The sequence below is a fragment of the Cupriavidus sp. UME77 genome (assembly GCF_014170355.1).
GTDB classification, from domain to species: domain Bacteria; phylum Pseudomonadota; class Gammaproteobacteria; order Burkholderiales; family Burkholderiaceae; genus Cupriavidus; species Cupriavidus basilensis.
In genome coordinates this window covers 1-57671 of record NZ_LZZU01000018.1, presented here as the reverse complement: position 1 = coordinate 57671, position 57671 = coordinate 1, and the positions used below count along the sequence as shown (strand labels likewise).

45 protein-coding genes and 1 other RNA gene (1 of these 46 running past the window's edge) are annotated in these 57671 nt (G+C 65.1%); 12 read left to right on the top strand and 34 right to left on the bottom strand.

Annotated elements, in window-relative coordinates; genetic code table 11:
• A protein-coding gene (locus A9975_RS07645) for a methyl-accepting chemotaxis protein (protein WP_370564104.1) crosses the window boundary here: on the bottom strand, positions 1-1323 show its 5' portion. The gene continues 633 nt to the left of window position 1, outside the view; the window shows 1323 of its 1956 coding nt (coding positions 1-1323); the start codon lies at positions 1321-1323; its stop codon lies off the left edge, out of view.
• A 356-nt stretch (positions 1324-1679) separates the two neighbouring features.
• Here A9975_RS07645 and A9975_RS07640 point away from each other — a divergent pair, with 356 nt between their 5' ends.
• Positions 1680-1931 carry a hypothetical protein gene (locus A9975_RS07640; protein ID WP_183032093.1) on the top strand — a complete coding sequence of 84 codons (252 nt, stop codon included), beginning with the start codon at positions 1680-1682 and terminating at the stop codon, positions 1929-1931.
• An 80-nt stretch (positions 1932-2011) separates the two neighbouring features.
• On the opposite strand, the gene A9975_RS07635 is transcribed toward A9975_RS07640, so the two are convergent.
• The 4 genes from A9975_RS07635 to ltrA all read right to left on the bottom strand — a co-directional run bounded on the left by A9975_RS07635 (position 2012) and on the right by ltrA (position 9722).
• Positions 2012-5494, bottom strand: a complete 3483-nt coding sequence (locus A9975_RS07635) for an error-prone DNA polymerase (protein ID WP_183032092.1) — start codon at positions 5492-5494, stop codon at positions 2012-2014.
• A gap of 45 nt (positions 5495-5539) precedes the next feature.
• On the bottom strand, positions 5540-7105 hold the full coding sequence (locus A9975_RS07630) for a DNA polymerase Y family protein (protein WP_183032091.1): 1566 nt from the start codon (positions 7103-7105) through the stop codon (positions 5540-5542).
• Positions 7038-7946, bottom strand: a complete 909-nt coding sequence (gene imuA, locus A9975_RS07625) for a translesion DNA synthesis-associated protein ImuA (protein ID WP_183032090.1) — start codon at positions 7944-7946, stop codon at positions 7038-7040. Before imuA ends, A9975_RS07630 begins: the two co-directional genes overlap by 68 nt.
• Positions 7947-8231: 285 nt before the next feature.
• Positions 8232-9722: a group II intron reverse transcriptase/maturase gene (gene ltrA, locus A9975_RS07620; RefSeq protein ID WP_370564241.1), complete on the bottom strand. Its 1491-nt coding sequence runs from the start codon at positions 9720-9722 to the stop codon at positions 8232-8234.
• A 413-nt stretch (positions 9723-10135) separates the two neighbouring features.
• On the opposite strand from ltrA, the gene A9975_RS07615 reads away from it, so the two are divergent.
• Positions 10136-11218: a PA0069 family radical SAM protein gene (locus A9975_RS07615; protein ID WP_183032088.1), complete on the top strand. Its 1083-nt coding sequence runs from the start codon at positions 10136-10138 to the stop codon at positions 11216-11218.
• 25 nt (positions 11219-11243) lie between these two features.
• On the opposite strand, the gene A9975_RS07610 is transcribed toward A9975_RS07615, so the two are convergent.
• Entirely contained in the window at positions 11244-11747 is a 504-nt protein-coding gene (locus A9975_RS07610; protein WP_006158394.1) for an Lrp/AsnC ligand binding domain-containing protein, read from the bottom strand.
• Between the two features lie 109 nt (positions 11748-11856).
• On the opposite strand from A9975_RS07610, the gene A9975_RS07605 reads away from it, so the two are divergent.
• On the top strand, positions 11857-13161 hold the full coding sequence (locus tag A9975_RS07605; protein ID WP_183032087.1) for a D-amino acid dehydrogenase: 1305 nt from the start codon (positions 11857-11859) through the stop codon (positions 13159-13161).
• Between the two features lie 74 nt (positions 13162-13235).
• Here the strand turns inward: A9975_RS07605 and A9975_RS07600 are convergent, their stop codons facing one another.
• The 8 genes from A9975_RS07600 to A9975_RS07565 form a co-directional block, all read right to left on the bottom strand.
• Entirely contained in the window at positions 13236-15020 is a 1785-nt protein-coding gene (locus A9975_RS07600) for an acyl-CoA dehydrogenase (RefSeq protein ID WP_183032086.1), read from the bottom strand.
• Between the two features lie 105 nt (positions 15021-15125).
• Positions 15126-16061 carry an electron transfer flavoprotein subunit alpha/FixB family protein gene (locus A9975_RS07595; RefSeq protein WP_183032085.1) on the bottom strand — a complete coding sequence of 312 codons (936 nt, stop codon included), beginning with the start codon at positions 16059-16061 and terminating at the stop codon, positions 15126-15128.
• Positions 16062-16080: 19 nt separating this feature from the next.
• Entirely contained in the window at positions 16081-16830 is a 750-nt protein-coding gene (locus A9975_RS07590) for an electron transfer flavoprotein subunit beta/FixA family protein (protein WP_006158397.1), read from the bottom strand.
• 204 nt (positions 16831-17034) lie between these two features.
• Positions 17035-17832, bottom strand: a complete 798-nt coding sequence (locus A9975_RS07585; protein ID WP_183032084.1) for a MetQ/NlpA family ABC transporter substrate-binding protein — start codon at positions 17830-17832, stop codon at positions 17035-17037.
• A gap of 68 nt (positions 17833-17900) precedes the next feature.
• Positions 17901-18554: a methionine ABC transporter permease gene (locus A9975_RS07580; protein WP_043344505.1), complete on the bottom strand. Its 654-nt coding sequence runs from the start codon at positions 18552-18554 to the stop codon at positions 17901-17903.
• Positions 18544-19578 carry a methionine ABC transporter ATP-binding protein gene (locus A9975_RS07575; protein WP_183032083.1) on the bottom strand — a complete coding sequence of 345 codons (1035 nt, stop codon included), beginning with the start codon at positions 19576-19578 and terminating at the stop codon, positions 18544-18546. Before A9975_RS07575 ends, A9975_RS07580 begins: the two co-directional genes overlap by 11 nt.
• A gap of 170 nt (positions 19579-19748) precedes the next feature.
• A complete protein-coding gene (locus tag A9975_RS07570) occupies positions 19749-20552 on the bottom strand; it encodes an enoyl-CoA hydratase (RefSeq protein ID WP_183032082.1) in 804 nt (267 codons plus the stop codon).
• Between the two features lie 10 nt (positions 20553-20562).
• Positions 20563-21486 carry a histone deacetylase family protein gene (locus tag A9975_RS07565; RefSeq protein WP_183032081.1) on the bottom strand — a complete coding sequence of 308 codons (924 nt, stop codon included), beginning with the start codon at positions 21484-21486 and terminating at the stop codon, positions 20563-20565.
• Positions 21487-21604: 118 nt separating this feature from the next.
• On the opposite strand from A9975_RS07565, the gene mltB reads away from it, so the two are divergent.
• On the top strand, positions 21605-22711 hold the full coding sequence (gene mltB, locus A9975_RS07560) for a lytic murein transglycosylase B (protein WP_183032080.1): 1107 nt from the start codon (positions 21605-21607) through the stop codon (positions 22709-22711).
• 84 nt (positions 22712-22795) lie between these two features.
• On the opposite strand, the gene cysM is transcribed toward mltB, so the two are convergent.
• The 11 genes from cysM to cmk all read right to left on the bottom strand — a co-directional run bounded on the left by cysM (position 22796) and on the right by cmk (position 34257).
• Entirely contained in the window at positions 22796-23698 is a 903-nt protein-coding gene (gene cysM / locus A9975_RS07555; RefSeq protein ID WP_150992214.1) for a cysteine synthase CysM, read from the bottom strand.
• Positions 23699-23768: 70 nt separating this feature from the next.
• Positions 23769-25085 carry a solute carrier family 23 protein gene (locus tag A9975_RS07550; RefSeq protein ID WP_150992170.1) on the bottom strand — a complete coding sequence of 439 codons (1317 nt, stop codon included), beginning with the start codon at positions 25083-25085 and terminating at the stop codon, positions 23769-23771.
• 276 nt (positions 25086-25361) lie between these two features.
• Complete coding sequence (locus tag A9975_RS07545; RefSeq protein ID WP_183032079.1) at positions 25362-25751, bottom strand: helix-hairpin-helix domain-containing protein; 390 nt, start codon at positions 25749-25751, stop codon at positions 25362-25364.
• A 185-nt stretch (positions 25752-25936) separates the two neighbouring features.
• Positions 25937-26932, bottom strand: a complete 996-nt coding sequence (gene rfaD, locus A9975_RS07540) for an ADP-glyceromanno-heptose 6-epimerase (RefSeq protein WP_174423162.1) — start codon at positions 26930-26932, stop codon at positions 25937-25939.
• A 40-nt stretch (positions 26933-26972) separates the two neighbouring features.
• The gene (rfaE1, locus tag A9975_RS07535) at positions 26973-27920 is read right to left on the bottom strand and encodes a D-glycero-beta-D-manno-heptose-7-phosphate kinase (protein ID WP_174423163.1); all 948 of its coding nucleotides are present in this window, start codon (positions 27918-27920) and stop codon (positions 26973-26975) included.
• A gap of 70 nt (positions 27921-27990) precedes the next feature.
• Positions 27991-29364, bottom strand: coding sequence for a UDP-glucose/GDP-mannose dehydrogenase family protein (locus A9975_RS07530; RefSeq protein WP_183032078.1), 1374 nt, complete (start codon positions 29362-29364; stop codon positions 27991-27993).
• Positions 29365-29430: 66 nt separating this feature from the next.
• Positions 29431-30678: a lipopolysaccharide assembly protein LapB gene (gene lapB / locus A9975_RS07525; RefSeq protein WP_183032077.1), complete on the bottom strand. Its 1248-nt coding sequence runs from the start codon at positions 30676-30678 to the stop codon at positions 29431-29433.
• Positions 30679-30681: 3 nt separating this feature from the next.
• Entirely contained in the window at positions 30682-31011 is a 330-nt protein-coding gene (locus A9975_RS07520) for a lipopolysaccharide assembly protein LapA domain-containing protein (RefSeq protein WP_183032076.1), read from the bottom strand.
• A 206-nt stretch (positions 31012-31217) separates the two neighbouring features.
• Positions 31218-31715, bottom strand: coding sequence for an integration host factor subunit beta (locus A9975_RS07515; protein ID WP_183032075.1), 498 nt, complete (start codon positions 31713-31715; stop codon positions 31218-31220).
• A 32-nt stretch (positions 31716-31747) separates the two neighbouring features.
• Complete coding sequence (gene rpsA / locus A9975_RS07510; RefSeq protein ID WP_006158411.1) at positions 31748-33442, bottom strand: 30S ribosomal protein S1; 1695 nt, start codon at positions 33440-33442, stop codon at positions 31748-31750.
• Between the two features lie 152 nt (positions 33443-33594).
• Positions 33595-34257, bottom strand: a complete 663-nt coding sequence (gene cmk, locus A9975_RS07505) for a (d)CMP kinase (RefSeq protein WP_183032074.1) — start codon at positions 34255-34257, stop codon at positions 33595-33597.
• Positions 34258-34391: 134 nt separating this feature from the next.
• On the opposite strand from cmk, the gene A9975_RS07500 reads away from it, so the two are divergent.
• Positions 34392-34625, top strand: a complete 234-nt coding sequence (locus A9975_RS07500) for a DUF2061 domain-containing protein (protein ID WP_183032073.1) — start codon at positions 34392-34394, stop codon at positions 34623-34625.
• On the opposite strand, the gene aroA is transcribed toward A9975_RS07500, so the two are convergent.
• From aroA to gyrA, 7 genes are all read right to left on the bottom strand, one after another.
• On the bottom strand, positions 34626-35936 hold the full coding sequence (aroA, locus tag A9975_RS07495; RefSeq protein ID WP_183032443.1) for a 3-phosphoshikimate 1-carboxyvinyltransferase: 1311 nt from the start codon (positions 35934-35936) through the stop codon (positions 34626-34628). It abuts the gene before it with no gap.
• A gap of 93 nt (positions 35937-36029) precedes the next feature.
• Positions 36030-36938, bottom strand: coding sequence for a prephenate dehydrogenase/arogenate dehydrogenase family protein (locus tag A9975_RS07490; RefSeq protein ID WP_183032072.1), 909 nt, complete (start codon positions 36936-36938; stop codon positions 36030-36032).
• Between the two features lie 140 nt (positions 36939-37078).
• The gene (gene hisC / locus A9975_RS07485) at positions 37079-38194 is read right to left on the bottom strand and encodes a histidinol-phosphate transaminase (protein WP_183032071.1); all 1116 of its coding nucleotides are present in this window, start codon (positions 38192-38194) and stop codon (positions 37079-37081) included.
• Between the two features lie 44 nt (positions 38195-38238).
• A complete protein-coding gene (gene pheA / locus A9975_RS07480; RefSeq protein ID WP_183032070.1) occupies positions 38239-39378 on the bottom strand; it encodes a prephenate dehydratase in 1140 nt (379 codons plus the stop codon).
• A gap of 117 nt (positions 39379-39495) precedes the next feature.
• Positions 39496-40656, bottom strand: a complete 1161-nt coding sequence (serC, locus tag A9975_RS07475; protein ID WP_183032069.1) for a 3-phosphoserine/phosphohydroxythreonine transaminase — start codon at positions 40654-40656, stop codon at positions 39496-39498.
• A gap of 122 nt (positions 40657-40778) precedes the next feature.
• Entirely contained in the window at positions 40779-41342 is a 564-nt protein-coding gene (locus A9975_RS07470) for a DUF2059 domain-containing protein (RefSeq protein WP_043344476.1), read from the bottom strand.
• An 81-nt stretch (positions 41343-41423) separates the two neighbouring features.
• Positions 41424-44138: a DNA gyrase subunit A gene (gene gyrA / locus A9975_RS07465; protein ID WP_183032068.1), complete on the bottom strand. Its 2715-nt coding sequence runs from the start codon at positions 44136-44138 to the stop codon at positions 41424-41426.
• A 458-nt stretch (positions 44139-44596) separates the two neighbouring features.
• On the opposite strand from gyrA, the gene ompA reads away from it, so the two are divergent.
• The 5 genes from ompA to A9975_RS07440 all read left to right on the top strand — a co-directional run bounded on the left by ompA (position 44597) and on the right by A9975_RS07440 (position 48552).
• Positions 44597-45256 carry an outer membrane protein OmpA gene (ompA, locus tag A9975_RS07460; protein ID WP_183032067.1) on the top strand — a complete coding sequence of 220 codons (660 nt, stop codon included), beginning with the start codon at positions 44597-44599 and terminating at the stop codon, positions 45254-45256.
• Between the two features lie 111 nt (positions 45257-45367).
• On the top strand, positions 45368-46117 hold the full coding sequence (gene ubiG / locus A9975_RS07455; RefSeq protein WP_183032066.1) for a bifunctional 2-polyprenyl-6-hydroxyphenol methylase/3-demethylubiquinol 3-O-methyltransferase UbiG: 750 nt from the start codon (positions 45368-45370) through the stop codon (positions 46115-46117).
• A gap of 2 nt (positions 46118-46119) precedes the next feature.
• Positions 46120-46791, top strand: coding sequence for a phosphoglycolate phosphatase (gene gph, locus A9975_RS07450; RefSeq protein ID WP_183032065.1), 672 nt, complete (start codon positions 46120-46122; stop codon positions 46789-46791).
• A gap of 88 nt (positions 46792-46879) precedes the next feature.
• Positions 46880-47238: a transfer-messenger RNA gene (ssrA, locus tag A9975_RS07445) on the top strand.
• A gap of 441 nt (positions 47239-47679) precedes the next feature.
• A complete protein-coding gene (locus tag A9975_RS07440; protein WP_183032064.1) occupies positions 47680-48552 on the top strand; it encodes a hypothetical protein in 873 nt (290 codons plus the stop codon).
• Between the two features lie 8 nt (positions 48553-48560).
• Here A9975_RS07440 and A9975_RS07435 read toward each other — a convergent pair whose 3' ends face one another.
• Positions 48561-49031: a DUF1854 domain-containing protein gene (locus tag A9975_RS07435; protein WP_183032063.1), complete on the bottom strand. Its 471-nt coding sequence runs from the start codon at positions 49029-49031 to the stop codon at positions 48561-48563.
• A gap of 17 nt (positions 49032-49048) precedes the next feature.
• On the bottom strand, positions 49049-51334 hold the full coding sequence (locus A9975_RS07430; protein WP_183032062.1) for an ABC transporter ATP-binding protein: 2286 nt from the start codon (positions 51332-51334) through the stop codon (positions 49049-49051).
• A 240-nt stretch (positions 51335-51574) separates the two neighbouring features.
• Between A9975_RS07430 and cphA (A9975_RS07425) the strand changes: the two genes are divergently transcribed.
• Together cphA (A9975_RS07425) and cphA (A9975_RS07420) are read left to right on the top strand one after the other, a co-directional pair.
• Positions 51575-54211, top strand: a complete 2637-nt coding sequence (cphA, locus tag A9975_RS07425) for a cyanophycin synthetase (protein WP_183032061.1) — start codon at positions 51575-51577, stop codon at positions 54209-54211.
• A 20-nt stretch (positions 54212-54231) separates the two neighbouring features.
• Entirely contained in the window at positions 54232-56802 is a 2571-nt protein-coding gene (cphA, locus tag A9975_RS07420; RefSeq protein ID WP_183032060.1) for a cyanophycin synthetase, read from the top strand.
• The last annotated feature ends 869 nt before the right edge of the window (positions 56803-57671 follow it).

Below are 57671 nucleotides of genomic sequence, written 5' to 3'. Positions count from 1 at the left end.
GGTGAGCTGCTCCATGCTGGCGGCCGTCTGCTGCAGCGACGAGGCTTGCTCCTCCGTGCGCTGCGACAGGTCCAGGTTGCCTTGCGCGATCTCGCCTGCGGCCACCAGCACGTTCTGCGCGCCGACCTTGGTATCGCCGATCAGCGCGCGCCAGGTGTCCACCAGCGACAGCAGGTGCCGCTTGACGTGGCTCAGTTCGTCGCTGCCGCGCACCTCCAGCGTGATGGCCAGGTCGCCGTCGTTGATCCGGCCCACCATGCTGGCCACTTGCTGCACGTCGGCGCGCATGCCGTGGCTAAAGCCGGCGAACAGGTAGAACGCCGTGCCCACGGCCAGCAGGGCGACCCCGGCCAGCACCTCGAGCTCCAGCAGCTCGGCAGCGATGCGCTGCTCCAGCATGTCGCGGGCAATCCCGGAAAACGCCTTGTTGACCGAGGAGACCGCGTTGATGGCCGCCGTCGCCTCGTCGAAATAGGGCTTGGCCTCGATGGCGATGCCGCCGCTGCCGAGCATCTTTTCCTTCAGCGTGCGGTGGAAGGTATCCATCGCGGCCAGCTGCGCGAGCGCGCCTTGCACCCGCGGGCGATACACCGGGGCATCGCGCATCACGCGGTCGATGTCACGCCGTACGGACTCCAGCCCGTCCTGGATCTGCTCGCCCAGCGCGGCCAGCTCGGCTTGCTGCGCCGCGTCAGAGTATCCGCCCTGGCTGATGATGGCCGCGCCCCTGCCGCGCGCCAGCGCGCTCAGCTCGGCCAGCTTGGGCATCTGCCCCACCATCAGCGTCACCAGGTAGTACGAGCCGCTGTCGGGATCGAGCGCGAGCGAAGAGCGGTCCGCCACATCGCCGATAAACAGCCGCGTCTGCTTGACCAGCGCGCTGTGCATGTCGAACAGCGCGCCGGCTGTGACGCTCAGGCCCGTTTCATGCATGCGTTGCCACGACTGCTCCAGCTTGCGTGCGTCAGGCATGACATCGAAGCGCGCGGCCTCGCCGGCTTGCTTCACCAGCTCGCCAAGGTGTGCGGCGGCCTTCGCATCGGCACCGTCAAACGTTGCGCGAAACGCAGCGTTGCCAGCGAGCACGGCATTGGCCGCGCCGCGACGGACCTGCGTCTCGCGCATGAAATCGAGCGCGCGGTCGACGATGGCAAGGCCGCTCAGTTCGTCCTGCGAGGCGCGGATCGTCTGCACCGACAGGCTCAGCACCGCATAGAGCGCACCGCCAAGCGGGATCAGGAACAGGATGGCCAGCAACAGCAGCTTGCGGGTGATGGTGAGGCGCGCCATCAGGCGCACGGCGGGGGAGAGAAAAGTAGCCACGAAGACCCCAAAAAAACGCTTGGATACGTCTTGTATCGGCTGGCTGAACGCTGACTGAAGCGCGCTTTCCCGGCTTTTTTCACATGCACAAAGGCGGGGCCGAAAAGGCACAAAGCGGGTGCAGGATGCACGCTAAACGGGCGGAAAACCAGCACGCGCATGCAAGGAACGGAGACCAGGTTGACACAAAACAGACGCAAAACCGACGTACAACGAAGGGATCGCGAACGCAGCGTGGCGGGCGGGCAAAGATCAGAGGAAACACCTGAACCAATGCCGCCTGGCGCTGTCTTTCCGTAGGCGGTTCTGCCCGTGGCAGGCCGAGCAATCAGGATGTTCAACCCCAGGAGATGGCGATGTTAAGCCCCCACGAATTTGCCACCTTGCTGCTGGTCCACGATGTGCAGGATCAACTGGAACTCGATCCCGTGGACCTGGAGGCGCTGCTCGAACGCGGCCTCGTGTCGCTGGAAGAATGCGCGACCGACCGCTGGTGCCCGCGCATTACCGAGCACGGCTACGCGCTGCTGCGCGCGGTTGGCTGGCAGGGCGAGATGAGCCGCGCACGGCGTTGCGAAGCGCGCGGGCACGAGGCGCCCGCGCAGTAACTTGGTGACGCGGTTATGGGGTTATGCGGTTACGCCCCGATCACGCCTCACTCACGCCCCAATCACGCGCCAATCACGCCCTAATGAAAATCGCGGCTGGACACCATCAGGCGGCCCAGCAGCGGGCTCAGGTCCACCAGTTCCTGCGCCACGAGGTGCCTGACCTCTCCCTGGCGCTGCCACGTGCCGATCACCCCCAGCAGCTTCGCGCCCAGGACTTCCTTGCGCTGGCGCTCGATCAGGTCCGGCCACAGGATCACGTTGATGGCGCCGGTCTCGTCCTCGATCGAGGTAAAGATGGTGCCGCCGGCCGTGGACGGCCGTTGCCGCACCGTGACGATGCCGCAGGCACGCACCTGCCGGTTGTTGCCGCAGTGGGATAAATCCTGCGCCGTGGCGTAATGCAGCGCGGCCAGCCGCGGCCGCAGCAGCGCCAGCGGATGCGACTTGAGCGACAGGCCCGTGCTGGCGTAATCGGCCGCCACATCCTCGCCCAGGCGCGGCGCGGGCAGCGATAGCTCGCCCTCTGGCGGCGGCGCCTGGGCGAGCAGGTCGTGATGCGCGGCCTGCAGCGCGGCGGCGCGGGCCTGCCAGCGCGCCTGGCGGCGATGCCCGGCGAGGCCGGCCAGCGCATCGGCCGCGGCCAGCGCATCGATGTCGTGCCGGTCCAGCCCCGCGCGCAGCACCAGGTCTTCCACGCTGGCGAACGGCGCCTCGGCGCGGGCCAGCGCGATCCGCCCGGCCGCCGCCTCGCGCATGCCGTTCACGCGGTTCAGGCCAAGCCGCACCGCCGGCCGGGCGCGCTCGCGGGCGCGTGCTGGCGCACCGCTGGCCGCATGCTCCAGCGTGCTTTCCCAGCCGCTCACCGTCACATCCACCGGATACGTGACCACGTGGTGCCGGCGCGCATCCTGCACGAGTTGCGACGCCGAGTAGAACCCCATCGGCTGGCTGTTGAGCAGCGCGCACAGGAAGACCGCCGGATGGTGGCACTTGATCCACGCGCTGATATAGACCAGCTTGGCGAAGCTGGCCGCATGGCTTTCCGGGAAGCCGTATTCGCCAAACCCTTCGATCTGCTTGCAGATGGCTAGCGCAAATGCCTCCGGGTACTTGTTGCGGGTGAGCGCCTTGACCAGCGCATCCTGGTGCTGCTTCAGGTCGCCCTTGCGCCGCCACGCCGCCATGGAGCGGCGCAGCTGGTCGGCCTGCCCCGGCGTAAAACCGGCGGCGTCGATGGCCAGTTGCATCACCTGCTCCTGGAAGATCGGCACGCCCAGCGTGCGGCCCAGCACCTTCTCGATGACGTCGTTGTGGTACGCCGGCGGCTTGCCGGTGCGCCGCACCTGCTCGCGCCGCTTCAGGTAGGGATGCACCATGCCGCCCTGGATCGGGCCGGGCCGCACGATGGCCACTTCCACCACCAGGTCGTAATACTTGCGTGGCAAGAGGCGCGGCAGCATCGACTGCTGCGCGCGCGACTCCACCTGGAATACGCCGATGGTGTCGGCGGCGCAGATCATGTCGTAGGTTTGCGGATCGTCCTTGGGCACGTCTTCCATCCGGTACGGCGCGCCCGAGCGCGTGGGGATCATCGCCAGCGCGCGGCGGATGGCCGAGAGCATGCCGAGCGCCAGCACGTCCACCTTCAGCAAGCCCAGCGATTCAAGGTCGTCCTTGTCCCACTGGATCACGCTGCGGTTTTCCATGGCCGCGTTCTCTATCGGCACCAGCCGCGACAGCTTGTGCCGCGCAATCACAAAGCCGCCCACGTGCTGCGACAAATGGCGCGGAAAGCCGCGCAGTTGCGTGGTCAGGCTGGCCCACTGCCGCACCGCCGGCGCGTCCGGGTCCAGCCCGTACTGCGAAATGCGCTCCAGGAAGGTCTTGCCGCCATCCCACCATGCCTGCCCCTTGACCACCTGCTCGATCACGCTGGCATCGATGCCCAGCGCCCGGCCCACGTCGCGCAGCGCGCTGCGCGAGCGATAGGTGATCAGCGACGCCGCCAGCGCGGCGCGGTTGCGGCCGTATTTCTCGTAGATGTACTGGATGACTTCTTCGCGCCGCTGGTGCTCGAAGTCCACATCGATGTCCGGCGGCTCGTCGCGCTCGCGCGAGAGAAAACGGCCGAACAGCAGGTTGGCATCGGCGGGATCGACCTCGGTGATGAACAGGCAATAGCAGACCAGCGAATTGGCTGCCGAGCCGCGGCCCTGGCACAGGATGCCGCGGCTGCGGGCAAAGCGCACGATGTCGTGCACGGTGAGGAAGAACGGCTCGTACTGCTTCTCGCGGATCAGCGCGAGCTCCTCCGCCAGTTGCCTGCGCCATTCGGGCTCGAGCCCTTTGGGGAAGCGCCGCAGCACGCCTTTCATGGTCTCGCGGCGCAGGTAGCTGAATGGCGTCTCGCCCGGGGGCACCAGTTCCTCCGGGTACTCGTAGCGCAGCGACGCCAGCGAGAAGTCGCACATGGCGGCAACCCGCAACGTCTGCGCCAGCGCCTCGCGCGGGTACAAGCGCGACAAGCGTTGGCGCATGCGCAGGTGCTGCTCGGCATTGGGCGCCAGCGCCATGCCGCATTCAGCCAGCGGCTGGCCCACGCGGATCGCGCTCAGCACGTCCGACAGCGGCTTGCGCGAGCGCACATGCATGGTCACCGCGCCGGATGCCACCAGGGGCACGCCGCTCAGCGCCGCGGCTTGCTCCAGCCGCAGCCGGTGCGTGGCATCGGCATGGCCCTGCAATTGCTCGAGCGCGATCCAGCCGCGCTCGCCAAACGCCTGCCGCATCCATTGGGCTTGCCGCAGCAGCTCGGCGGGGTCCGGGCAATACGAAGGCAGCAGCAGCGCCAGGCAATCGGGCATGCCGCGCAGGTGGGCCTGGTCCGGCTGCGGCGCGGCGATGTCGTCGGGATGCAGCGCGTAGGCGCCCTTTTGCACGCGCGTGCGGCCCAGCGTGATCAACTCGCTCAGGTTGCCGAAGCCTTCGCGGTTTTGCGCCAGCAGCACCAGCCGCAGCACGGGCCGGCCCGTGTGGTCGGTGAGCGTAAAGCGGCTGCCGATCAGCAGGCGGAAATCCTGCGCGGCACGGGCCAGGGCAAGCAGGCGATCATGCCGGCGCAGGCGGGCCTGCAAGGCGTCATCGGCGCTCCCGGTGGCAGTGGCGTCCGGCGCGGCGGGGAATTCGCCATCCCCTTGATGCTCGCCGTCTTCGTCGTCGCCCTCCTCCGGCGCCTCCGCCGCCTCGTCCTCATCCTCCCGCAGCCCGGCGGCCAACCGCGCCGCGCTGCGCTCGGCCGCATCGCGGGTGCGTTCGCGCAGGTCCTTCAGCGCATGGTGCGCGCGGGCCGTGCCCGCCACCGAGCATTCGTCGGTCAGCGCCAGGCCACGGTAGCCGAGCGCAAACGCGCGCTCGATCAGCTCGGCCGGATGCGACGCCCCGTCCAGGAAGGTGAAATTGGAGATGCAATGCAGCTCCACATAGTCGGGCAACGCCGGCAGCAGCGCGGAAAGCGCCGGCGGCAAAGCGGAGAATGAAGGGCTGGCTGGCTGGCTCGACATGGCAAGGATTCAGGCAAACGCTCGGGCAAACACTCGGGCAAAGACTCAGGCAAACAAGCCGTGCAGGAACCAGCGGTACTCGCCGCTTTCCTCACGCCCGGGGCGCTGGCGATAGACCCAGCAGCGCAGCCCGTCCGCCCGTTGCGCAACGAAGTAATCGCGCGTGGCCAGCGCGCCGTCCCACCAGCCGGATTCGATGCGCTCCGGCCGCGAGAGCAACGTCAATGGCCCGCCGTGACAAGGCCGATGGCGCTGCACAGTCAGCGCCACGGGTTGCGCCATCAGCCACAGCGGACGCTCCGGCATGCCCGCCGGGGCACGCTGCGGCTCGCGCGGCGCGCGCGCAGGCATCTCATCCACCGGGCACCAGCGGTTGGCGCGCTCGGGCCGGTGGTCGGCCAGCGGCTGCGGTTGCAGCACGTTCTCCCGGCCCAGGCGCGCCATCAGCGTATCGAGCACGCGGCCCAGTTCCGCCGGCGTGCCGCCCGGCTCGGGAAACAGCGCATCGCTCTGCGGCACGCAGGCCTGGACCGACTCCACCACCAGCAGCAGGCTCACCGCCGGCACGCGGAACTGCACCTTGTCCAGCCGCTCCTGCAACAGCTTGGACAAATGCGCCGGATCGCGGCTGGGCTGCGCCAGGCTGATCGTCACCGGCGTTGCCTGCGTCTGGGCACCCAGCCGGTAGCGCTCATGCTCCAGCCGCAGCACAAGATGCGTCACGCCCGCCTGCTGCACGGCCAGCCAGCCGGCCAGCGCCAGCAGCAAACGCTGCGCGCCCGCCATCACGCCCTGCACGGATTCGGTCCGGCCTGGCAGCTCCATGCGCTGCGAGAAGGTGGCGGGCGCGCTGAACCACGTAAAGCGCACCGGCACCTCGCCATAGGCCTGGTCCAGCCGCGCCAGCAGGTCCGGCCCCAGCCGGCGCCGCAGGCCGGCACGCGGCAGGCCCCGCACCTCGCCCACGGTCCGGCAGCCGATGCCATCGAGCCAGCCATCGTCCGCCAGCCCTTGCAACATGCCCACCGGCAGCCGGTCCAGCAGCCGCGCCATGCGCCGCGGCCCCACCGCGCGCCGCGCCGGACGCACCAGCCCGCCCCGGCGATCCCGCCGCAGCGGCTGCGCCGCCAGCCACGCCGCCCCGAAGGCCGTCGGCCCGCAGCCCAGCTGCAGGAACACCCCCAGCCGCCGCACCCGCGCATACACCGCCCGGCACAACGCAAGATGGCCGCCAAACAACCGCAGGCTGGCCCCGGCATCGATCATCACGGTAGCCACCCCGGCATCGGGATGCACCGTGACATGCGGCGTGAAATGCAGCAACGCCAGCGCCAGCGCCGTCATCACCTGCGCCTCGGCCGCCGGCTCGCGCTGCAGTTGCACCACCTGCGCCGACAACGCCTGCACGCCGCCCCGCCGCATCCCCGCCTGCACCCCCAGCGCCACCGCCGGGCCGTTGGCCAGCACCACCCGCTCGCGCTCCATCACCGCCACCGGCACGCTGTGGTGCAGCAGGCCGGCGCACGCGCGCAGCGCGGCGGGCTCAGGCCAGTTCGGCTGCAGCGCGTCCAGCGACAGGCGCGGCAGATGCACCGCGATCCAGTACGACATGGGCTTGCTCTCCCGCAACGGCTTGGGAAACCGGGGCATTCAGGGGGACCGGCATCGACGGGGCCTGCGGCGCCGCAGGCGGCGTGGCCATGGCGGGCACCGCCATCATCTCGCCCAGCGGCAGCACCAGCGGCGTATCGCGCACCGGGCCGCGCCGCTTGTGGAACGTGACCGACACGGCATTGCCCGGCGCCGGCGACAACAGCAGCCGCAGCACCGCCGGCGACGACTCGCGCAGCACGCTGGCCGGCCGGCACGCCCACACCACGGCGTCTCCTGCCTGCGCCAGCACCTGCAAGCGCCGCAGCGCCTCGGGACGCGCCGTGGGCAGCCACACCATCACCCCGCCAAAGGCCTGGCTGCGCAGCACCTGCTCCGCCGCCCACAGCACATCCGCCTGCGCCGCGGCCCGGCTCGCGCCAGCGGGCGGGCGCACCCAGTACAACTGGCGCGCCGGCAAACCCCATTCGGCCAGGCACGTGGCATTGGGCAGGTACGGCGGCCCGATCAGCGCCACCCGGCGCTGCCCCGCGGCCAGCGCCAGCAAGGCCGGGCGCAGCAGCCGCAACTCGCCCACGCCGGGGTCGGCCAGCAGCAGCTCCGTGAGCGCGCCCACCGGCCAGCCACCGCCGGGCAACTCGGCCGAGAGCGCGTCATGGCCGGTCGGCAAGGCCGGCACGCTGCCCGCCCGGCCCAGATGGCCAAGCTGCCCCGCCCGCCACAGGCCGGGATAGCGTTGCTCCAGTGCGTCCAGCGCCCCCTGCCGGTCGGCCACGGGCGGCTGCGCCAAAGGCGAATCGCCCGATGTTTCGGGCGATAGGGGAAAGAGTTCGGCGGTCATGTGATGCGTGCGGCTCAGCCCGGGGGGACTGATAGGAAGTTTCCGAATGTCGCGGTAGGAATGCCTATTACTAGGCACCCCCCGCACAGATCCCGGCGTGCGCAATTTACGCACCGGGCTCCTGCCTCAGGTGTTTGGCGGTAAACCGTATGACAGGCCAAGGATGAAGGACCCGTCATGTGATGCGTGCGGCTCAGCCCGGGGGGACTGATAGGAAGTTTCCGAATGTCGCGGTAGGAATGCCTATTACTAGGCACCCCCCGCACAGATCCCGGCGTGCGCAATTTACGCACCGGGCTCCTGCCTCAGGTGTTTGGCGGTAAACCGTATGACAGGCCAAGGATGAAGGACCCGAGGTGGGGGTAACCAATCGCGAACCAACCGCGCCATCCGACTCCATGTGGTGCTGTCCTTCTGGCTGCGGCGCCGCAGCGCGCGCCACCAGAGCTTTGCAATTAGGAATCGGAATGCACGTATGGCGTGCGTGTTGGTCGGCACAGCATGGTAGTTGAGGAAGCCTTGCACCACCCGCCTTAGCCATTTCCCCTGCTCCGAGATCGACTGGTGCCATCTGCGTCTCAACTCCTCCCTGATTTCCCGTAGCTTGGCCTGCATCCGGTCGCGCCGGGTGTGCCGCCTAAGCATGAACTTGCCATCTTTGGCTCGTCCACTGATGTGGGTGAATCCGAGGAAGTTGAAGGTCTCGGGCTTGCCCAGTCCCCGCTTGGCTCGATTTGCGGCTGCGAAGCGGCCGAACTCGATCAAACGGGTTTTCTCCGGGTGAAGCCTGAGCGCAAATTGCTCCAGCCGTTGCTGCATGGCACGCCTGAAGCGTTTGGCATCATCGGCCTTGTCGAAGCCGACGACGATGTCGTCGGCATATCGAACGATCACGACGTTCCCCTGCGCATGGCGCTTGCGCCATTGGTTCGCCCAGAGGTCGAAGACGTAGTGCAGGTAGATATTGGCCAGCAAGGGCGAGATGACTGCACCCTGCGGCGTACCTTCCTCGGTGGCCGTAACCACCCCATCTTCCATCGCGCCAGCTTTCAGCCATTTGCCGATCAGGCGTAACACGCGCCGGTCGCCGATGCGATGCTCCAGAAACCGCAGTAGCCAGTCATGGCTGACGGTATCGAAGAATCGACTGATGTCGGCGTCCAGTATCCAGTTCACATAAGTTCGCGCTATCCCGGTGGCCAGTGCATCCAGCGCATCGTGTTGACTGCGCCGTGGCCTGAAGCCATACGAGAACCCAAGGAAGTCCGTCTCATAGACCGCGTTGAGCACTTCCACCACTGCACGCTGGACAATCTTGTCTTCCAGCGCTGCAATGCCCAGAGGGCGCAGCTTTCCATCCGCCTTGGGTATGTACTGCCGGCGGCTGGGCTGTGCCCGATAGGCTTGGCGGTGCAAGCGCCCGTGCAGGTCGCTCAGGTTTTCCTCTAGATCCTGCTCGTAGTCGCTCCATGTCACCCCATCGACCCCGGCCGCCGCCTTCCGTTTAAGCCAGAAGAACGACGTCTGTAGCAACTCAAGATCAATCAGGTGGAACAGTGCTGTGAACCGTTCCTTCTTCCTTTGCCTTGCGGCTTCCCGCACACGGACTAATCTCTGGGACACGCTGATCCGGCTCAGCGTCCGGGACGTGTGTAACCAATCCGTGTTCCCCTTGGCCTTCCCCCTTGGCTCCACCGACTCCGCCTCCGGTTGCCCGGACTTGTTCGCCAGCTTCGTCGCTACTATGGGGAAGTCCGACTTCTCTCGTCCGTACATCATCGGCTTCGGCTCCTCGCCTTCCCGATGCGGACCAGGCGGCAACGCTGCCACTGCTGGGCAGACGAGAGATCTCCCGGTTCCCGCACAAGGAGCGTACGTACATGCCAGGGTCTCAGACCGCGCCGAGTCGTCCGGGCGCTCGCGCAAGCGCGCCCGTCCGTGTTGCCTTCCGCAAACAGTAGTGCGTCGGCACCCGGGACTGGATAAATTTTTCGCGGCTCAATGGCTGGCCTATACGCACCCCTGTCAACGCTTCGCTGCGCGCCTCGCGGCGCACAACGCATGACTCGGGGACAGCGTGATTCGCTAAATCTTCTGCTGTCAGGGACTTTCACCCTTTACTCCTTGCCGGTTAGCCGGCGCACACTGTATAAATATACAGTACTAACTGTAGCCGCAGGACCGCCAACGTGCCAACCCGACCACCCTCCTCCAGCCCGCTGAAAGGCCGGGCGGCGCGTTCGAACGACGTCAGCCGGTTCGACGCCTGGACCCGCGAACGGGTCGCCGACGAGTCCCAAGCCTTCGATGAGCCAGAGACGCCCCAAATCCAGACCATTGTCTTCACGGAGAAGGCCAAACGCATCGTCTCGCGCAACCAGTCGCCAGACCTGCCGTTCGACGCGTCCATCAACCCGTACCGCGGGTGCGAGCATGGCTGTATCTATTGCTATGCCCGGCCCAGCCACGCCTATCTGGGGCTTTCGCCAGGCCTCGACTTCGAAACCCGTCTGTACGCAAAAGACAATGCCGCCGCCTTGCTCGAGGCCGAACTGGCTCACCGCAACTACGTACCGACGGTGATCGCGCTGGGGGCCAATACGGATCCTTACCAGCCCATCGAGCGGGATCTCAAGATCACGCGCGGCATCCTGGAAGTGCTGGAGCGATTCAACCACCCGGTGGCCATCACGACCAAGTCGGGCGTGGTCACGCGCGACATCGACATCCTGCAGCGCATGGCGGCCAAGAACCTGGTCCGGGTCCATATGTCGGTCACGTCGCTCAAGAACGAGATCGCCCGCACGCTGGAGCCCCGCGCAAGCGCGCCGGCGCGCCGCCTGGCCGCCATCGCTTCCCTGAGCGAGGCCGGCATACCGGTGGGGGTGATGGTGGCGCCGGTCATTCCGAGCCTGACCGATCCGGAAATGGAGTCCATCCTTGAGGCCGGCGCCAAGGCCGGCGCGAAAACCGCGGCGTATATCCTGCTGCGCCTGCCGCGCGAGGTGGAGCAGCTGTTCTCAGAGTGGCTGGCCACCTACCATCCGCTGCGCGCCCGGCACGTCGAAAGCCTGGTCGCGCAAATGCGCGGGGGCCAGGCCTACGACTCACGGTTCGGCACGCGCATGACCGGCACCGGCATCTTTGCCGAACTGCTGCGCAAGCGCTTCAAGCTGGCCTGCCAGCGCTTCGGGCTCAATGCCGAGCGCCACCCGCTCACCACCGAACATTTCTCCCGGGCGAGCGCCGCGCCGCAGATGTCGCTGTTCTAGGCCGGATGCGCAGGACAGCGCGGCTTCACGCGTGCGGCGCCTTCTCGTCGACCGCGATCGCCAGCGTTTCCTTGATCTCCTCCATCACCACGTAGCTCTTGGACTGAGCGGCGCCCGGCAACTGCAAGAGGATGTCGCCCAGCAGGCGGCGGTACTCGCCAATCTCGCGGATGCGCGCCTTGATCAGGTAGTCGAAATCGCCCGAGACCAGATGGCACTCCAGTACTTCCGGAATGCGCGACACCTCGCGGCGGAACTGCTCGAACATATTGCCGGACTTGTTGCCCAGCGAGATCTCGACAAACACAAGCAAGCCGCTGCCGAGCAGCGCGGGATTCAGACGCGCGTAGTAGCCCATGATGACGCCGTCACGCTCCATGCGCTTGACCCGCTCGATGCATGGCGTGATGGTCAGGCCGACCGCTTCCGCCAGCTCCTTCATCGACATACGCCCGTCAGCCTGGAGCAAGGCCAGGATCTTCCGATCCAGCCGATCCAGGCTGCGCACGGGCTGACGACTCGTTCTCATTAGTTATTCCTGTTTCCATGAAAATTACAACAACTATGACTGCTCATATTTAAATAGTATAGATGTAAATACTTTATCCATTCTATTTCTTGGTTGCGGGCCCCCGACTATGCGCGTTCTCGTTCTTGGCAGTGGCGTAATTGGCGTGACCAGCGCCTGGTACCTGGCCCGTGCCGGCCATGAGGTCACCGTGATCGACCGGGAGGCCGCACCCGCGCTGGGGACCAGTTTCGCCAACGCCGGCCAGATCTCCCCGGGCTATGCATCGCCCTGGGCCGCACCCGGCGTGCCGCTCAAAGCCATCAAGTGGATGTTCCAGGAGCACGCACCGCTGTCCATCAAACCGGACGGCACGCTGTTCCAGCTGCAATGGATGTGGCAGATGCTGATGAACTGCAGCGCTGAGCGCTATGCCGTCAACAAGGAACGCATGGTGCGCCTGGCCGAGTACAGCCGCGACTGCATCGTCGCCCTGCGCGCCGATACCGGCATCGCCTACGAGGGCCGCCAGCAAGGCACGCTGCAACTCTTCCGCACCGCCGAGCAGCTCGACGGCGCCGCCAAGGACATTGCCGTGCTGGAGCAAGCCGGCGTGCCCTACCAGTTGCTATCGCGCGAGGAACTCGCCGCCAGCGAACCGGCCCTGGCCGCCGTCAGCCACAAGCTGACCGGCGGCCTGCGGCTACCCAACGATGAAACCGGCGACTGCCAGCTGTTCACCCGGCAACTCGCCGCCATGGCCGAAGGCCTGGGCGTGCAGTTCCAATACAACCGCTCCATCGACGGGCTGCTGACCAAGGGCGATGCCGTTACCGGCGCCATGGTGGGCGGCGAGCCGGTCATGGCCGACCTGGTCGTGGTGGCGTTGGGCAGCTGGTCGACACCGTTCGTGAAAAATTTCCTGCCCGGCCTGTCGAACCTGCCGGTGTACCCACTCAAGGGATTTTCGCTCACGGTACCGATGACCAATGCCGATCGCAGCCCCGTTTCCACGGTGCTCGACGAAACCTTCAAGGTGGCAATCACCCGCTTCGACGATCGCATCCGCGTGGGCGGCATGGCGCAGATCGTGGGTTATGACCGCACGCTCGACCCGGCCAAGCGCCGGACCCTGGAGCATGTGGTCACGGACCTGTTCCCGGGCGCGGGCGATGTCAGCCGTGCCAGCTTCTGGACCGGACTGCGCCCAATGACGCCGGATGGCACTCCCATCGTCGGCCCCACGCAGGTCAAGGGCCTGTGGCTCAATACCGGCCATGGCACGCTGGGCTGGACCATGGCCTGCGGCTCGGGCAAGCTGCTGTCAGACCTGGTGTCCGGCACCTCGCCGGCGATCCGCGCGGACGACCTCTCGGTGGCTCGCTATCTCAAGCCAGCGAGAACGCACGCCGCCCCGCGCCACGCGGCGGCCTGATCCGCGCATCGGTTTCGAGGAAGTAAAAAAGGCGACCCGCGGGTCGCCTTTTTCTTGCCTGGACCAGGAAGACCTCAGAACTGCGCTTCGCTCAACGCGTTGACCGGCACCGCGCCCGCCACGATGGCATCGCGCAAACCCGATGCCTGCGACAGGATGTGCTCCGCGAAGAAATGCGCCGTCGAGATCTTGGCGTCGTGGAAGGACGGATCCTCGCCACGCTTCGCATCCGCCGCGAGCATCGCGCGGCCAAGCTGCCAGCCCGAAAACACGATGCCGCAGAGCTTCAGGTAAGGCACGCTGCCGGCAAACACGGCATTCGGGTCCGACTTGGCATTGGCCACGACGAACGCCACGACGGTCTCCAGCGCGGCGCGCCCCTTGGCCAGTTGCGCCTGCACCGCGGTGAAGGCCGCACCACCATGCTTGCCCAGCGCCGCCTCGGTCTCGGCGATCTGCGCGCAGATCGCACGGGCCACCGCGCCACCGTCGCGCAGCGTCTTGCGGCCGACGAGGTCGTTCGCCTGGATCGCGGTCGTGCCTTCGTAGATCGGCAGGATGCGGGCATCGCGATAATGCTGGGCCGCGCCGGTCTCCTCGATGAAGCCCATGCCGCCGTGCACCTGCACGCCAAGGCTGGTCACATCGATCGACAATTCGGTGCTCCAGCCCTTGACGATGGGCACCATGAACTCATAGAACGCCTGGCTTTGCTTGCGCACCGCGTCGTCGGCATGCTGGTGCGCCGTGTCGCACGCGGCCGCGGCCACATACGCTACCGCGCGTGCGCCTTCGATCAGCGAGCGCATGGTCATCAGCATGCGCTTGACGTCCGGGTGATGGATGATGGTCACAGCCTCGCGTGCGGAGCCATCGACCGGACGGCTTTGCACGCGCTCGCGGGCAAAATTCACCGCCTGCTGGTAAGCCCGCTCCGACACGGCGATGCCTTGCATGCCGACCGAGAAGCGCGCCGAGTTCATCATGATGAACATGTATTCCAGGCCGCGGTTTTCCTCGCCGACCAGCGTGCCGATAGCGCCACCGTGATCGCCGAACTGCAGCACGGCCGTGGGGCTGGCCTTGATGCCCAGCTTGTGCTCGATCGACACGCAGTGCGCATCATTGCGCGCGCCCAGCGAGCCGTCCGCATTCACCAGGAACTTGGGCACGATGAACAGCGAGATGCCCTTGACGCCCTCGGGTGCCGTGGGCGTGCGCGCGAGAACGAGATGGACGATGTTCTGCGCCATGTCGTGCTCACCGTAGGTGATGAAGATCTTGGTGCCGAACACCTTGTAGGTACCGTCACCCTGCGGCTCGGCGCGCGTGCGCACGGCCGCCAGGTCCGAGCCGGCCTGCGGCTCGGTCAGGTTCATGGTGCCGGTCCACTCGCCGGAGATCAGCTTGGGCAGGAAGGTGGCCTTCTGCGCGTCGCTGCCTGCGGTCAGCAGGGCTTCGATGGCGCCGTCTGTCAGCAGCGGGCACAGCGCGAACGACAGGTTCGCCGTGTTCAGCATCTCGTTGCAGGCGGTGGCGATCAACTTGGGCAAGCCCTGGCCGCCAAATTCCTGCGGATGCAGCACGCCCTGCCAGCCACCTTCGCCAAACTGGCGGAACGCGTCCTTGAAACCGGGCGTGGTGGTAACCACGCCGTCCTTCCAGCTGCTGGGATCGGTGTCGCCAATGCGGTTGAGCGGCGCCACCACTTGTTCGTTGAATTTGGCCGCCTCGTCGAGCACCGCCTGCGCCGTCTCCGGCGTGGCGTCCTCGAAGCCGGGCAGCTTGCTGACTGCGTCAAGATCAGCCAGTTCGTTCATCACGAACAGCATGTCCTTGAGCGGGGCACGGTAGGTCATCGATGTCTCCGGTAGGTATAAAAAAGCCGTTCTCGGGCGGGCCCGGAACGGCTAGTACTTACTGATCGAGCCCGGCGCCTCAAACGCCGTGCCGGGCGGTGGGGATCAGCCCAGCGCCGCCACCAGTTCGGGCACGACGGTGTTCAGATCGCCCACCAGGCCGTAGTCGGCCACCGAGAAGATCGGGGCTTCGGCATCCTTGTTGATCGCGACGATCACCTTGGAGTCCTTCATGCCCGCCAGATGCTGGATCGCGCCGGAGATGCCGACGGCGATGTACAGCTGCGGCGCGACGATCTTGCCGGTCTGGCCGACCTGGTAATCGTTGGGCACGAAGCCGGCATCGACAGCAGCGCGGGACGCGCCCATCGCGGCGTTCAGCTTGTCGGCCAGCGGCGTCAGCACCTTGGTGTAGTTCTCGCCGGAACCCACGCCACGGCCACCGGACACGATGATCTTGGCGGCGGTCAGCTCAGGGCGGTCGCTCTTGGTGACTTCGCGCGAAACGAATTGCGAGATGCCAGCGTCGGCCACGGCGGGCAGGTTTTCCACGGCGGCCGAACCACCTTCGGCTGCGGCAGCGTCAAAGCCAGTACCGCGCACGGTGATGATCTTGACCTTGTCCGACGATTGCACGATCGAGATCGCGTTGCCGGCGTAGATCGGGCGCTCGAACGTGTCCGGGCTGTCGACCTTGGTGATGTCCGACAGCTGGGCTACGTCCAGCTTGGCCGCGACGCGCGGCAGGATGTTCTTGCCGTAGGCCGATGCGGGCGCCAGGATGTGGCTGTAGTCGCTGGCGATGGCCAGCACTTGCTCGGCCACATTTTCGGCCAGGCCGTCGGCGAACTGCGGCGCGTCGGCCAGCAGCACCTTGGACACGCCGGCGATCTTCGCAGCGGCGGCAGCAGCGGCGGCGGCATTGGCGCCGGCCACCAGCACGTGGACATCGCCGCCGCACTGGGCGGCTGCCGTCACGGTATTCAGCGTGGCGGCCTTGATGGATTGGTTGTCGTGTTCAGCAATAACGAGTGCAGTCATGTTTTATCTCCTGGCGCGCTCAGATGACCTTGGCTTCGTTCTTCAGCTTTTGCACCAGCGTCGCAACGTCCGGCACCATCACACCCGCGCTACGCTTGGGCGGCTCAACGACCTTGACGGTCTTCAGACGCGGCGCCACGTCCACGCCGAGATCTTCCGGCTTGACGATGTCGAGCGGCTTCTTCTTGGCCTTCATGATGTTCGGCAGCGTGACATAACGCGGCTCGTTCAGGCGCAGGTCAGTGGTCACCACCGCCGGCAGCTTGAGCGACAGGGTCTCCAGACCACCATCCACTTCACGCGTCACCGATGCGCGGCCATCGGCCACCACCACCTTCGAGGCGAAGGTAGCTTGCGGCAGGCCCGCCAGCGCAGCCAGCATCTGGCCGGTCTGGTTGGAATCGTCGTCGATGGCCTGCTTGCCCAGGATCACCAGTTGCGGCTGTTCCTTGTCGACCAGGGCCTTGAGCAGCTTGGCCACGGCCAGCGGCTGCAGGTCTTCGTTCGATTCCACCAGGATGCCGCGGTCGGCACCGATGGCCATCGCCGTACGCAGGGTTTCCTGGCACTGGGTCACGCCGCAGGACACGGCGATCACCTCGGTGACCACCCCGGCTTCCCGCAGGCGCACCGCTTCTTCCACGGCGATTTCGTCAAACGGGTTCATGCTCATCTTGACGTTAGCCAGATCCACGCCCGTGCCGTCCGACTTCACCCGGACCTTGACGTTGTAATCCACCACGCGCTTGACTGCGACGAGTACTTTCATGCGCTCACTCCACTGATAGTCGATAGTCAGAAATTTGGTTCGCCCGCCATTATAACCACCGGGTGGGTGGCACTCTTATTTTTCGAACGGTCGTACTATTTTATCGGTAAAGAATTGCCGGGCATAGCCCGGCAATGTGAAAACCTCGCCGTATTGTGCCGCAGGATGCCCTGCGGCACACGGTTTTCGAGGGTTTTTTCAAACTTACCAGGCGGTAATCACCGAATCCTTGTAGGTGCTCTGGACGTACTGCTTGATCTCCGGCGAATGATAGGCCTTGACCAGCTTGGCTACCCAGGGCTTGTTCTTGTCGGCTTCGCGGATGGCGATCAGGTTGGCATAGGGACCCTTGGGACCTTCCATGGCAATCGCGTCCTTGGTGGGCGACAGGCCAGCCGATTCAGCGTAGTTACCATTGACGGCGGCGGCATCGAGGTCATCCAGCGAACGCGGCAGCTGCGCGGCGTCCAGTTCGACGATTCGGATCCTCTTCGGGTTGGAGACGATGTCCAGCGGCGTGGCCTTCAGGCCGGCATCCGGGCGCAGCTTGATCAATCCCTTGCTTTGCAGCAACAGCAGGCCACGGCCGCCATTGGTGGGATCGTTCGGCACGCCGACGCGAGCGCCGTCCTTGATCTGGTCGAGCGACTTGATCTTCTTGGAGTACACGCCCATCGGGAAGGTCACGGTGAAGGCGATGTGGGTGAACTTGTAGCCACGGTCCTTGATCTGCGCCTCCAGGTACGGCAGGTGCTGGTAGCTGTTGGCGTCCAGGTCGCCAGCGGCCAGCGCGGCGTTCGGCTGGACGTAGTCACTGAACTCCACCAGCTGGATATTCAGGCCGTCCTTGGCCGCGACCTTCTTCACCTGCTCCATGATCTGGGCGTGCGGGCCGCCGGTGACGCCGATCTTGATCGGCTTTTCCTGCGCCATGGCGCCAGTGGCCAGGGTGGCGCCCAGGGCGGCGCCGACAATCCATTGCAGCAAGTTACGACGTTGCATGTTGACTTCCTTTTTCTCGATGGCTCTATGTCTTTGCAGATAGCCGGGCGGATCGCCGGGCTGACTTGTTACTTGTGGCTGATGCGCCGCACCAGCCAGTCGCCGAAGCTTTGCACCGCTTGCACGAAGACGATCAGGATCAGCACCACCGCCACCATCACCTCGGTGATGTAGCGCTGGTAGCCGTAGCGGATGCCGAGGTCGCCCAGGCCGCCGCCGCCGATGGCGCCGGCCATGGCCGAGTAGCCCACCAGGCTCACAAAGGTGATGGTCAGACCGGCCACGATGCCAGGCATGGCCTCGGGCAGCAGCACCTTCATCACGATCTGGCCGGTGCTCGCGCCCATCGACTGGGCGGCCTCTACCAGGCCTTTGTCGACTTCGCGCAGCGCGCTTTCCACCAGCCGTGCGATAAACGGAATCGCGGCGATGGTCAGCGGCACCACGGCCGCGGTCGTGCCGATCGACGAGCCCACGATAAAGCGCGTGAACGGAATCACCACCACCAGCAGGATGATGAAGGGGATCGAGCGCACGGCGTTGACCACCACGCCAATCGTGCGGTTGAACAGCGGATGCGACAGCACGCCACCGCGGTTGGTCAGGTGCAGCAGCACGCCCAGCGGCACGCCAAAAAGCGCGCCGACCACGCCCGAGATGCTCACCATCAGCAGCGTCTCGTTGAACGAGGTCAGGAACAGGTCAAACATTTCAGACCACATGCTCGATCTCCTCCACCACCACGCCTTCTTGTTGCAGATACTCCATTGCCGCCTTCACGTCGGCCAGGTCGCCGGTGGCCATGATGGCCAGCGAGCCGAAGGCCTGGCCCTGGATTTCGTCGATATGCCCGTGCAGGATGTTGAAGTCCAGCCCGTAGCGGCGAATCGCCTGGGCCAGCACCGGCTGGTCCACGCCCGCGCCGGTGAAGGCCAGGCGATAGACGTGGTCGCGCCCGTTGCCGAGGCGGCTCTCCACGCGCTTGAGCACGCTTTGCGGCAGTTCCTGCGCGATCACGTCGCCGATCATGGCGCGCGTGACCGCATGCTGCGGACGCAGGAAGACATCGATCACCCGGCCGGTTTCCACCACCTGGCCAGCCTCAAGCACGGCCACGCGGTCGCAGACCTGCTTGATCACTTCCATCTGGTGCGTGATCATGACGATGGTCAGGCCCAGCTCGCGATTGATCTGCTTGAGCAGTTCCAGGATGGAGCGAGTGGTCTCCGGATCGAGGGCGGAAGTGGCCTCGTCCGACAGCAGTACCTTGGGCTTGCTGGCCAGCGCCCGCGCAATCCCCACGCGCTGCTTCTGCCCGCCGCTGATCTGGGCGGGATAGCGATCCTTGAGCGCCGTCAGGCCAACCAGCTCCAGCAGCGGCAGCACCGTATCGGAGATCTCGCTGCGGGATTTGCCAGCCAACTCCAGCGGCAGCGCCACATTGTCATAAACGGTGCGCGACGACAGCAGGTTGAAATGCTGGAAGATCATGCCGATGTCGCGGCGTGCCCGGCGCAACGCGCCGCTGTCGAGCGCGGTCAGATCCTGGCCGGCAACGAAGACGCGGCCGGCGCTGGGGCGGTTAAGCAGGTTGATGGCGCGCACCAGCGTGCTCTTGCCAGCGCCGCTGCGGCCGATGATGCCGAAGACCTCACCTGCCGCAATCGACAGGTTGACGTCCCGCAGCGCATGCACCTCACCCGACCCGCCGGGGAAGCGCTGCGAAAGACCTTGCAGTTCAATCATGTGAAAAGAAAACGGCAACAGGCGAGTTTGTCTCTAGCACTGTTGCCGCATTTTATTTTTTTGGGCGAAGCGCGCATTTTAAGCGATCCGCTTCATACCAGAAACGACTTTTTGCCGATGTCTTTATGCATTGAGGGCATATAGCCCAACAAAAATCACAAAAAAAGTACTTACAAGACACTCCACGAAGGCGGGCGCTTGTCGAGGAAGGCCTGCACGCCTTCCAGCGCCGTCGGATCCATCATGTTGCAGGCCATGGTCTGGCCGGCGAGCTGGTAGGCCGCTTCGATGCCCATCTCCAGCTGGCGGTAGAACAGGCCCTTGCCGGCGGCCACGGCAGCGGCCGGCTTGGCGCAGATGCTGGCCGCCAGGCGTGCAACCTCGGCATCGAGGGCATCGGCGGGCACCACGCGGTTGACCAGCCCGCGGTCGCGGGCTTGCAGCGCGTCAATCATGTCGCCGGTCAGCAGCATCTCCATGGCGTGCTTGCGCGACAGGTTACGCGACAGCGCCACGCCTGGCGTGGCGCAGAACAGGCCAAGGTTGACGCCCGATACCGCAAAGCGAGCCACATCGGCGGCCACCGCCAGGTCGCACATCGCCACCAGTTGGCAGCCGGCCGCCGTGGCAATGCCCTGCACGCGCGCGATCACCGGCTGCGGCATCCTCTGCATCGCCATCATCATGCGGGTGCAGCGGTCGAACAGGCGGCGGTAGTAGTCGTGCGACGGGCTGGCACGCATCTCGCGCAGATCATGTCCCGCGCAGAACGCGCGGCCGGCGGCGGCCAGCACCACGACGCGGACCGAGGCATCGGCGCCGGCGCGGGCAAACGCCGCGCACAGCGCATCCAGCAGGTCCTCCGACAGCGCGTTGAACGCCTCCGGGCGGTTCATCGTCAGGCGCAGCACGCCCGGGGCGTCGAGGCTTTCGCTCACCAGCGGGGTCACGGCGCGGTTATCGGTTTCAGCCATGCCAGGCCTCCTATCGTTCGAGCAGCACTTTGAGGTGCGCATACACGCTACGGCTCAGCGCGCTCAGGTTATAGCCACCTTCCAGGCAACTGACGATGCGCCCTTTCGCATGAGCGCGGGCGACGTCGACCAGTTGGGCGGTGATCCAGGCATAGTCCTGCTCGACCAGCCCCATCTGCCCGAGGTCATCCTCTCGATGCGCGTCGAAGCCAGCCGAGATAAACAACATCTGCGGCTTGAACTCATTCAGGCGCGGCAGCCAGATCGTCTCCACCACTTCGCGCACCGCCAGGCCGTTGGTATAGGCCGGCAGCGGGATGTTCGACATATTGGTGGCAATGTGCTCGGTGCCACTGTAGGGATAAAACGGATGCTGGAAGAAGCTGCACATCAGCACCTGGGCATCGCCACGGAATGCGGCTTCAGTGCCATTGCCGTGATGCACGTCGAAATCGACGATGGCCACGCGCTCCAGCCCGTGCGCGGCGAGCGCATGACGCGCGGCGATCGCCACATTGTTGTAGAAGCAGAAACCCATGGCGCGGTCCGGCTCGGCATGGTGGCCCGGCGGTCGCACGCAGCAGAACGCATTCTCGATCTCACCCGCCATCACCGCGTCGGTGGCGGCCACGGCGGCGCCTGCCGCATGGGTGGCGGCGGCGAGCGTGTGCGGGTTCATCAGGGTATCGGGATCGATCGGGTGGTAGCCGCTGGCCGGGCTGGCCGCGGCCAGCGAGGCGATGTACTGCGGAAGATGCACGCGCCCGATCTGCTCGGCGGTGGCGGCGCTCGCCTCGCGCCGGTCAAGCAGGCCATCCATGCCGTGCGAGATCAGGTGATCCTCAATGGCCTGCAGGCGCTCAGGGCACTCCGGATGGAAAGGCCCCATCTCATGCAGCAGGAACTCGGGATGCGTGTAATAGCCTGTGGGCATGTCTTATTGCTTTAATCGTGGTCTCCATTCGTTACGTTAGCACATGCCGCGCCAGCCACCCAGCGAGCTGCCGCGCGGGCACCATCCGCTATACTCGCAGCGACTTGCAAAGGACACCATGACCGACTCCCAGCGCTCCCTGCGCCGCCCGCTTCTGGGCGCTGCACTTTCCGCTGCCGCATTGAGCTTGTGCGGCGTCTCCCCCGCCCTGCTTGCAGCCGGCAAGCGCCGCGTGAGCATGCGCGAAGAAGAAATCGAGCCGGGCCGCTACCGTGACAATCCCAAGAGCCGCGCCTTCATCGACGAGATGGTGGCGCGCCACGGCTTTGCCCGCCAGACGCTGGAAGGCTGGTTCGGCCAGGCCGTGTATTCATCCACGGTGGTGCGCCTTATCATGCCGCCCGCCACGCCGGGACGCAAAAGCTGGCGCACCTACCGCTCGCGCTTTATCGAGCCGATCCGCATCAACGCGGGCGTGCGCTTCTGGCAGCAAAATCGCGAGACACTGCGCCGCGCGGAAGCCGAGTTTGGCGTGCCGGCCTCGGTGATTGTCGGCATCATCGGTGTCGAGACCATCTATGGCCGCGACATGGGTACCTTCCGCGTGATCGACTCGCTTTCCACGCTGGCCTTCGATTATCCGGACGTGCCCAACCGCGAAGCGCGCACCACGCTGTTCCGCAACCAGCTGACCGACTACCTGCTGTGGTGCCGCGACACCAACACCGATGTGTTCTCGGTGCTGGGCTCCTTCGCGGGTGCCGTGGGCATTCCGCAGTTCATGCCCACAAGCCTGCGCGAATACGCCATCGACTACGACGGCGACGGCCGCATCGACCTGCGCAGCAGCGCCACCGACGCGATCGGCAGCGTGGCGCGTTTCCTGCAGCTGCACGGCTGGGAACCGGGCCGCCCGGTGGTCTGGCGCATCGCCGCCGACGACGGCAGCCGCGGCATCGCCGCCGCGGCTGCGGATGGCGAGCCATGGCCCACCCGCACGCTCAACCAGTTGCTCAAGGCTGGCCTGCGCGTGGACGAGCCAATCGACACGACACGCGAAGGCGAAACGGGCGTGCTGGTGGTGGACCTGCCCACGCCCGGCGAAACCACCGACTACATGCTCGGCCTGCGCAACTTCTATGTGCTGACGCGCTACAACCGCAGCTTCTTCTACGCGCTGGCCGTGTACCAGCTGGGCGAGGCGGTCAAGGCGGCGATGGGCTGAGCGGGTATCCGCTGCGCGATAAGCAAAAAGCCCCCGCAAGGCTGAACTCGCGGGGGCTTTTTCAATGCGCGGTGCAAGGCAGCATCAGGCCGGGAACACCCCCGTCGAAAGGTAGCGATCACCGCGATCGCACACCACGAACACGATGGTGGCATTCTCCACTTCCTCGGCGATACGCAGCGCGACGCACAGCGCACCGGCAGCCGAGATGCCGCAGAAGATCCCTTCCTCGCGCGCCATGCGACGTGCCATGTGCTCGGCATCGCCCTGGCTGACAGGCTCGGTACGGTCAATGAATTTCGGATCGTAGATCTTCGGCATGTACGCCTCGGGCCACTTGCGGATGCCGGGGATACGCGAGCCTTCGGCCGGCTGCGCACCCACGATCTGGATCCCTGCGTTCTGTTCCTTCAGGTAGCGCGAGACACCGGTAATGGTGCCCGTGGTACCCATGGCAGAGACGAAGTGAGTAATGCGCCCTTCGGTGTCGCGCCAGATTTCCGGGCCGGTGGTCTCGTAGTGAGCCAGCGGATTGTCCGGGTTGGCGAACTGGTCCAGGATCACGCCGCGGCCGTCGCGCTCCATGGAGTCCGCGAGGTCACGCGCGTATTCCATGCCGCCCTTGACCGGTGTCAGGATGATCTCCGCGCCGTAGGCAGCCATGCTCTGGCGGCGCTCCATGCTCAGGTCTTCCGGCATGATCAGCACCATCTTGTAGCCGCGGATGGCCGCTGCCATGGCCAGCGCGATGCCGGTATTGCCCGAGGTAGCCTCGATCAGCGTATCGCCCGGCTTGATGCGCCCGCGCGACTCGGCGCGGGCAATCATCGAGACTGCCGGCCGGTCCTTGACCGAGCCCGCCGGGTTATTGCCCTCGAGCTTGCCGAGGATTACGTTGCCGCGCGGAGTGCCGGCGGCGCCGGGGATGCGCTGCAGTTGCACCAGCGGCGTATTGCCGATGGTGTCTTCAATCGTCTTGTAGGCCATGGTGAGCGGGATTCCAATGTCGGCGGACATTGTAATCCAGTCGCAAAGCCTGCGTTGCCGGCGTGGCGTGTCAGGCTTCGGCCTCGATTCCGGCGTCAGCCTTGCGGCTGCCCAACAGGTGATACAGCAAGATCGCGCCAAAAGTGGCGGTACCGATACCGCCCAGCGTCATGCCGCCCAGCTTCAGCGTCAGGTCGCCAGCCGCCACGGTCAGCGTGGCGCCGACCGTGATCAGGTTGCGCGAACTGGAGAAATCGACCTTGTTCTGCACCCAGATACGCCCGGCAGTGGCGGCGATCAGGCCGAACACCACAATGGTCAGGCCACCGATCACCGGGCCCGGGATGGTCAGGATCAGCGCACCGAACTTGGGCGAAAAGCCCAGCACCAGCGCCACCACCGCCGCCACCACGAAGATCAGCGTGGAGTAGATCTTGGTCACCGCCATCACGCCCATATTCTCGGCGTAGGTGGTCACGCCCGTGCCGCCGCCGCCGGCGGAAATGATGGTGGCAATGCCGTCGCCGATGAAGGCGCGGCCGATATATGGATCGAGATTGCGGCCGGTCATCACGCTGATGGCCTTGATGTGCCCGAGGTTTTCCGCCACCAGCACGATGGCCACCGGCGCGATCAGCAGCATGGCGCTGGCCTGGAACACTGGCGTGGAGAAGACCGGCAGCCCGAACCAGGCCGCGGCGGCCACGCCGGAGAAGTCGATGCCTTTGCCCATGCCCAGCCCGTTGGTGCAAACGTAGTACAGCACGTAGCCGAACAGCCCGCCCACCAGTACCGGCAGCCGACGCAGCATGCCCGGCGCGTGCACCGCCACCACACCCACGGCCAGCACGGTCGCCAGGCCCACCCAGGTATCCAACGGCGCGCCGCTCACGGCCTTGACCGCCACCGGCGCGAGGTTCAGGCCGATGGCCGCGACGATGGCACCCGTCACCACTGGCGGCATCAGCCGCTCCACCCAGCGATACCCCACCGCCTGCACCACCAGCCCGATCAGCAGGTACAACACGCCCGCGGCGATGATGCCGCCAAGCGCCACCGGGATATTCGGGTTGGGGCCGCTGCCGGCGTAGCCGGTCGCCGCGATCACCACCGCAATGAAAGCAAAGCTGGAGCCCAGGTAGCTCGGCACCCTGCCGCGCACGCACAGGAAGAAAATCAGCGTGCCGATGCCGGAAAACAGGATGGCGATATTGGGGTTGAAGCCCATCAGGATCGGCGCGATCGCGGTCGAGCCGAACATCGCTACCACGTGCTGGATACCTGCCAGCAGGGTCTGGCCGGCGGGCAGGCGCTCATCAGGCGCAATCACGCCATGCGTCTTTAGCCGCCACTTGGGCAGGAACCCCGCGTCCTCGTTATTTCCCATTGTCCAGCTCCCTTTTTATTGGCCTGGCCGCCCCGTATGCGGGCAGGTCTGGCGCGATCTTGGATTTTGTTGGCCACGCAGCCGGCTCGGGCCGCAACAGCGTCCGCATGATACCGCGCGGCCGCATTCGTGATAAGCCACACGGCACTAGCACGAGCCATACCAGCGCCGGATCCTCGTGCTGGTGCACGGGCAGCAAAAAGCCCCGGGCTCGGCCGGGGCTTCGACGATCGGATAACCAGGATGCGGGCGCCGCGCTGCACGCCCGCGGCAACCTTAGCGAACGGCCTTGGCCGGCGGCTTCTCCGTCTTGACGTCCTTCTTGGCCGGGGCCGGGGCCGGGGCCGCCGCCACCGTGGTCTTCGGCGCCGCGGCGCCCCCTGCGCCGATGGTCATGCCGGCCTCCTGCAGGCGCACGACAGATTTCTGCCCCAGGCCCTTGACCCGATCGGCGAGATCCGCGGCATCCTTGAAGGGGCCACCCCGGCTGCGTTCGCTGACAATGGTGCTGGCCGTGGCCGGCCCGATGCCCTTGAGCGACACCAGCGCGGCCTCGTCGGCGGTATTCACATCGACCGCCGCAAACGCGGCACCCGATAGCGAAAACCAGATGGCGGCGGCCAGCAGGACCTGCCTGGACGCGCGCGTCAAAGTTGGCTTGAACATGGGAGTTTCTCCTATCCATTGATGAAGGTCGCTTCGCCCTGGCTGGACGAAGCAACACGCAGGATAGGAGCGCGCAACCGGCTTGGCGCACCTCGCAACAAAAGTTCACCTCAACGCTACCGAGGTGTCTCCACAGCGCGCGCAAGGCGCACAAAAGGCGCCTTTGCGCGCGTGTCTTTGCGACTTCAGCCCTTGTTCTGCAGCAGCCAGCGGCAGTAGCGCGACACGCCTTCTTCCACGGTGTAGAACGCATCCTTGTACCCAGCGCCACGCAGGCGCGAGACATCGGACTGGGTGTAGCACTGATACTTGCCGCGCAGCGCGTCGGGGAACTTGATGTATTCCACCAGTCCCTCCTGCACCATCTCGTCGAGCGTCAGCTGGGGGCGGCCATCGGCCTCGCGCAGCGTGTTGACCACCGTCGCGGCAATGTCGTTGAACGGTTGCGCGCGGCCGGTGCCGAGGTTGAAGATGCCCGACTTGTCCGGATGCTCCAGGAAGAACAGGTTGACCTTCACCACGTCCTCCACCGAGATGAAGTCGCGCGTGTGGCCACCCGGCGCATAGCCGCCATACTCGCCAAACAGCTTCACCGTGCCATCGGCGCGGAACTGGTTGAAATTGTGGAAGGCCACCGAGGCCATGCGGCCCTTGTGCGCTTCGCGCGGGCCATATACGTTGAAGTAGCGAAAGCCCACGATCTGCGACAACGCGGACGGCAGCGTGCGCCGCACCACTTGGTCGAACAGGAACTTCGAGTAGCCGTAGACGTTCAGCGGCTTCTCGTATTGGCGCTCTTCCTTGAACACCTGCGAGGCGCCATAGGTGGCTGCCGAAGAGGCGTAGAGGAACTGCGTGCCCTGCTCCAGGCAGGCATCCATCAACGCCTGGGTGTAGCGGAAATTGTTCTCCATCATGTAGCGGCCGTCGGTCTCCATGGTGTCGGAGCAGGCTCCCTCATGGAACACCGCGCGTACCTTGCCGAACTCACCGCGCTTGAAGCGCTCGAGAAACTCGCTCTTGTCGAGGTAGTCGCGGATCTCGCAGTCGACGAGGTTGTGGAACTTGTCGGCGCGCGTCAGGTTGTCGACGGCGACGACGTTGTCTTCGCCGCGCTCGTTCAGGCCCTTGACGAGGTTGCTGCCGATAAAGCCGGCAGCGCCGGTTACGATGATGGTCATGGTCGTGTGGGCTCAATAGAGCCAGGAGGCAGCGCGGCCATTACGCCGGCGTGCCGAACAATTCAGGATAGGTGACGACTGCGGTGCCCAGCTTGCCCACCACGATGCTGCCAGCGCGATTGGCGTGTTGCACGGCTTCCTTAAGCGGCACGCCCGCGCCCAGCATGGTCGCCAGCGTGGCGATCACGGTGTCGCCGGCACCGGACACGTCGTAGACTTCGCGCGCCTGCGCTGACACGTGCAGCACCTCGGCTTCGGTGTAGAGCGTCATGCCCTCTTCCGAGCGCGTCAGCAGCAGCGCTTCGAGATGCAGCTCGCGCCGCAGGTTCTGGGCCCGGATGGTGAGATCGGACTCGGTCTTCCAGGCGCCCACCACGTGCCGCATTTCGGCACGGTTGGGGGTGATCAGCGTGGCGCCGCGATAGCGTGAGTAATCGTCACCCTTGGGGTCGACCAGCACCAGGCAGCCCGCAGCGCGGCCCGCCTCGACCATGCGGCCCACGTGGGCCAGGCCGCCCTTGCCGTAGTCGGAGAGCACCAGGACCTTGTACTCCTTGACCAGGGCCAGGAAACGATCCTGCACCGCGGCCAGCACTTCATGCCCCGGTGCATTCTCGAAGTCCACGCGCAGCAACTGCTGCTGGTGCGCCACCACGCGCAGCTTGATGGTGGTGTTGACGCTGGGGTCGCGATGCAGGTAGGGCTGCACGTGGCTGGCGCTGAGCAGCGCCTCCAGCGTGCGGCCGGGCTCGTCATCGCCGACCACGCCCAGCATGCCCACCTGGGCGCCGAGCGCGGCGGCATTGCGCGCCACGTTGGCAGCGCCGCCAAGGCGTTCGTCGCTGCGCTTGATCTGCACCACCGGCACCGGGGCTTCCGGGGAGATGCGCTCGACGTCGCCGAACCAATAGCGGTCGAGCATCATGTCACCCGCCACCAGGATGCGCGATTGATTGATCTGTTGCTGCGGAATATGGTTCTTGCTCATGGACATCCTTGGCAACACAGCCCGGTCCGTCAGCCGGGGCGTTGGCTTGTCGTTCCCGTTGGGTTGCGTTTCAGCGCGTCGTGGTCGGCCGCCCGATCGCATGATATTCGATGCCCGCTTCCTGCATGGCTTCGGGCTCGTACAGATTGCGTCCGTCGAAGATGACGGGTGCCTTCAGGCGGCGCTTGATCTGGTTGAAATCCGGGCTGCGGAACACCTTCCATTCCGTGACGATGACCAGGGCATCGGCACCGTCGAGCGTGTCCATCTGCGCGTCGCTGAAATGCACGCGTGCAAAACCACCATCGATGTGTGCGAGATCGAGGGCCAGCGCGTGCTTGGCCTCGGCCATCGAGATCGGATCATGCACGCGCAGCGAGGCGCCGCGCGACACCAGCGCTTGCGCCAGCACCCGCGACGGCGCTTCGCGCATGTCGTCGGTATTGGGCTTGAAGGCCAGGCCCCAGATCGCAAAGGTGCGCCCGGTGAGATCCTCGCCAAAGCGGCGCACGACCTTGTCGGCCAGCACCTGCTTTTGCGCGTCGTTGACCGCTTCCACCGCTTCCAGCACGCGCATGGGCTTGCCATGCGCGCTGGCGGTGCGCATCAGCGCCTGCACATCCTTGGGGAAGCACGAACCGCCGTAGCCGGCACCGGCGTACAGGAAGCTATAGCCGATGCGCGGATCGGACCCGATGCCCATGCGGACCAGCTCGATATCGGCACCGACTTCATCGGCCAGGTTCGCCAGCTCGTTCATGAACGAGATGCGCGTGGCCAGCATCGAGTTGGCGGCGTACTTGGTGAACTCGGCCGAGCGCACGTCCATATAGAACGTGCGCTCGTGATTGCGGTTGAAGGGCGCATAGAGCTGGCGCATGATCGCCTTGGCATGCCGGCCTGCCACGTCGGCATTGCAGCCCAGCACGATACGGTCGGGACGCATGAAGTCCTCCACCGCGGCGCCTTCCTTCAGGAATTCCGGATTCGAGACCACCGAGAACTGCAGGTCTTCGAGGCCACGCGCGGCCAGCTCTTCACGAATGGCTTCGGCGACACGATCGCCGGTGCCGACCGGCACGGTGGACTTGTCCACCACCACCTTGAAGCCGGTCATGTACTTGCCGATATTGCGGGCCGCCGCCAGCACATATTGCAGGTCGGCGGAGCCATCCTCATCGGGCGGCGTGCCAACGGCGATGAACTGCACGTCGGCATGCTCCACGCTGGCCGCCACATCGGTGGAAAAAGTCAGCCGGCCAGCCTCGCGGTTACGCTGGATCAGCTCTTTCAAGCCCGGTTCGTAGATCGGCACGCCGCCGGCATTGAGCATCGCGATCTTGCGTTCGTCGACGTCCAGGCAAAACACGTCGTTGCCCAGTTCAGCCAGGCAGGCCCCGGTCACTAGACCGACGTAGCCGCTGCCGATAATGGTGACTTTCATAACTTGTACTCCAGATAGGGATTGGCGTGCGATGCTAAAGCAACAACATCAGCATCGGCGCCAGCATCAGCCGAGCGCCTCGGAACGGCGCGGTGCGTAGGTTTCCCAGCGGTTGCAGCCAGGGCACTGCCAATAGAACAACCGGGCGCGGAAACCGCACTCGCGGCAGGTATAGCGCGCCAGGTTACGCGTGCGGTGCTGCAGCAGGTCGCGAATCGCCGACACCTCTTGCTCATGCTCGATATCGTGGGCGGAGCCTGCCAGCTCGCCATCAGCCGCATCAGCCGCATCAGTCGCATCGGCCGTCACAGCCACGCTGGCTTGCGCGACCTCGGCGGCCTGCGCCTCAAAATACTTGGTCAGGGCCTGCAACGACGGCTGCCGGCGCAATTGCTCGCGCATCAGCACGGCCGCGGCATGCGCGCCGTGCTGCTCCAGCTCGGCGCGATAGGCACTATCGAGCAACTCGGCAGCCAGGTTCGTCTTCAGCAGGCCGCGCAGCCACTCCAGCGCCCGGCCATCGTCGCCGAGCTGGCGGTACGCTTTGACCACGCGATCCGCCACCAGCGGCAGGTAAGACGCGTCCTGCTTCTCGATGCCCAGCCAGTGGCCAAGCGCGCCTTGCGCGTCGCCCGCGGCCATGGCCACATCGCCCAGCAGCATCGGCGCACGCACATTGGCGGGGTTTTCCTTGGCAGCCTGCTGCAGCCAGCCGATGGCGTCATCGGGCTGCTTGCGCTGCAGCGCGTCCTGCGCGAGTTCGCAGCAGAACTGCGCGATCTGCACGCTGTAGTCCTTCTGCTCCAGCGGCTGCAGCTCGCGGGCCGCGTCAATGGCTTTCTTCCACTCTTTCTCGACTTCGTAGAGTTCCAGAAGCACATGCTTGGCCGGGGCCGCGTACGGCCCCGACATCAGCCGGCGCAGCGATTCCTCCGCGCGGTCAAGCAGGCCGGCGCGCAGGAAATCCTGGCCCAGCTCATAGAGCGCATGCTCTCGCTCGGCATCGGGAAGATCCTGGCGGCTAGCCAGGTTCTGGTGCACGCGGATGGCGCGTTCGGTTTCACCACGCCGGCGGAACAAAGCGCCGAGCGCAAAGTGCAGCTCGGTGGTCTCGGGGTCCAGGCGCACCACCTCGATGAACGCGTCGATGGCTTGGTCGGGCTGCTCGTTGAGCAGGAAATTCAGCCCCTTGAAATAGGAGCGCGGCAGCGCGCCCTGCTCGCTCATCAGCTGGCGCGCATCGAAGCGGGCAGCCATCCAGCCGAGGCCGAAAATGAGCGGCAGCGCCAGCAGCCACCAGGTTTCAAAAATCATGGGTCAGACTTTCGGGCCAACTACGTTGTAGGGAATGCCGGAACCTGCCGCGGCCTGTGGGTCGCGCGCACTTTCCGCCGACTGGCTGCGTGCCTCGCCCAGTGCACGCCGGAGCCGGCCCGCCTCCATGCGCTGGCGCATCAGCACGGGCGCCAGCGCCGCGAGCGCGGCGAGGATGCCCAGCCCGAACGCGGCCAGCAAGATCAGGATCAGCGGCGCGCGCCAGACGGCATCAAAAAAGAGCTGCAGCGAGACGTCGGCGGTATTGCGCAGCGCCAGCACGAACAGCAGCGCGAACAGGACGATGCGGATGATCCAGGCGACAAGTTTCATGCGGGCTTCATGCGGCAGATGGGATGAATCGGACTCCGGTGATGCGGACGTCGGTGGGCGGCGCCCCCCTCAGTGGATTCCCGGCATTGTAGCGGAATCGCCTCGCGCCAACGGTAACGTCTTGTATGCTCGCAAAATGAAAAAGCGCCCCTTATCGGGGCGCTTTTTTGACTATCCAGGCATATCACGAGCCAAACGCAGCGGATTCAGGACTGGGCCAGCTTCAGCCCGCCATCATCATGCAAGGCGCTGCCGGCAGCGGCCGCCGGCTTCGCCTGGCCAGGCGCGGTCACATGACCCGCACCAGCCGTAGCGCCATGGCCATTACCGGCGCCATGGGTGCTGCCATTCGCATTGCCGTTGCCAACGTGACTTCCATTGGCATTGGCGCCGGTGCCGCCGCTACCTGCCTGCGGCAGCGCCGGGCTACGATCGACTCGTTCACGCAACTCCTTGCCCGCCTTGAAGTGCGGCACCCGTTTCTCGGGCACCTGCACACGTTCGCCAGACTTGGGGTTGCGTCCCACGCGCGGCGGACGCCGGTTCAGTCCAAAACTGCCGAACCCGCGAATCTCGATGCGGTGGCCATCAGCCAGCGCTTCGGACATCGCATCGAGGATCGTCTTCACCGAGATGTCCGCATCCCGCAGCAACAGCTGCGGGAACCGGGCAGCCAGTTTTTCGACAAGCTCGGACTTGGTCATGGGCATCCGCTAGCAGGCGTAAGAACCAATGCTTACTGGTTGTCCTGGCCGAGCTTGGCCTTCAGCAGCGCGCCCAGGTTGGTCGTGCCAGCCGTGCCGGTGTCGGCAGCGAACTTTTGCATGGCTTCTTGCTGCTCGACGTTGTCCTTGGCCTTGATCGACAGGTTGATGTTGCGCGACTTGCGGTCGACGTTCACCACCAGGGCGGTGATTTGTTCGCCTTCCTTCAGCACGTTGCGAGCATCTTCCACGCGGTCAGCCGAGATTTCGGATGCGCGCAGGTAGCCTTCGACGTCATCAGCCAGTTGCACGACAGCGCCCTTGGCATCAACAGTCTTGATCGTGCCGTTGACCAGGGAACCCTTGTCGTTAGCCGAGATGAAGTTGTTGAACGGGTCGCCCGACAGCTGCTTGATACCCAGCGAGATGCGTTCCTTGTCGACGTCGATGCCCAGAACCACGGCTTCCACTTCGTCGCCCTTCTTGTACTTGCGCACGGCTTCTTCGCCGGTTTCTTGCCAGGACAGGTCGGACAGGTGCACCAGGCCGTCGATGCCACCGGGCAGGCCGATGAACACGCCGAAGTCGGTGATCGACTTGATCTGGCCGCCCAGCTTGTCGCCCTTCTTGTGGTTACGGCTGAAATCGTCCCACGGATTAGCCTTGCATTGCTTCATGCCCAGGCTGATACGACGCTTGTCTTCGTCGATATCCAGAACCATGACTTCGACTTCGTCGCCCAGCTGGACAACCTTCGACGGAGCGACGTTCTTGTTGGTCCAGTCCATTTCGGAAACGTGGACCAGGCCTTCGATGCCGGCTTCAATTTCAACGAATGCGCCGTAGTCGGTCAGGTTGGTCACCTTGCCGAACAGGCGGGTGCTTTGCGGGTAACGACGCGAGATGCCGACCCACGGATCTTCGCCCAGTTGCTTCACGCCCAGCGAGACGCGGTTCTTCTCTTGGTCGAACTTGAGGATCTTGGCGGTGATTTCCTGGCCAACCGACAGCACTTCGCTCGGGTGACGCACACGACGCCATGCCAGGTCGGTGATGTGCAGCAGGCCGTCGATGCCACCCAGGTCCACGAATGCGCCGTAGTCCGTGATGTTCTTGACGATACCGTTGACGATGGCGCCTTCCTTCAGGGTTTCCATCAGCTTCTGGCGCTCTTCGCCCAGGGTCGCTTCCACAACGGCGCGGCGCGACAGCACCACGTTGTTGCGCTTGCGGTCCAGCTTGATGACCTTGAATTCCAGGGTCTTGCCTTCGTACGGCGTGGTGTCCTTGATCGGACGCACGTCGACCAGCGAGCCCGGCAGGAACGCGCGGATGCCGTTGACCATGACGGTCAGGCCGCCCTTGACCTTGCCCGTGACCGTGCCCGAGATGATTTCGCCGTCTTCCAGCGCCTTCTCGAGGTTCAGCCACGATGCCAGGCGCTTGGCCTTGTCGCGGGACAGAATCGTGTCGCCATAGCCGTTCTCGAGCGCGTCGATGGCCACGGAGACGTAGTCGCCGGCCTGCACTTCGAGTTCGCCCTGGTCGTTCAGGAACTCCTCCACCGGCACAAAGGCTTCCGATTTGAGGCCGGCGTTGACGACCACGAAATTGTGGTCGATGCGCACGACTTCAGCGGAAATCACTTCGCCAGCCTTCATATTGGAGCGGGCGACGGATTCCTCGAACAGTGCGGCAAAGGATTCGTTAGTTTGCAGGTCGGACATAAACTTGAGTATCAATCCGCAGTACTCGGGCCGGCGCGTGGATCGCGCTCAGTCTGCACCGGGCAGCGGGGTCAGGTTGAACAACACCGGCGGAATCTGCGCTTGCAGGCTCTGCCGGCACTTCGGTGTTGCAGCGGCCGGACCGGCGCGGGTCAGGAACCCGGCGCGCCATACCATTGCAGCACCTGCGCCACCGCCTGATCCACCGTCATGTCGGAGGTATCGAGCAAGTGCGCATCCTCTGCGGGACGCAGAGGCGCGGCCGCGCGGGAACGATCCCGCTGGTCGCGCGACTCAAGGTCTCGCAAAAGGTCTTCGATATTAGCAGAAATTCCCTTATCAATCAATTGTTTATAGCGCCTGCGAGCGCGCGCCTCGACACTTGCCGTCAGGAACACCTTCAGCCGGGCATCGGGGAAAATCACGGTGCCCATGTCGCGGCCGTCGGCAACCAGGCCGGGCAGCTTGCGAAAACCGCGCTGCAACGCCGTCAGGGCGTCGCGCACCGGCTGGTGGACGGCGATCGCAGAGGCCCGGTTGCCGGTGGCTTCCGCGCGGATGGCCAGGCTGACCTCCTCGCCGCGCAGCCAGACACGGTCAGGCCCGAACTTCACATCGAGGCGGGTAGCCAGGCTGGCCAGCCCCTCCACATCCTGCATGTCGATGCCCGCACGCTCGCTGGCGAGCGCCACCAGGCGGTACAACGCACCGCTGTCCAGCAAATGGAAGCTGAGCGCGTCGGCCACCTTATGCGCTACGGTGCCCTTTCCCGATGCGGTGGGCCCGTCGATGGTGATGACGTCGACGATAGTCATTGTTTATTAAGACAGAACAAAATTTTGATTTCTTAAATCAATTGAGAATCATTAGCATGTAGTTCATGACAGGCACCGGACAGAATCGCGGGCCTATGCAGCAAACAACGAACATCTTCGCGAGGCAATCTACCATGGCTAAGACCCTGTCGTTCGGCATCATGCACGCTGCGATTGCCTTTGGCGTCACTTATGCGCTGACCGGCAATCTGGCGGTCAGCGGCGCCGTGACGTTCATCGAGCCGGCAGTCAACACTGTGGCGCATTACTTCTTCGACCGCTACTGGGAACGGCGCGAACCCGGGGCGAAGCATAAGACCTTGCCCCAAACCGGGCGCGGCGGCGATGACCTGCCACTGGCCGCATGATCAGCGCGCCACCGCGCCAAACACATCGAAGTAATCCGGGAACGTCTTAGCAACGCAGCCTGGCTCATTGATGCGCACCGGCAGCGGACCGAACGCAGCCAACGAAAAGCACATCGCCATGCGGTGGTCATCGTAAGTATCGATGCCGGCGGCCGGGGTCTGCCAGGCGGATTGGGCCGGTGGCGTCACCTTCAGGTAATCCGCACCCTCCTCCACTTCAACGCCTAGCTTGCGCAACTCGGTGGCCATGGCGCTGATGCGGTCGGTTTCCTTGACCCGCCAGCTGGCGATATTGGTTAGCGTGGTAGGCCCCTCGGCGAACAGCGCCGCCACCGCCAGGGTCATGGCAGCGTCCGGAATATGGTTGCAGTCCAGCTCGATGCCGTTCAAGCGGCCATCGTCGCGCTCGGTGCCGCGGACCTCGATCCAGTTGGCGCCGGCCATCACGTTGGCGCCCATGCGGTTAAGCGCCTCGGCAAACTTGACGTCGCCCTGGATACTGGCCATGCCCACGCCCTCGACCCGCAGCGGGCCGCCGCCGATGGCGCCCGCAGCCAGGAAGTAGGAGGCCGAGGACGCGTCGCCCTCGACAAAAATCTCGCCCGGCGAGCGGTATGCCGCGCGAGCCGGCAAGATGAAGCGTGACCAGCCCTCGCGCCGGATCTCGATGCCAAAACGCGCCAGCAGGTTGAGCGTGATCTCCACATAGGGCTTGGAAATCAGCTCGCCCACCACTTCGATCTCGATGGTGTCGCCAGGCGCATCGGCCAGCGGCAAGGCCATCAGCAACGCCGTCAGGAACTGGCTGGACACGTCGCCACGCACGCGGATCGGCGCATCGATGCGAATCCGTGCGGGAGCAATCTGCAAGGGCGGGTAGCCCTCGGTGCCGAGGTAGGCGACGCTCGCGCCAATCTGGCGCAGACCATCGACCAGATCGCCGATCGGCCGCTCATGCATGCGCGGCACGCCGGACAGCTTGTAGCTCCCGCCCTGCAGCGCCAGCGCCGCGGTCAGCGGGCGAATGGCCGTACCCGCATTGCCCATGAACAGCTCGGCCGCCTTGTTGGGGAATTTGCCGCCCACGCCGCGCACCACGCAAGCGCCATCCTCCTGACGCCATTCCACGCCCAGCGTGCGTAGCGCCTGCAGCATCACGCGCGTGTCATCCGAGTCGAGCAGGTCGCACACGCGGGTCTCGCCCTCGGCCAGCGCCGCCAGCAGCAGCACCCGGTTGGAGATGCTCTTGGAACCCGGCAGGCGAACCGTGCCCGAAGCGCGAGTGAAGGGACCGAGCGTGAGATGTTCCATGGTTTGCATGTTAGTTGGCGGGCGGCTTTCGATGAAAGGCGCGCCGCTTTCGTTGGCGACGTGGCGTTCGTGTAGCGCCGGATTGCGTGGCGATCAGGGCTCGGCGTTGACAGCCGGCGCGCGCTGCGCGCCCCATTGCTGCCGCACTTGGCTGGCGCGCTGGAAAATACGTTCCAGGCCATCGCCGTTGCTGTTTTCGATCAGGGTCTTCAGATGCGCCAGCATGGCCTGGTAGGTGCTGAGCTCGCTCAACATCGCCTCGCGGTTGCCAACGCAGATATCGCGCCACATCTCCGGCGACGACGCCGCGATCCGGGTGAAATCCCGGAAGCCGCCACCCGCGAAATCGAGCTTGAGCGCCGCGTCTTCAGCATTGGCCACCTGGGCCACCAGCGCATAGGAGAGCAGGTGCGGCAAATGGCTGACGGCGGCAAACACGGCATCGTGCTGCACGGCCGACATCACGCTGCACTGGGCGCCCGCGGTCTCCCACATGGCGCGCACGGCGGCTATATCAATGCGGGCATTCTCCTGCAGCGGGCACAGCACGACTTTCTTGCCGACATAGAGATCGTCCAGCGCCGCTTCCACGCCATGCAGCTCGCGCCCGGCAATCGGATGCGCCGGCACGAACTGGGCCGCCTTGTCGCCCAGCGCGGTCTTGGCCGCCATGATGACGTCGGACTTGGTGCTGCCGGCATCCGTGATGATCGTAGCTGGCTCAAGATGCGGCTCAAGTGCATGGAGCAGCGCAAAGGTCTGCGCCACCGGCGCGCATAGCACGATCATGCTGGCACCCTTGGCGGCGTCTTCCAGCGTGGCCGCCTCGTCGATCACGCCCAGCTTGAGCGCACGCTCGAGCGAAGCTTGCGAGCGGCCGATGCCGACCACCGTGCCGACCGCACCCGCGCGCTTGAGCGCGAGTGCCAGCGAGCCGCCGATCAGGCCAACGCCGACAATGACGACACGGGAAAAAAATGGAGCGGACGCAGGAACGGTCACGGGGATACGCTGCCAGGCAAGGAAGTTCGGGAATCCGATATTGTAACTTCTCCGCCGCGAGGCGGCGCCGCCATTGCGCCGTTGCACGAGCTTGCAATGCCCCGGCCCGCTGAGGGCCGGGGCATTGCTTGCAACAGCGCTTACTTGAGGGCCTTTTCCAGCGCCACGATAAACGCCGCGTTTTCCTCAGGCAGGCCGATAGTGATGCGCAGCCATTGCGGCAGGTTGTAATTGCCCACCGGCCGTACGATCACGCCCTGCTTGAGTAGCGCCAGGTTGACGCGCGCGCCGGCGCCATCGTCCTGGCCCACGCGCACCAGCACGAAATTGCCCGAGGACGGCACGTACTGCAGGCCAAGCCGGTCGAACGCCGCCACCAGTTGCGCCTTGCCGGCACGATTGAGCTCGGCGCTGCGCTGCAGGAAGGCCGCATCGCCAAGCGCCGCCACCGCCGCTGCCTGGGCCAGGCTGTTGACATTGAAGGGTTGGCGAATGCGGTTGAGCAGATCGGTCAGCGCGGGCTGCGCCACGGCGTAGCCAATGCGCAGCCCGGCCAGGCCATACGCCTTGGAGAAGGTGCGCGATACCAGCAGGTTGGGATACTTGCGGACCCAAGCGATCGAATCGTACTGCTGCGCGTCATCCAGGTATTCGTTGTAGGCCTCGTCCAGCACCACCACCACATCGGCCGGCACCTTGGCCAGGAAGGCCTCGATCTCGGCGGCCGGCAGGAAGGTGCCGGTCGGGTTGTTGGGGTTGGCGACAAAGACCAGGCGCGTGTCCGGGGCGATGGCCACGGCCATGGCGTCGAGATCGTGGCCGTAGTCGCGCGCCTTGACCTCGATGGCACGCGCGCCGACTTCCTGCGTGGCCAGCGCGTACACCGCGAAAGAATGCTCGGCATAGACGATCGACTCACCCGGCTTGACCAGCGCATGCGCCGCGATTTCCAGGATATCGTTGCTGCCGTTGCCCAGCGTGAGCCAGTCGGCCGGCACGTCGAAGCGGGCCGACAGCGCGCCCTTCAATGCGAAGCCGTTCGCGTCCGGGTATCGGCCCAGGTCGGCCACGGCGGCAGCGATGGCGGTCCGGGCCGATTCGGGCATGCCGAGCGGATTCTCGTTCGAGGCCAGCTTGACGATGGTGGACTCGTCCAGGCCAAATTCGCGCGCCACTTCGGAAATCGGCTTGCCCGCCACGTACGGGGAAATCGCCCGCACATACTCGGGACCGAACTGCTTGCCCTGCTCTGCCATGTTCATTCCTTATCTGAGACGTTGTTCGCGGATCGCCGATCCTGTTACCGGCTGGACGGATACGAACCCAGCACCTTGAAGTAAGCCGCGTTGCGGCGCAGCTCTTCCAGCGCGCGCGCCACTGAAGCATCGTGCTGGTGGCCTTCGACGTCGACGTAGAAGTAGTACTCCCACGCGCCGCTGCGCGCGGGGCGCGACTCGAACCGGCACATCGACACGCCGTTGTCGGCCAGCGGCGCAAGCAACTGGTAGACCGCTCCGGCCTTGTTGGGCACCGAGAGGATCATCGAGGTCTGGTCGCTGCCGGAGGGCTCGGTCTCGTAGCGGCCGATCACGGCGAAGCGCGTGCGGTTATGCGGATCATCCTGGATGTGCGTGCGCACCAGATGCAGGTGGTAGCGATTGGCCGCCGACTCGCCGGCGATGGCCGCCACGGTGGGATCCTCGCTGGCCATGCGTGCCGCTTCCGCATTGCTCGACACCGCCTGGCGCTCCAGGTGCGGGTAGTTGGCCGTTAGCCAGTGCTGGCACTGCGCCAGCGCCTGCGCATGCGCGCGCACCACGGTCACGCCCTTCATATCGGGCGACGACGCCATCAGGTTGTGATGCACCTTCAGCGCGATCTCGCCGCTGATCTTCAGCGAGGTCTGCAGGAACAGGTCCAGTGTGCGCGAGACCGCGCCCTCGGTGGAATTCTCCACTGGCACCACGCCGTACTCGACGGTGCCGGCTTCCACCGCGCGGAACACCTCATCGATGCTGGGGCAGGCGACGCCGCTGACCTCGTGACCAAAGTGCGCGTACAGCGCCTGCTCGGAGAAGGTGCCCGCCGGGCCGAGGAATGCCACCTCGAGCGGCTTTTCCAGCCCGCGGCAGGCCGACATCACTTCACGCCAGATTGCCGCCACGCTGTCGTCCAGCAGGGGGCCGGGGTTGGCCCCCTGCACCTTGCGAATCACCTGCAGCTCGCGCTCGGGGCGGAAGACCGGCGCGCCGTACTTTTTCTTGACCTCGCCCACATCGAGGGCAAGTTGCGCGCGGCGGTTCAGCATCGCCAGCAGCTCGCGGTCGAGCGTGTCGATCTGCTCGCGCAGCGGCGTCAGCTCGACGCCCAGCGCTTTCTCGGCCGCGCCATTGTCCTGCTGCGCCTCCCCCTGCGCGCCTTGCTTGTCTTGATTTGTCATTGTATGAATCCGCTACGCCACGCCATTGCGCAGTGCCAATGGCAGTGAAATGGCCTTGGGAAAAAACGAATCGGCACCGCTGCGGCATCGCCACGCGATGCCGCAGCGAACAAAGGATCAGGCCGCGGTCCGCTCGAACTCGCGCATGTACTCGATCAGGGCGGCAACACCCTCGATCGGCATGGCGTTGTAGAGGCTGGCGCGCATGCCGCCGACCGACTTATGGCCCTTCAACTGCACCAGGCCATTGGCACGCGCGCCCGCCAGGAAGGCGTCGTTGCGGGATTCGTCGGCCAGGAAGAACGGCACGTTCATGCGCGAGCGGCTGCCAGGATCGATCTCGTTGCGGTAAAACGCGCTCTGGTCGAGGAACTCGTACAGCGCGTGCGACTTGGCGATATTGCGTTGCTCGATGGCGCCTACGCCGCCCTGCGCCTTGAGCCACTTGAAGACCAGCCCGGCAATATAGATGGCATAGGTCGGCGGCGTGTTGTACATCGAGTCATGCTCGGCCACCAGGCGCCAGTTGAAGGCGGACGGGCACAGGGGATGCGCATGGCCCAGCAGGTCTTCGCGCACGATCACGATGGTCAGGCCGGCCGGCCCGATGTTCTTTTGCGCGCCGCCGTAGGCTACCTGCACGCGCGACCAGTCGACCGGGCGCGACAGGATGTGGCTGGAAACGTCGGCGACCACGACCGGCCCGCCGTCGCGGTGCTGGCCAATGTCGGGCACGTCCTGGAACTCCACGCCAACGATGGTTTCGTTGGTGCACAGGTGCACGTAGGCAGCATCGTCCGACAGCTTCCAGTCAGCCACATCCGGGATGCGGGCGAACTTTTGCGCGGTGCTGGTGGCAGCGATATTCACCTCGCCGTAGCGGCGCGCTTCCTGCTCGGACTTGACCGACCAGGTGCCGGTGACGACGAAATCCGCCTTGGGACGATCCGCGTTCACGCGGCGCATCAGGTTCAGCGGCACGATGCCGTTCTCGCCGATGGCACCGCCCTGCAGGAACAGGATGCGGAAGTTCTTCGGCACCTGCAGCAGCTCGCGCAGGTTGGCCAGCGCCTCGGCCTGGATACTCTCGAACTCGCGGCTGCGGTGGCTCATTTCCATCACCGACACGCCGGATCCGTGCCACGACAGCATCTCATCGGCTGCCTGCAGCAGCACTTCGGTCGGCAGGGCCGCCGGACCCGGCGAGAAGTTATAGACACGCTCGGCCACGGCGCGCTGCATCATGGCGGCAAGTGCTGGATTCTGGGGTTCGTTCATGGATCGAGATGGAAATGAAAAATGGCTGCCGGTATTACCCAAGCAGCCATTATCCATCAAACCCGCGCCAGATTGGGGAGGCGAGGACAGCGCCCCGCCCGCCCAGCCTGCCCGCCGGCGAATTACTTCGCCGCGGCGGCGATTTCCTTCTCGGCGGCGTCGCGCATCGACTTGCCGACTTGCGGGCCGTACTTTTGCATCATCGAGCCCCAGATTTCCTGGGTCGCCTTGCCCTGGTTAGCCATGAACTTCTGGCCGGTCGGCGACTTCAGGAACGTGGTCAGGTCCTTGATTTCCTGGGCGCTGTAGTACTTGCCGAAGGCGTCGTAGTGGGCCTTCATGGCATCGGTCTTGAAGCCATCGGTGGTGAACGCCGTGCCGGCGCCATCAACCATGCGCTGCACCGCGCCGTTCTTCTTGAGCTTCTCGACAGCAGCTTGCTTTTGCTTGTCGTTGAGCGTCTTGTTCTCGACCAGTACCTGCTCCAGGACCATGGGCGCTTCCTGCTTGGCGCCTTGCTGCCAGTTCTCGGCCTGGCCCTTGACGGCCTGGTCGGCTTGCATCACGGTCAGGAGTTCCTTGATGGCAGCGGTCTTGTCGGCGTCCTGGGCATGCGCCGCGTTGGCCAGCATCATGGCCGGTACGAAGGCAGCCAGAACAGCGATACGTCGATAGGTTTTGAGCATTGTGACTCCCTTGTAAATATGTCCGTTTTAGTCCCGCAGCCGGCAATCGAGTTCCGGCTAACGGGTCAATGTTGCAACAACTTACGAATTTGACCCTGTGTCAGGCGTGCCGGCGTCGGTGCCGTCCTGCGCACCTGCCTGCTCACCGTCGGCAGCCGGAGCCGCCGCATCCACCGCGTCAGCCCCTTCTTCGAGTTCGTCGCCCGCCACACCGTTGTCGGCATCGCTTTCGACGATTCGCTGCAGGCCGGACAGCTTGGTGCCCTCGTCCACATTGATCAGGGTCACGCCTTGCGTGGCACGCCCCATCTCGCGGATTTCAGACACACGTGTGCGGATCAGTACGCCGCCGGTCGTGATCAGCATGATCTCGTCCTCCGGCGACACCAGCGCGGCAGCCACTACCCGGCCGTTGCGCTCGCTCGTCTGGATCGCAATCATGCCCTTGGTGCCACGGCCGTGTCGAGTGTACTCGGCGATCGGGGTGCGCTTGCCGTAACCGTTTTCGGTGGCGGTCAGCACACTGCCCACTGCGACGGCCTGCTCGCTGGTCTCGGCCGGGGCCACCAGCATGGCGATCACCGTCTGGCTTTCTTCCAGGTTCATGCCGCGTACGCCGCGGGCCTGGCGGCCCATCGGACGCACGTCGTTTTCGTCGAAGCGCACGGCCTTGCCGGAATCCGAGAACAGCATCACGTCGTGCTGGCCATCGGTGACGGCAGCGCCGATCAGGTAGTCGCCCTCATCAAGGTCGACAGCGATGATGCCGGCCTTGCGCGGGTTCGAGAACTCGGTCAGCGCCGTCTTCTTGACGGTGCCGCGCGCGGTGCTCATGAAGATGAAGTGTTCGGCGTCGAACTGGCGCACCGGCAGGATGACGTTGATCTTCTCGCCATCGGACAGCGGGAACATATTGACGATCGGCCTGCCGCGCGAGTTGCGCGACCCCTGTGGCACCTCGTACACCTTCAGCCAGTACAGCCGGCCGCGGTTCGAGAAGCACAGGATGTAGTCGTGCGTGTTGGCGACGAACAGCGTGTCGATCCAGTCGTCTTCCTTGGTGGTGGTCGCCAGCTTGCCGCGGCCGCCGCGCTTTTGCGCGCGGTACTCGGAAATCGGCTGGCTCTTCATATAGCCACTATGCGACAGGGTCACCACCATGTCCTGCGGGGTGATCAGGTCCTCGGTATCCAGCTCGGTCGCGTTGAGCTCGATATGCGAGCGGCGCAGGTCGCCGAACTCGGCGCGGATGGCGGTCAGCTCGTCGGTGATGATGGTGCTGATGCGCTCCGGGCGCGACAGGATGTCAAGCAGGTCGGAGATGACCGCCATGACATCGCGGTATTCCTGGACGATCTTGTCCTGCTCCAGGCCAGTGAGGCGCTGCAGGCGCATCTGCAGGATTTCCTGGGCTTGCGAGTCGGACAGGCGGTACAGCCCGTCGGCTTGCATGCCGAAGATGGCCGGCAGGCCGTCCGGGCGGTAGGATGCCCGGCCGCCGGCGGTGTCGCCCTCGGCGCGTGCCAGCATTTCGCGCACCAGGCTGGAATCCCAGGCCTTGGCCATCAGCCCTTGCTTGGCGATGGGGGGCGTGGGCGCCGCCTTGATGATGGCGATGAACTCATCGATATTGGCGAGAGCCACCGCCAGGCCCTCCAGCACGTGGCCGCGCTCGCGCGCCTTGCGCAGCTCGAACACGGTGCGGCGGGTGACGACCTCGCGCCGATGCGACAAGAAGCAATCCAGCATCTGGCGCAGGTTCAGCAGGCGCGGCTGGCCATCGACCAGCGCCACCATGTTCATGCCGAAGGTGTCCTGCAGCTGGGTGTGCTTATATAGGTTGTTAAGCACCACTTCCGGCACTTCGTTGCGCTTGAGCTCGATCACCACGCGCATGCCGGATTTGTCGGACTCGTCGCGGATATCGGAGATGCCCTCGACCTTCTTGTCCGTCACCAGCTCGGCGATGCGCTCGAGCAGGGTGCGCTTGTTGACCTGGTAGGGCAGCTCGTCGACGATGATCGCCTGGCGCTGGCCACGGTCGATATCCTCGAAGTGCGTCTTGGCGCGCATGACGACGCGGCCGCGGCCGGTGCGGTAACCTTCGCGCACGCCCTGGACGCCATAGATAATGCCGGCGGTCGGGAAGTCCGGCGCCGGAATCAGCTCGATCAGCTCGTCAATCGTAGCTTGCGGATTACGCAGCAGATGCAGGCAGCCATCGACCACTTCGTTAAGGTTATGCGGCGGGATATTGGTAGCCATACCCACCGCGATACCCGACGAACCATTAATCAGCAGATTCGGGATACGTGCCGGCAGAATCAGCGGCTCATGTTCGGAGCCGTCATAATTCGGCCCGAAATCGACAGTTTCCTTATCGATATCGAGCAGCATCTCGTGGGCAATCTTGGACAGGCGGATTTCGGTATAACGCATGGCTGCCGCGTTATCCCCGTCCACCGAACCGAAGTTACCCTGGCCATCGACCAGCATGTAGCGCAGCGAGAAATTCTGCGCCATCCGCACGATCGTATCGTATACAGCAGTGTCGCCGTGGGGGTGATACTTACCAATCACATCCCCTACGATACGGGCCGATTTCTTGTACGGCCGGTTCCAGTCGTTGTTAAGCTCATGCATCGCATAGAGCACACGCCGGTGTACCGGCTTCAAGCCATCCCGCACATCGGGAAGCGCGCGCCCGACGATCACGCTCATGGCGTAATCGAGATAGGAACGGCGCATTTCCTCTTCGAGGGAGACCGGAAGGGTTTCTTTGGCGAATTGATCCATTGCGGCGTGGGTTATCCGGCGAATTTAAACAGAAGGCACCCAGGTGAATCGCCATTCGCCAAAGCGGCGTCTGACAGGTGGGCAACGTGACATTCTAACATGCGCGGCTGCCCTCTCCCGCAGCCGCGGCGCCCCCCTTGGCAGGGGCTTCGGCAGCGCCCGGAAAGCACGTGCAAGGCCGAGGCGAAAATCCTGCAAGCACGGCCTGACAAGGGTTTGCGGGCATCGCAAGGGCCATGTTGCACAAACACCACAGGCCTAAAACCCATTGATGGAATCGAATATATTTACTTCTTAGGAAACGACCCTTGTGGCACAATTCCCCAGCGAAGAGCCAGACATTGTTCGAAGTGGAGCATACACCGCATCGAGAATGTTATACTCCGAAGAATGTATGACTTGTTTCCGTCCATTTGCTCGCAGTAACCCTGCGGTGATCTCATCCTGAGAGGAGAAATATGAAAAAATTTGCCAAGCTCGCGCTCGTTGCAGCTACCGCAGTAATGGCTGCATCCGCTCAAGCCCAGTCCGTCCCCTACGAAAAGAAGGCTGTGAACGATAACTGGGGCAACGGTACGAGCGAGTACGTGTGGAAGAACGGCACGAACGAGCTCTGCTGGCGCGACAGCTCGTGGACCCCGGCCACCGCCAACGCCCTGTGCGACGGCGCCCTGGCTCCGGCGGCCGCTCCGGTGGCAACGCAACCCCCGGCAGCTGTTCCCCCGGTTGTTTCCAGCGAAAAGGTCACTTTCGCTGCTGACACCCTGTTCGATTTCGACAAGGCTGTGCTGAAGCCGGAAGGCAAGGCAAAGCTGGACGACCTGTCCTCCAAGCTGTCGGGCATCACCCTGGAAGTGATTATCGCAGTTGGCCACACCGACTCGTTCGGTTCGGACAAGTACAACGATCGCCTGTCGATCCGTCGTGCTGAAGCCGTCAAGGCGTATCTGGTCAGCAAGGGCGTGGAAGCCAACCGTGTCTACACGGAAGGCAAGGGCAAGCGCCAGCTGAAGGTTGACCCGAAGTCGTGCAAGGGCAATCGCAAGGCACAAATCGCCTGCCAGCAGCCGAATCGCCGCGTGGAAGTCGAAGTGGTCGGCACCCGCAGCGCACGTTAATCGGAACCTTTCCGATGAAAGAAAGCCCAGCGCAAGCTGGGCTTTTTTTTTGATACAGTCGCGGCATACCCTCCGCCTTCACGCTGCCGCACTGGTGGCGCGCCAAACTCCATGACGCAGATATCCTCCCCGCTCCATCCGACCGTTGAAACCACCTTGATCGGCAAGAACGCCGACGCGCGCGAAATCGACAAGTTCAGCGAGCTGGCCCATCGCTGGTGGGATCCGGAAAGCGAGTTCAAGCCGCTGCACGAGCTCAATCCCCTGCGGCTCGGCTGGATCGACGGTATCGCCAGCCTCAAGGGCAAGGACGTAGTCGACATCGGCTGCGGTGGCGGCATCCTGGCGGAGAGCATGGCGCGCGCCGGCGCCACGGTGCGCGGCATCGACCTGTCCACCAAGGCACTGAAGGTCGCCGACCTGCACAGCCTGGAGTCCGGCGTGACAGTGGCCTACGAAGAAATCGCTGCCGAAGCGCTGGCAGCGCGCATGCCAGCCAGCGTCGACGTGGTGACCTGCATGGAAATGCTGGAGCACGTGCCCGACCCGCAATCGATCCTGCGCGCCTGTGCCACGCTGGTACGCCCAGGTGGCTATGTGTTCTGCTCCACGATCAACCGCAACCTCAAGGCCTATCTGCTGGCCGTGGTCGGCGCCGAATACGTGCTCAAGATGCTGCCGCGCGGCACGCATGACTACGACAAGTTCATCACGCCGTCCGAGCTTGCCCGCTACGCCCGCAACACCGGGCTCGAGCTGGTCGAGATGCGCGGCATGACGTACAACCCGCTGACCCAGGTCTACTCGCTGGGGCGGGACACCGATGTGAACTATATGATGGCATTTCGCCGGCCCGCCTGAACATGCGCACCTACGACGCAGTCTTCTTCGATCTCGACGGCACGCTTGCCGACACCGCCCCCGACTTGGCCGCGGCCGCGAACCGGCTCGTCACCGAGCATGGCCGCCCGCCCGTGGACTACGAAAAACTCCGCCCGGTAGCCTCGCACGGCGCGCGCGGGCTGATTGGCGCCGCCTTCGGCAAGAGCCCGGCCGACCCTGAGTTCCCCGCCCTGCGCGACACCTTCCTCGATTACTACGAGGCCGACATCGCGGTGCATACGCGCCTGTTCGATGGCATGGCCGAAGTGCTTGACGCCCTGGAAACCGCCGGCATCCGCTGGGGTATCGTCACCAACAAGATCACGCGCTTCACTGCGCCGCTGGTCGCCGCCATCGGGCTGGCGCCGCGCGCCTCGGCCGTGGTCAGCGGCGACACCACGGCGCATGCCAAGCCCCACCCCGCACCGCTGCTGCATGCCGCCGAAGTCAGCGGCGTGGCGCCCGGGCGCTGCGTGTACGTTGGCGACGACGTGCGCGACATCCAGGCCGGCAAGGCCGCCGGCATGATCACCATCACCGCTGCCTACGGCTACTGCGGCGAGGGAGAGCCGCCCGAGGCATGGGGCGCGGACTACCTGGTGCGCCATCCCAGCGAGCTGATCGCGCTGCTGGCCCCTGGCACACAGCGCTGACGCGGGAGGCGGCGCGACAGGCATTTACACGTGAAGCCGCCAACGGAGTACAATCTCTCTTCTTGACACTGTTCACACAGTTCACGCAGGGGCCGACCTGGTTTCGACGTGGGTTACAAAGCAGTGGAGGGCATACCGAGGACCCGTCACCTCGTTAATCAATGGGAATGCAATAACTGCTAACGACGAACGTTACGCACTGGCCGCTTAATTGCGGCCGTCCTCGCACTGGCTCGCTGGCGGGCTAGAGTCGCAAGACTACGCGAGGTCATTAACGCCAGATAAGCCCTGAGTTTGTCACGGACCTAGGGACGAAAATTTAGTGACTCGCCGTTGTAGAGCGTGTCCGTCCGCGATGCACCGGTTAAATCAAATGACAGGACTAAGTATGTAGAACTCTCTGTGGAGGGCTTGCGGACGCGGGTTCGATTCCCGCCGGCTCCACCAATATTCAGTCCCGGTTATTTCCGGGACTACCGAAACCCCGAGGATAAGCATCCCCGGGGTTTTCTTTTTTCCGGCTTTGATAATGGGGGCGGCGCAAAGTCCCTCCACCACCCCCAAGAAATTGCCGGAAAAGTGGGCAATTTATGCCGGCTTAGGATTTGTCCGATTCACATAACACCCCCAAGCCTGCATCATCTACACAAACTGCCTCTGCAGAGGCAGACTTCCTGACGCGAGCCTTCGTAGTTTCACGTCCGGAGTTGCCCTCCAGCGCCCGCCCAGTCCTGTGCGGGCGTTTTTTTGCGCGCTCGAACAGGCACCGCCCGTCCACAGACGCGAGGTCATCAGCAATTTGTAATCATCTGTTACAGTCGAGATTTTTTCGGCAACCGAAAAGCGGCGCCAGAGGCGCCCATGCGCATCGGAACAGGCAAAGTACAAATGAAGAAACGCATTGGGGCTGCAAGCATTGCGCTGGCCCTCGCAGGCTGTGGCGGATCGGGGGACAACAGTGACGGACTGGCGATTGTGCGCACGCCTCCCGCCGCCACACCCACGACGCCCACGACACCTACGATCCCAACGACGCCGGTGATCCCGGCAGCCCCCGACACCATCGCGCTCGGCTCCGGCTTCTACATCGGCACTTCTGCCGCAGGCGAGCGGTTCAACATCCTGGTGCTGGACGAGAACATCTATTACGCCTTCTACGCGATGGCGGGCATACCGGACGTATCAGCCGGAGTCCTGACCGGCAACTATAGCTCGGGCAGCGGCGCACTCACCACAAATAACAACGGCCTGGACTTCAATCAGGAGGCGGCGGGCTACAGCCTGAGCGCAGCGAACCTGATGGCAGCCTACGTGCCGGGCAAGTCGATCCAGGCGCAGGTCACCTACCGCAACGGCAAGAGCGCGGCCGTCAATGGCACCTACAGCACCGACTACAACTTCATCGCGACCACCGACGGCCTGAAGGGGACTTACTACGGCACGTCGAACGTCGTCGACACGACCGGCATCACGGCGGGTGCTGTAAGGCTTTCCATCGACGCCAGCGGCAACCTCACGCTCGACGGCGGCGGCGCGGGCTGCAGCTTTACCGGGACCGCCACGCCGCGGCGCCAAGGCAAGGTCTACAACGTCACCTTGCAGCTGACTGGGCCGAACTGCCACTACGCGAACACACCCATGGCCGGCATCGCCTACTACGACCCCACCACCACCCATAGCTTGCCCACGCCCGGCCAGATCTACCTGTTTGCGATGCGCCCCGACCGCCAGGTCGGGGTGATCTTCACTGGCAAGCTCTGAAGCGCAGCTTAGAGAAAGCGATCGAGGATCTTGCGGCTGCCCTTGTCCAGGCTGACCAGGTTGCGCACCAGGTAATGGATGCCGTGGCTGTCGGAGATCAGCAGCTTGGAGCCGGCGAGGCGGCGAATGTCTTCCTCGCCGCGCAGGACCAGCGACGTGAGGCCACGATCCGTCTCCACCTCCCAGGTGCTGGGGGTGGCGTAGGTCGACACCGAGCGGATGCGGCGGATCTCCGGCATGAATTCTCGGCTGGCCAGTTCGGCCTCGATCATCTCGCGCACCGGGGCGGGCAAGGTATCCAGGCGGGGCAGCCAGGCCAGCTCGCGGCCATCGGCGCTGACGAGGCCGACACCATCGTCGGGCGCGGCGATGGGGAAGGCGCGCACGGGAACGACACCATCATGCACGACGCCATCCGCCGTGGTCATCACCAGGCGGCCAAGGGCATTGCGGGAGAGCTTGAAATCGACTTGCTGCATGTGGGCTCCCATCCTTATTACACGTTGACCGCGTCGGCGGAGGTAAGATCCGCGTCGGCATCGACATTGCGGGCCTGCGCCTGGTAGAGCTTGTAGTAGGCGCCTTCGCGCGCCAGCAACTCATCGTGGTTGCCAACCTCCACGATCCGTCCGCGATCCATTACCACCAGGCGGTCCGCCTTGCGCAGCGTGGACAGGCGGTGGGCGATGGCGATGGTGGTGCGGCCTTGCACCAGGTTGTCCAGCGCCTTCTGGATTTCCTTCTCCGTCGTCGTATCCACCGACGAGGTGGCCTCGTCCATGATCAGGATGCGCGGGTTGATCAGCAGCGCGCGAGCGATGGAGATACGCTGGCGCTCGCCGCCGGACAGAGCCTGCCCGCGCTCGCCCACGAGAGAGTCGTAGCCGTGAGGCAGGCGCAGGATGAACTCGTGCGCATGGGCGGCGCGCGCCGCAGCGATGATCTCTTCGCGCGAAGCACCCGGCTTACCGTAGGCAATATTCTCGGCAATCGTGCCAAAGAACAGGAACGGCTCCTGCAGCACCAGCCCGATATGGCTGCGGAACTCCGAGACCGGCAGCGAGCGGATATCGACGCCGTCCAGCCGGATCGCGCCTTCGGAGACATCGTAGAAGCGGCAGATCAGGTTGACCAGCGTGCTCTTGCCCGACCCGCTGTGTCCCACCAGGCCAATCATCTCGCCCGGTGCGATCGACAGGTTGAGCCCGCGGATCACGGCACGGTTGCCATAGCGGAAGCCCAGGTCGCGCAGCTCGATGGCGCCCTCAACACGCTCCAGGTGCACCGGCCGCGTGGGTTCCGGCACGCTCGAGACGTGATCGAGGATATCGAAGATGCGCTTGGCGCCGGCGGCGGCCTTCTGCGTGACCGAGACGATGCGGCTCATCGAATCCAGGCGTGTATAGAAGCGGCTGATATAGGTGAGGAAGGCCACCAGTACGCCGACCGTGATCGCGTTGTGCGAGACCTGCCAGATGCCGAAGATCCACACCACCAGCAAGCCGATCTCGGTCAGCAGCGTGACGGTCGGGGTGAACAGCGACCACACCGCGTTGACCCGGTCATTGATCGCCAGGTTGTGCCGGTTGGCTTCGCGGAAGCGCTCCACTTCGCGCTTTTCCTGCGCGAAGGCCTTGACCACGCGGATGCCCGGGATGGTATCGGCCAGCACGTTGGTGATCTCCGACCAGATCCGGTCGATCTTCTCGAAGCCGTGGCGCAGCCGGTCCCGCACCAGGTGAATCATCCACGCGATGAACGGCAGCGGCACCAGGGTCACCAGCGCCAGCCACGGGTTGATCGAAATCAGGATGGCCGCCGTCATGACGATCATCAGCACGTCGGTGGCGAAATCCAGTAGATGTAGCGACAGAAACACGCAGATGCGATCACTTTCCGAGCCGATGCGGGCCATCAGGTCGCCCGTGCGCTTGCCACCGAAGTACTCCAGCGACAGGCGCAGCAGGTGCTCGTAGGTGGTGGTGCGCAGGTCCGCGCCGATGCGCTCGGACACCCGCGCGAGCAAATAGGTGCGAGCCCAGCCAAGGCTCCACGCCACCAGCGCCGCACCCAACAGCCCGGCCAGGTACAGCTTGACCCGGTCGTAATCGATGGGCAGCCCGTTCTGGTAGGGAATCAGCACGTTGTCCATCAACGGCATGGTCAGGTACGGCGGCACCAGCGTCGCGGCGGTGGACAGCAGCGTCAGCAGGAAACCGGCCAGCAACTGGAAGCGGTACGGCCGGGCAAACCGCCACAGGCGCAATAGGGCCCACGTCGACGGCGGCGTTTCCAGGTCGCGGCTGCATTGCGGGCATTGGTCGTCGTCCGGGGGCAGCGGGGCCTTGCAGGTCGGGCAGACCGCTTCGGCCTCCAGATCCAGCTGCCCTGCCCGGCCCGAGGCCGACAGGTCGCGCTGCGCGTGGAACTGGTCGATCAGGCGCAACGCGGCCGGGTTGTGGCCCAGCGTGTAGCGCCAACTGGCCAGCAATCGCCCGTTGTCTTGCAACTCCAGCGTGCCAACCCCCGCATGATCGGCGTGATGCAGCGATAATCCGGGCTGGATCGCCCATTCCTGCCAGTCTTTTTGCCCCGGCATGCGTGCCAGCAAGCGACGATCCGTCACAAGTACCCAGCCTTGGGTAAAATGCAGCTTTGCGTCAAGGTCGACTTCGAGCCAGGCAAGCACGGCTTCGCCAGGTTGCAGGCGGGTGCCGAGTTCGTTACGCCACGGCTCGCTGTGGGCGTCGCTGTCAATCACGGGCAAGGAAGGTTGGGTCATCGTTGGTACGGCATGCTGCGTCCTTGGGCTATGGACATAACTTGAAACAATTTAGCGCGGGCGCGCCCTGGCGGCCCGCTGATTTGCCCGCAGTATACATAAGGCCAAACACACGGGCGTCCCTGATGCACTGCACAATCGCTTTTTAATCAAGAAAGTCAACCGGCTGACCGTTGTAACGTTACTGAAAGGTTAGGCTTCTATTTCTCGGGCACTCGCCCACTGCCTCAAGCTAAATCAATGAAAAAGAAGGACATTGAGATTTTCGATGTCATGTCGCTGCGCGGCCCGAATATGTGGACATATCGGCCTGTGCTGGAGGCGTGGGTCGATATCGGGGAACTGGAGGATTTTCCCTCCAACACGATTCCGGGGTTCTACGAGCGCCTGTCGGCATGGCTGCCCTCGCTGGTCGAGCATCGCTGCAGTATCGGCGAGCGCGGCGGCTTCCTGCAGCGGCTCAAGGAAGGCACGTGGCCTGGCCACATCCTGGAACACGTCACGCTTGAGCTGCAGAACCTCGCCGGCATGCCCGGCGGCTTCGGCAAGGCGCGCGAGACCCCGATCCGGGGTGTCTACAAGGTGATCGTGCGGGCCTGGCACGAGGATGTCACCCGTGCCGCCCTGTTCGCCGCCCGCGACCTCGTGATGGCCGCCATCGAGGACCGCCCCTATGACGTTCAGGAGACGGTGGATCACCTTCGCCGCCTGGTGGACAAGCGCTGCCTGGGCCCAAGCACAGCCTGCATCGTCGACGCAGCCGACGACCGCGACATCCCGGCGCTGCGCCTGTCCGAGGGCAACCTGGTGCAGCTCGGCTATGGCAGCCGCCAGCGCCGCATCTGGACTGCCGAGACCGACCGCACCGCCGCCATCGCCGAGAGCATCTCGCGCGACAAGGACCTGACCAAGAGCCTGCTGGAATCCTGCGGCGTGCCCGTGCCCGAAGGCCGGCTGGTGGAAAGTGCCGCCGACGCCTGGGACGCCGCCGAGGACATCGGCCTGCCGGTGGTGGTCAAGCCCTATGACGGCAACCATGGCCGCGGCGTGTTCACCAACCTGACCACGCGCGAAGAAGTCGAGACCGCCTACGGCGTCGCCATCGATGAAGGCAGCGGCGTCATCGTCGAGCGCTTTGTGCTGGGCAACGAACACCGCCTGCTGGTGGTGGGCGGCCGCCTGGTGGCCGCCGCCATGGGCGAGACCGCCAGCGTGACCGGCGACGGCAAATCGACCATCGACGAGCTGATCGAGTCGCAGATCAATTCCGACCCACGCCGCGGCAGCACTGAAGACCACCCGCTCAACAAGGTGCGGCTGGATTCGGCCGCGCGCCTGGAACTCAAGCGCCAGGGCTTTGACGCCACGTCCGTACCGCCCGAGGGCAAGCATGTGCTGATCCAGCGCAACGGCAACGTGGCCTTCGACGTGACCGACCGCGTGCACCCGAGCGTGGCCGCGCATGCCTCGCTGGCCGCCCGCATCGTGGGCCTGGACATCGCCGGCGTCGACCTGGTGGCGCAGGACATTTCGCGCCCGCTCGCCGAGCAGCGCGGCGCCATTGTCGAGGTCAATGCCGGCCCCGGCCTGCTGATGCACCTGAAGCCCTCCAACGGCGAAGCCCGCCCGGTGGGCCGTGCCGTGGTGGATCACCTGTTCCCGGCTGGCGAAGGCGACGACAACGGCCGCATTCCCGTGGTCGGCATCACCGGCACCAACGGCAAGACCGTGGTGGCCAAGCTGGTCGCGCGCCTGCTGCAGCTCTCGGGCAAGCACACCGGCCTGGCTTGCAGCGACGGCCTCTACCTGGACCGCCGCCAGGTGCAGGGCGGCGACCGCGCCAACTGGGACGCAGCCCGCCGCATCCTGATGAATCGCGCGGTGGATGCCGCCGTGATCGAGAACGACAGCGGCGCAATCTTGTCCGAAGGCCTCGCCTACGACCGTTGCCAGGTCGGCGTGGTGACCAATATCGATGTACCCGACCACCTTGGCCAGTATTACGTCGAGGAAGTCGAGAAGATGTACAACGTGCTGCGCACCCAAGTCGACGTGGTGCTGGACGGCGGCGTGGCCGTGCTCAACGCGCGCGACCCGCTGGTCGTGGAGATGGCGGAGCTGTGCGATGGCGACGTGATCTTCTTCGGCATGACGGCCGACCTGCCCGCCATTGCCGCGCATCGCGCGGCGGGCCGCCGCGCGGTCTACGTGCGCGACGGCAAGGTGGTGCTCGCCACCGGCAGCCGCGAGGTGCCGCTGGCCGATGTAGCCGCGATCCCCCTCACCTATGCGGGCCGCGTGGCCTTCCAGGTCGAGAACGTGCTGGCGGCCGTGGCCACCGGCTGGGCGCTGGGCATCTCCAACGACCTGATCCGTGCTGGCGTGGTGACATTCGATGTGGGCCAGGTGGATGTGCCCGGACGCTTCACGCTGTTCGAGCGCAACGGTGCCATCGTGGTGATCGACGACGCCCACAATGCGCCCGCGCTGGAGGCGCTGGTGGCATCGCTGGAACGCTTCCCGAGCGAGCGTCGCGTGGTGGTGTACGGCGCCGGCGCGCCGCGCCGCGACGAAGACATGGTCAAGCAAGGCAAGGTGCTGGGCGCCGCGTTCGACCGCGTCTTCCTGTGCGAAGACACTTCGGTCAAGCGCGCGCTGCCGGACGCCGAGGCACGTGCGCTGCTCAAGCAGGGCCTGTATGAAGGACGGCGCGTGACCAAGATCATCGACGAGGGCTCGCGCCGCCAGGCGATCGAGGCCGCGCTCGCGCAAGTAGTGGCCGGCGACCTGCTGGTCCTGCAATGCGATGAGGCAACGACCCTGCCGACGATCGACCTGGTGCACCAGTGGATGGGCCAACCGGGCCGCCGCGCCTGATCCGCAAGGAAACTGATTTCATGGAAGTCTCACGTATCCGGGCCCTGCGCGGCCCTAACCTGTGGTGCCGCCACACCGCCATCGAAGCCATCGTTTCTTGCTCCGACGAGGCCCACACGCTGGCACAGCTGCCCGGTTTTGAAGAGCGCCTGCGCGCGCGCTTTCCCGAGGTAGGCCCGCTGCGGCCCGATGACAACGAAGGCGTGGTGTCGCTGGCGCACGCGCTCGAATGCGCGGCCATGCGCCTGCAAGCGGAGGCCGGCTGCCCGGTCAGCTTCAGCCGCACCGCACCCACCGTCGAACCCGGCACCTACCAGGTGGTGGTGCAGTACAGCGAGGAAGAAGTCGGCAGGCTGGCGATGGAACTGGCCGCCACGCTGTGCCGCGCCGCGCGCGACGACATGCCGTTCGACCTGGCCGAAGCGCTGCATCGCCTGCGCGAGCTCGACGAAGACGTGCGCCTGGGGCCAAGCACCGGCTCCATCGTCTATGCGGGCGTGGCGCGCGGCATTCCGTATCGCCGCCTGACGCAAGGCAGCATGGTCCAGTTCGGCTGGGGCAGCAAGCAACGCCGCATCCAGGCCGCCGAAACAGACATGACCAGCGCGGTCTCGGAATCGATCGCGCAAGACAAGGAACTCACCAAGAAGCTGCTGCACGCCGCCGGCGTGCCGGTGCCGATGGGCCGCTCCGTCTCGGACCCCGACGAAGCCTGGGCCGCCGCGCAGGAAATCGGTGCGCCGGTGGTGGTCAAGCCGCGCGACGGCAATCAGGGCAAAGGCGTGGCGGTGCGCATCCGCACCCGCGAGGAAGTCATCGCCGCCTATGAAGTCGCCGCCGAGATCAGCTCCGACGTGATCGTCGAGCGCTATATTCCCGGCCACGATTTCCGCCTGCTGGTGGTGGGCAACCACCTGGTCGCCGCGGCCCGCCGCGATCCGCCCCAAGTCACCGGCGATGGCAAGCACACCGTGCGCCAACTGGTCGAGGAAGTGAATCGCGACCCGCGCCGCGGCGAGGGACACGCCACCTCGCTGACCAAGATCCGCTTTGACGATATCGCGCTGGCCACGCTGGCCAAGCAGAATCTCACCGCGGATGCGGTGCCGCCCAAGGGCACCCGCGTGGTGCTGCGCAATAACGCCAACCTGTCCACCGGTGGCAGCGCGACGGACGTCACCGACGATGTGCACCCGGACATGGCAGCCCGCGCCGTGGCGGCCGCGCGCATGGTTGGCCTGGACATCTGCGGCGTCGACGCGGTCTGCGAGACCGTGCTCAAGCCGTTCGAGGAACAAGCCGGCGGCATTGTCGAAGTCAATGCGGCACCGGGCCTGCGCATGCACCTGCAGCCCTCCTACGGCAAGGGCCGTGCGGTGGGCGAGGCCATCATCTCCACGATGTTCGCCGATGGCGACGATGGCCGCATCCCCGTGGTGGCGGTTTCCGGCACCAACGGCAAGACCACCACGGTCCGCCTGATTGCCCACCTGCTGGCCGGCAGCGGCCTGCGCATCGGCATGACCGGCACCGACGGTGTCTACGTCAAGGGCGAGCGCATCGATACCGGCGACTGCAGCGGCCCGCGCAGCGCCCGCAATGTGCTGATGCACCCCGACGTGGACGCCGCCGTGTTCGAGACCGCGCGCGGCGGCCTGCTGCGCGAAGGCCTGGCCTTCGACCGCTGCGACGTGGCGGTGGTCACCAATGTGGGCGAAGGCGATCACCTGGGACTGTCCTTTATCAGCACCGTGGAAGACCTCGCCGTGCTGAAAAGCGTCATCGTGCAGAACGTGGCACCGCACGGCATGGCCGTACTGAATGCCGCGGACCCCATGGTGGTACGCATGGCCGACGCCTGCCCGGGCGCCGTGACGTTCTTTGCGGCCGACCTCAACAACCCCGTGATGGCCACGCACTGCGCGCAGGGCAAGCGCGTGGTGTACGTCGAGGATGGCCATATCGTGGCCGCCGAAGGCGAGAACCAGGTGCGCATCGCGCTGTCGAGCATTCCGCTGACGCGCGGCGGCTCGATCGGCTTCCAGGTCGAGAACGCCATGTCCGCCACCGCGGCGGCATGGGCACTGGGCATCGACTGGGAAGTGATCCGCCGCAGCCTGGCGACCTTCGTCAACGATGCAGCCACCGCCCCCGGCCGCTTCAACGTGTTCGACTACAAGGGCGCGACGCTGATCGCCGACTACGGCCACAACCCGGATGCGATCCAGGCGCTGTGCAACGCCATCGAGAGCATGCCGGCAGAGCGCCGTTCGGTGGTGATCAGCGGCGCCGGCGACCGCCGCGACGTCGATATCCGCCGCCAGACGGAGATCCTTGGCGATGTGTTCGACGAAGTGATCCTGTATCAGGACCAGTGCCAGCGCGGACGCGAGGACGGCGAAGTGCTGGCCCTGCTGCGCGAAGGCCTGGAGGGCGCGAAGCGCGCCAGCGCGGTGGAAGAGATCCGTGGGGAGTTCCTTGCTATCGATACCGCGTTGTCGCATTTGCAGCCGGGGGATCTTTGCTTGATTTTGGTGGATCAGGTGGAGGAGGCGCTGGCGCATATTGAGCAGAGGATCGCTCAGGGGTGAGTGGGATAGCCTCGCGGTAAACAAGAAAGCCAGCCTCATCGGCTGGCTTTCTTGCATTTTGATTTTGATTGGCGATGGTGTCTTGTACCCAACAGCTGTGTGACGTCGCTCTGCGGGGGCTATGGTTTTTTTGGAGCGGCGATGGCGTTTGCACCCAAGGGCCATACGACATCCCCCTGCGGGGGCTGCCGGTCACTCTTCTTTGCGTCGGCAAAGAAGACTAACGAGAAGAAAGCCGACCCTGCCGGGAGCAGCGCAATCAGGCTTGTGGGCCTCGGTGGTTGCGTCGTACAGCCCGGAGTGTTGGCTGGCCTTTGCCATGCCGGCTTGGAGGTCATCGCTACGGCATGACCCAATGGTCACGTGGTGGTGCCCCTGATCGCTTTGCTCGGTGAGCATTCCACCATCTGCCGTTACTGGTGCAGACCACCACGACACCTCACATGCCAATGGTTTCGTGGTGGGGCGGGCGCGGTGGTCAAGGCCTTGGGCATATCAACCTGATGCCACCGCGCCCACGACGGAACCGGTGCGCTTGCAACTTCGTGGCCGGCCACTGCGCGAGCGACAGACGGCTTGAAGCAAGTGGTGTCTGCTACCGGGGGCCTCACCACGAATCCCGGAAGCCGGCATGGTCGTGATCAGTGAAGCCGGTACCGGCAGATGCCCGCCGGCACTCCGGGCCGTACGACGCAACCACAGCCTCACATAAGCCTGATTGCTCTGCCCCCGGCAGGGTCGGCTTTCTTCTCGTTAGTCTTCTTTGCCGACGCAAAGAAGAGTGACCGGCAGCCCCCGCAGGGGGATGTCGTACGGCCCTTGGGTCCAAAAACCAACGCCGCTCAAAGAAACAGCAAACCCGCCATACA

Excerpts from the sequence above, each read along its gene's own strand:
- A9975_RS07640 (WP_183032093.1), top strand. The coding sequence starts at position 1,680 with ATGTTAAGCCCCCACGAATTTGCCACCTTGCTGCTGGTCCACGATGTG.
- A9975_RS07635 (WP_183032092.1), bottom strand. The coding sequence starts at position 5,494 with ATGTCGAGCCAGCCAGCCAGCCCTTCATTCTCCGCTTTGCCGCCGGCG.
- A9975_RS07630 (WP_183032091.1), bottom strand. The coding sequence starts at position 7,105 with ATGTCGTACTGGATCGCGGTGCATCTGCCGCGCCTGTCGCTGGACGCG.
- imuA (WP_183032090.1), bottom strand. The coding sequence starts at position 7,946 with ATGACCGCCGAACTCTTTCCCCTATCGCCCGAAACATCGGGCGATTCG.
- ltrA (WP_370564241.1), bottom strand. The coding sequence starts at position 9,722 with ATGTACGGACGAGAGAAGTCGGACTTCCCCATAGTAGCGACGAAGCTG.
- A9975_RS07610 (WP_006158394.1), bottom strand. The coding sequence starts at position 11,747 with ATGAGAACGAGTCGTCAGCCCGTGCGCAGCCTGGATCGGCTGGATCGG.
- A9975_RS07605 (WP_183032087.1), top strand. The coding sequence starts at position 11,857 with ATGCGCGTTCTCGTTCTTGGCAGTGGCGTAATTGGCGTGACCAGCGCC.
- A9975_RS07600 (WP_183032086.1), bottom strand. The coding sequence starts at position 15,020 with ATGACCTACCGTGCCCCGCTCAAGGACATGCTGTTCGTGATGAACGAA.
- A9975_RS07595 (WP_183032085.1), bottom strand. The coding sequence starts at position 16,061 with ATGACTGCACTCGTTATTGCTGAACACGACAACCAATCCATCAAGGCC.
- A9975_RS07590 (WP_006158397.1), bottom strand. The coding sequence starts at position 16,830 with ATGAAAGTACTCGTCGCAGTCAAGCGCGTGGTGGATTACAACGTCAAG.
- A9975_RS07585 (WP_183032084.1), bottom strand. The coding sequence starts at position 17,832 with ATGCAACGTCGTAACTTGCTGCAATGGATTGTCGGCGCCGCCCTGGGC.
- A9975_RS07580 (WP_043344505.1), bottom strand. The coding sequence starts at position 18,554 with ATGTGGTCTGAAATGTTTGACCTGTTCCTGACCTCGTTCAACGAGACG.
- A9975_RS07575 (WP_183032083.1), bottom strand. The coding sequence starts at position 19,578 with ATGATTGAACTGCAAGGTCTTTCGCAGCGCTTCCCCGGCGGGTCGGGT.
- A9975_RS07570 (WP_183032082.1), bottom strand. The coding sequence starts at position 20,552 with ATGGCTGAAACCGATAACCGCGCCGTGACCCCGCTGGTGAGCGAAAGC.
- A9975_RS07565 (WP_183032081.1), bottom strand. The coding sequence starts at position 21,486 with ATGCCCACAGGCTATTACACGCATCCCGAGTTCCTGCTGCATGAGATG.
- mltB (WP_183032080.1), top strand. The coding sequence starts at position 21,605 with ATGACCGACTCCCAGCGCTCCCTGCGCCGCCCGCTTCTGGGCGCTGCA.
- cysM (WP_150992214.1), bottom strand. The coding sequence starts at position 23,698 with ATGGCCTACAAGACGATTGAAGACACCATCGGCAATACGCCGCTGGTG.
- A9975_RS07550 (WP_150992170.1), bottom strand. The coding sequence starts at position 25,085 with ATGGGAAATAACGAGGACGCGGGGTTCCTGCCCAAGTGGCGGCTAAAG.
- A9975_RS07545 (WP_183032079.1), bottom strand. The coding sequence starts at position 25,751 with ATGTTCAAGCCAACTTTGACGCGCGCGTCCAGGCAGGTCCTGCTGGCC.
- rfaD (WP_174423162.1), bottom strand. The coding sequence starts at position 26,932 with ATGACCATCATCGTAACCGGCGCTGCCGGCTTTATCGGCAGCAACCTC.
- rfaE1 (WP_174423163.1), bottom strand. The coding sequence starts at position 27,920 with ATGAGCAAGAACCATATTCCGCAGCAACAGATCAATCAATCGCGCATC.
- A9975_RS07530 (WP_183032078.1), bottom strand. The coding sequence starts at position 29,364 with ATGAAAGTCACCATTATCGGCAGCGGCTACGTCGGTCTAGTGACCGGG.
- lapB (WP_183032077.1), bottom strand. The coding sequence starts at position 30,678 with ATGATTTTTGAAACCTGGTGGCTGCTGGCGCTGCCGCTCATTTTCGGC.
- A9975_RS07520 (WP_183032076.1), bottom strand. The coding sequence starts at position 31,011 with ATGAAACTTGTCGCCTGGATCATCCGCATCGTCCTGTTCGCGCTGCTG.
- A9975_RS07515 (WP_183032075.1), bottom strand. The coding sequence starts at position 31,715 with ATGACCAAGTCCGAGCTTGTCGAAAAACTGGCTGCCCGGTTCCCGCAG.
- rpsA (WP_006158411.1), bottom strand. The coding sequence starts at position 33,442 with ATGTCCGACCTGCAAACTAACGAATCCTTTGCCGCACTGTTCGAGGAA.
- cmk (WP_183032074.1), bottom strand. The coding sequence starts at position 34,257 with ATGACTATCGTCGACGTCATCACCATCGACGGGCCCACCGCATCGGGA.
- A9975_RS07500 (WP_183032073.1), top strand. The coding sequence starts at position 34,392 with ATGGCTAAGACCCTGTCGTTCGGCATCATGCACGCTGCGATTGCCTTT.
- aroA (WP_183032443.1), bottom strand. The coding sequence starts at position 35,936 with ATGGAACATCTCACGCTCGGTCCCTTCACTCGCGCTTCGGGCACGGTT.
- hisC (WP_183032071.1), bottom strand. The coding sequence starts at position 38,194 with ATGGCAGAGCAGGGCAAGCAGTTCGGTCCCGAGTATGTGCGGGCGATT.
- pheA (WP_183032070.1), bottom strand. The coding sequence starts at position 39,378 with ATGACAAATCAAGACAAGCAAGGCGCGCAGGGGGAGGCGCAGCAGGAC.
- serC (WP_183032069.1), bottom strand. The coding sequence starts at position 40,656 with ATGAACGAACCCCAGAATCCAGCACTTGCCGCCATGATGCAGCGCGCC.
- A9975_RS07470 (WP_043344476.1), bottom strand. The coding sequence starts at position 41,342 with ATGCTCAAAACCTATCGACGTATCGCTGTTCTGGCTGCCTTCGTACCG.
- gyrA (WP_183032068.1), bottom strand. The coding sequence starts at position 44,138 with ATGGATCAATTCGCCAAAGAAACCCTTCCGGTCTCCCTCGAAGAGGAA.
- ompA (WP_183032067.1), top strand. The coding sequence starts at position 44,597 with ATGAAAAAATTTGCCAAGCTCGCGCTCGTTGCAGCTACCGCAGTAATG.
- ubiG (WP_183032066.1), top strand. The coding sequence starts at position 45,368 with ATGACGCAGATATCCTCCCCGCTCCATCCGACCGTTGAAACCACCTTG.
- gph (WP_183032065.1), top strand. The coding sequence starts at position 46,120 with ATGCGCACCTACGACGCAGTCTTCTTCGATCTCGACGGCACGCTTGCC.
- A9975_RS07440 (WP_183032064.1), top strand. The coding sequence starts at position 47,680 with ATGAAGAAACGCATTGGGGCTGCAAGCATTGCGCTGGCCCTCGCAGGC.
- A9975_RS07435 (WP_183032063.1), bottom strand. The coding sequence starts at position 49,031 with ATGCAGCAAGTCGATTTCAAGCTCTCCCGCAATGCCCTTGGCCGCCTG.
- A9975_RS07430 (WP_183032062.1), bottom strand. The coding sequence starts at position 51,334 with ATGACCCAACCTTCCTTGCCCGTGATTGACAGCGACGCCCACAGCGAG.
- cphA (WP_183032061.1), top strand. The coding sequence starts at position 51,575 with ATGAAAAAGAAGGACATTGAGATTTTCGATGTCATGTCGCTGCGCGGC.
- cphA (WP_183032060.1), top strand. The coding sequence starts at position 54,232 with ATGGAAGTCTCACGTATCCGGGCCCTGCGCGGCCCTAACCTGTGGTGC.